Origin of the sequence: Haloferax sp. DFSO52, from assembly GCF_048158745.1 — an archaeon.
GTDB lineage: Archaea > Halobacteriota > Halobacteria > Halobacteriales > Haloferacaceae > Haloferax.
The window spans coordinates 337,716-393,966 of the sequence record NZ_JBLOPB010000002.1; the positions used below are offsets into that span (position 1 = coordinate 337,716).

At 62.2% G+C, this 56,251-nt stretch carries 56 protein-coding genes (2 of these 56 only partly in view); 30 read left to right on the top strand and 26 right to left on the bottom strand.

Going from position 1 to position 56,251, the window contains the following annotated elements:
- From ACK3SC_RS11225 to ACK3SC_RS11235, 3 genes are all read left to right on the top strand, one after another.
- Positions 1-89 carry the end of a metallophosphoesterase family protein gene (locus ACK3SC_RS11225; protein ID WP_416840261.1) on the top strand. The gene continues 406 nt to the left of window position 1, outside the view, so only the last 89 of its 495 coding nucleotides appear in the window; its start codon lies off the left edge, out of view; its stop codon occupies positions 87-89.
- Positions 90-244: 155 nt separating this feature from the next.
- On the top strand, positions 245-1,000 hold the full coding sequence (locus ACK3SC_RS11230) for a coenzyme F420-0:L-glutamate ligase (RefSeq protein WP_416840262.1): 756 nt from the start codon (positions 245-247) through the stop codon (positions 998-1,000).
- Positions 1,001-1,027: 27 nt separating this feature from the next.
- Positions 1,028-2,008 carry a 5,10-methylenetetrahydromethanopterin reductase gene (locus ACK3SC_RS11235; RefSeq protein ID WP_416840263.1) on the top strand — a complete coding sequence of 327 codons (981 nt, stop codon included), beginning with the start codon at positions 1,028-1,030 and terminating at the stop codon, positions 2,006-2,008.
- On the opposite strand, the gene ACK3SC_RS11240 is transcribed toward ACK3SC_RS11235, so the two are convergent.
- Positions 1,968-2,204, bottom strand: a complete 237-nt coding sequence (locus ACK3SC_RS11240; RefSeq protein ID WP_416840264.1) for a hypothetical protein — start codon at positions 2,202-2,204, stop codon at positions 1,968-1,970. The two genes, ACK3SC_RS11235 and ACK3SC_RS11240, sit on opposite strands and share 41 nt — an antisense overlap.
- 93 nt (positions 2,205-2,297) lie before the next feature.
- On the opposite strand from ACK3SC_RS11240, the gene ACK3SC_RS11245 reads away from it, so the two are divergent.
- Positions 2,298-2,522: a hypothetical protein gene (locus ACK3SC_RS11245; RefSeq protein ID WP_416840265.1), complete on the top strand. Its 225-nt coding sequence runs from the start codon at positions 2,298-2,300 to the stop codon at positions 2,520-2,522.
- A 24-nt stretch (positions 2,523-2,546) separates the two neighbouring features.
- Here ACK3SC_RS11245 and mutL read toward each other — a convergent pair whose 3' ends face one another.
- Positions 2,547-4,199, bottom strand: coding sequence for a DNA mismatch repair endonuclease MutL (gene mutL / locus ACK3SC_RS11250; protein WP_416840266.1), 1,653 nt, complete (start codon positions 4,197-4,199; stop codon positions 2,547-2,549).
- Entirely contained in the window at positions 4,196-6,943 is a 2,748-nt protein-coding gene (mutS, locus tag ACK3SC_RS11255) for a DNA mismatch repair protein MutS (RefSeq protein WP_416840267.1), read from the bottom strand. The genes mutL and mutS overlap by 4 nt, the downstream gene beginning before the upstream one ends.
- Before the next feature lie 259 nt (positions 6,944-7,202).
- Here mutS and ACK3SC_RS11260 point away from each other — a divergent pair, with 259 nt between their 5' ends.
- The 6 genes from ACK3SC_RS11260 (at position 7,203) to yciH (ending at position 14,154) form a co-directional block, all read left to right on the top strand.
- Positions 7,203-8,159: an AAA family ATPase gene (locus tag ACK3SC_RS11260; RefSeq protein WP_416840268.1), complete on the top strand. Its 957-nt coding sequence runs from the start codon at positions 7,203-7,205 to the stop codon at positions 8,157-8,159.
- Positions 8,156-9,214, top strand: coding sequence for a DUF58 domain-containing protein (locus ACK3SC_RS11265; protein WP_416840269.1), 1,059 nt, complete (start codon positions 8,156-8,158; stop codon positions 9,212-9,214). Before ACK3SC_RS11260 ends, ACK3SC_RS11265 begins: the two co-directional genes overlap by 4 nt.
- Positions 9,211-11,481 carry a transglutaminase TgpA family protein gene (locus ACK3SC_RS11270; protein ID WP_416840270.1) on the top strand — a complete coding sequence of 757 codons (2,271 nt, stop codon included), beginning with the start codon at positions 9,211-9,213 and terminating at the stop codon, positions 11,479-11,481. The genes ACK3SC_RS11265 and ACK3SC_RS11270 overlap by 4 nt, the downstream gene beginning before the upstream one ends.
- A gap of 40 nt (positions 11,482-11,521) precedes the next feature.
- Complete coding sequence (locus ACK3SC_RS11275; RefSeq protein WP_416840271.1) at positions 11,522-12,718, top strand: helix-turn-helix transcriptional regulator; 1,197 nt, start codon at positions 11,522-11,524, stop codon at positions 12,716-12,718.
- Positions 12,719-12,865: 147 nt separating this feature from the next.
- Positions 12,866-13,720 (top strand): hypothetical protein, encoded by an 855-nt coding sequence (locus ACK3SC_RS11280; protein WP_416840272.1) that lies wholly within the window; start codon positions 12,866-12,868, stop codon positions 13,718-13,720.
- Positions 13,721-13,860: 140 nt separating this feature from the next.
- Entirely contained in the window at positions 13,861-14,154 is a 294-nt protein-coding gene (yciH, locus tag ACK3SC_RS11285) for a stress response translation initiation inhibitor YciH (protein ID WP_416841217.1), read from the top strand.
- 66 nt (positions 14,155-14,220) lie between these two features.
- Here yciH and ACK3SC_RS11290 read toward each other — a convergent pair whose 3' ends face one another.
- From ACK3SC_RS11290 to ACK3SC_RS11325, 8 genes are all read right to left on the bottom strand, one after another.
- A complete protein-coding gene (locus tag ACK3SC_RS11290) occupies positions 14,221-14,547 on the bottom strand; it encodes a rhodanese-like domain-containing protein (protein ID WP_416840274.1) in 327 nt (108 codons plus the stop codon).
- 3 nt (positions 14,548-14,550) lie between these two features.
- Positions 14,551-15,114: an NUDIX hydrolase gene (locus ACK3SC_RS11295; RefSeq protein WP_416840276.1), complete on the bottom strand. Its 564-nt coding sequence runs from the start codon at positions 15,112-15,114 to the stop codon at positions 14,551-14,553.
- The gene (locus tag ACK3SC_RS11300) at positions 15,114-15,635 is read right to left on the bottom strand and encodes a DUF5809 family protein (protein WP_416840277.1); all 522 of its coding nucleotides are present in this window, start codon (positions 15,633-15,635) and stop codon (positions 15,114-15,116) included. Before ACK3SC_RS11300 ends, ACK3SC_RS11295 begins: the two co-directional genes overlap by 1 nt.
- Positions 15,636-15,659: 24 nt before the next feature.
- A complete protein-coding gene (locus tag ACK3SC_RS11305) occupies positions 15,660-16,145 on the bottom strand; it encodes a DUF5810 domain-containing protein (RefSeq protein ID WP_416840278.1) in 486 nt (161 codons plus the stop codon).
- 185 nt (positions 16,146-16,330) lie between these two features.
- Complete coding sequence (locus ACK3SC_RS11310) at positions 16,331-16,681, bottom strand: HalOD1 output domain-containing protein (protein WP_416840279.1); 351 nt, start codon at positions 16,679-16,681, stop codon at positions 16,331-16,333.
- A 175-nt stretch (positions 16,682-16,856) separates the two neighbouring features.
- Positions 16,857-20,072, bottom strand: a complete 3,216-nt coding sequence (locus ACK3SC_RS11315) for a bacterio-opsin activator domain-containing protein (RefSeq protein WP_416840280.1) — start codon at positions 20,070-20,072, stop codon at positions 16,857-16,859.
- Between the two features lie 113 nt (positions 20,073-20,185).
- Positions 20,186-20,674, bottom strand: a complete 489-nt coding sequence (gene rimI, locus ACK3SC_RS11320; RefSeq protein WP_416840281.1) for a ribosomal protein S18-alanine N-acetyltransferase — start codon at positions 20,672-20,674, stop codon at positions 20,186-20,188.
- A gap of 132 nt (positions 20,675-20,806) precedes the next feature.
- Positions 20,807-22,774 (bottom strand): aconitate hydratase, encoded by a 1,968-nt coding sequence (locus ACK3SC_RS11325; RefSeq protein WP_416840282.1) that lies wholly within the window; start codon positions 22,772-22,774, stop codon positions 20,807-20,809.
- Between the two features lie 248 nt (positions 22,775-23,022).
- Here ACK3SC_RS11325 and ACK3SC_RS11330 point away from each other — a divergent pair, with 248 nt between their 5' ends.
- The 4 genes from ACK3SC_RS11330 to ACK3SC_RS11345 all read left to right on the top strand — a co-directional run bounded on the left by ACK3SC_RS11330 (position 23,023) and on the right by ACK3SC_RS11345 (position 26,272).
- A complete protein-coding gene (locus ACK3SC_RS11330; protein ID WP_416840283.1) occupies positions 23,023-23,496 on the top strand; it encodes a deoxyuridine 5'-triphosphate nucleotidohydrolase in 474 nt (157 codons plus the stop codon).
- A gap of 453 nt (positions 23,497-23,949) precedes the next feature.
- Positions 23,950-25,188, top strand: coding sequence for a proteasome-activating nucleotidase Pan2 (pan2, locus tag ACK3SC_RS11335; RefSeq protein ID WP_416840284.1), 1,239 nt, complete (start codon positions 23,950-23,952; stop codon positions 25,186-25,188).
- Positions 25,189-25,297: 109 nt separating this feature from the next.
- Entirely contained in the window at positions 25,298-25,771 is a 474-nt protein-coding gene (locus ACK3SC_RS11340; protein WP_416840285.1) for a pyruvoyl-dependent arginine decarboxylase, read from the top strand.
- A 117-nt stretch (positions 25,772-25,888) separates the two neighbouring features.
- Complete coding sequence (locus ACK3SC_RS11345) at positions 25,889-26,272, top strand: DUF5811 family protein (protein ID WP_416840286.1); 384 nt, start codon at positions 25,889-25,891, stop codon at positions 26,270-26,272.
- 99 nt (positions 26,273-26,371) lie between these two features.
- Here the strand turns inward: ACK3SC_RS11345 and ACK3SC_RS11350 are convergent, their stop codons facing one another.
- Positions 26,372-26,536 carry a hypothetical protein gene (locus ACK3SC_RS11350; protein ID WP_416840287.1) on the bottom strand — a complete coding sequence of 55 codons (165 nt, stop codon included), beginning with the start codon at positions 26,534-26,536 and terminating at the stop codon, positions 26,372-26,374.
- Positions 26,537-26,654: 118 nt separating this feature from the next.
- Between ACK3SC_RS11350 and ACK3SC_RS11355 the strand changes: the two genes are divergently transcribed.
- Positions 26,655-26,816, top strand: a complete 162-nt coding sequence (locus ACK3SC_RS11355) for a hypothetical protein (protein ID WP_416840288.1) — start codon at positions 26,655-26,657, stop codon at positions 26,814-26,816.
- Positions 26,817-26,906: 90 nt separating this feature from the next.
- On the opposite strand, the gene ACK3SC_RS11360 is transcribed toward ACK3SC_RS11355, so the two are convergent.
- The 3 genes from ACK3SC_RS11360 to ACK3SC_RS11370 all read right to left on the bottom strand — a co-directional run bounded on the left by ACK3SC_RS11360 (position 26,907) and on the right by ACK3SC_RS11370 (position 31,255).
- Positions 26,907-27,245: a hypothetical protein gene (locus ACK3SC_RS11360; protein WP_416840289.1), complete on the bottom strand. Its 339-nt coding sequence runs from the start codon at positions 27,243-27,245 to the stop codon at positions 26,907-26,909.
- Positions 27,246-27,350: 105 nt separating this feature from the next.
- A complete protein-coding gene (infB, locus tag ACK3SC_RS11365; RefSeq protein WP_416840290.1) occupies positions 27,351-29,153 on the bottom strand; it encodes a translation initiation factor IF-2 in 1,803 nt (600 codons plus the stop codon).
- A gap of 194 nt (positions 29,154-29,347) precedes the next feature.
- On the bottom strand, positions 29,348-31,255 hold the full coding sequence (locus ACK3SC_RS11370) for a multicopper oxidase family protein (protein ID WP_416840291.1): 1,908 nt from the start codon (positions 31,253-31,255) through the stop codon (positions 29,348-29,350).
- Positions 31,256-31,726: 471 nt separating this feature from the next.
- Here ACK3SC_RS11370 and ACK3SC_RS11375 point away from each other — a divergent pair, with 471 nt between their 5' ends.
- Both ACK3SC_RS11375 and ACK3SC_RS11380 read left to right on the top strand, forming a co-directional pair.
- Positions 31,727-31,972 carry a PRC-barrel domain-containing protein gene (locus ACK3SC_RS11375; protein WP_416840293.1) on the top strand — a complete coding sequence of 82 codons (246 nt, stop codon included), beginning with the start codon at positions 31,727-31,729 and terminating at the stop codon, positions 31,970-31,972.
- Between the two features lie 7 nt (positions 31,973-31,979).
- On the top strand, positions 31,980-32,438 hold the full coding sequence (locus ACK3SC_RS11380; RefSeq protein ID WP_416840295.1) for an NOB1 family endonuclease: 459 nt from the start codon (positions 31,980-31,982) through the stop codon (positions 32,436-32,438).
- 39 nt (positions 32,439-32,477) lie between these two features.
- Here the strand turns inward: ACK3SC_RS11380 and ACK3SC_RS11385 are convergent, their stop codons facing one another.
- The gene (locus tag ACK3SC_RS11385; protein ID WP_416840297.1) at positions 32,478-33,215 is read right to left on the bottom strand and encodes a CPBP family intramembrane glutamic endopeptidase; all 738 of its coding nucleotides are present in this window, start codon (positions 33,213-33,215) and stop codon (positions 32,478-32,480) included.
- Positions 33,216-33,386: 171 nt separating this feature from the next.
- Between ACK3SC_RS11385 and ACK3SC_RS11390 the strand changes: the two genes are divergently transcribed.
- A complete protein-coding gene (locus tag ACK3SC_RS11390; protein ID WP_416840299.1) occupies positions 33,387-34,403 on the top strand; it encodes a DHH family phosphoesterase in 1,017 nt (338 codons plus the stop codon).
- Positions 34,404-34,505: 102 nt separating this feature from the next.
- On the top strand, positions 34,506-35,846 hold the full coding sequence (locus ACK3SC_RS11395; protein ID WP_416840300.1) for a TIGR00341 family protein: 1,341 nt from the start codon (positions 34,506-34,508) through the stop codon (positions 35,844-35,846).
- A gap of 22 nt (positions 35,847-35,868) precedes the next feature.
- Here ACK3SC_RS11395 and ACK3SC_RS11400 read toward each other — a convergent pair whose 3' ends face one another.
- Positions 35,869-37,161 carry a glucose-6-phosphate isomerase gene (locus ACK3SC_RS11400; RefSeq protein ID WP_416840301.1) on the bottom strand — a complete coding sequence of 431 codons (1,293 nt, stop codon included), beginning with the start codon at positions 37,159-37,161 and terminating at the stop codon, positions 35,869-35,871.
- A gap of 73 nt (positions 37,162-37,234) precedes the next feature.
- Here ACK3SC_RS11400 and ACK3SC_RS11405 point away from each other — a divergent pair, with 73 nt between their 5' ends.
- The 3 genes from ACK3SC_RS11405 to ACK3SC_RS11415 all read left to right on the top strand — a co-directional run bounded on the left by ACK3SC_RS11405 (position 37,235) and on the right by ACK3SC_RS11415 (position 39,404).
- Complete coding sequence (locus ACK3SC_RS11405) at positions 37,235-37,768, top strand: hypothetical protein (RefSeq protein WP_416840302.1); 534 nt, start codon at positions 37,235-37,237, stop codon at positions 37,766-37,768.
- A gap of 188 nt (positions 37,769-37,956) precedes the next feature.
- Positions 37,957-38,430 (top strand): DUF5812 family protein, encoded by a 474-nt coding sequence (locus ACK3SC_RS11410; protein WP_416840303.1) that lies wholly within the window; start codon positions 37,957-37,959, stop codon positions 38,428-38,430.
- A 122-nt stretch (positions 38,431-38,552) separates the two neighbouring features.
- Positions 38,553-39,404 (top strand): hypothetical protein, encoded by an 852-nt coding sequence (locus tag ACK3SC_RS11415; RefSeq protein WP_416840304.1) that lies wholly within the window; start codon positions 38,553-38,555, stop codon positions 39,402-39,404.
- A gap of 15 nt (positions 39,405-39,419) precedes the next feature.
- Here ACK3SC_RS11415 and ACK3SC_RS11420 read toward each other — a convergent pair whose 3' ends face one another.
- Positions 39,420-39,776, bottom strand: coding sequence for a hypothetical protein (locus tag ACK3SC_RS11420; RefSeq protein ID WP_416840305.1), 357 nt, complete (start codon positions 39,774-39,776; stop codon positions 39,420-39,422).
- A gap of 131 nt (positions 39,777-39,907) precedes the next feature.
- Between ACK3SC_RS11420 and secF the strand changes: the two genes are divergently transcribed.
- From secF to ACK3SC_RS11435, 3 genes are all read left to right on the top strand, one after another.
- The gene (secF, locus tag ACK3SC_RS11425) at positions 39,908-40,771 is read left to right on the top strand and encodes a protein translocase subunit SecF (RefSeq protein WP_416840307.1); all 864 of its coding nucleotides are present in this window, start codon (positions 39,908-39,910) and stop codon (positions 40,769-40,771) included.
- A complete protein-coding gene (gene secD, locus ACK3SC_RS11430; protein ID WP_416840308.1) occupies positions 40,768-42,339 on the top strand; it encodes a preprotein translocase subunit SecD in 1,572 nt (523 codons plus the stop codon). The genes secF and secD overlap by 4 nt, the downstream gene beginning before the upstream one ends.
- Positions 42,340-42,593: 254 nt before the next feature.
- The gene (locus ACK3SC_RS11435) at positions 42,594-42,830 is read left to right on the top strand and encodes a hypothetical protein (RefSeq protein WP_416840310.1); all 237 of its coding nucleotides are present in this window, start codon (positions 42,594-42,596) and stop codon (positions 42,828-42,830) included.
- A gap of 78 nt (positions 42,831-42,908) precedes the next feature.
- Here ACK3SC_RS11435 and rnhB read toward each other — a convergent pair whose 3' ends face one another.
- The 3 genes from rnhB to ACK3SC_RS11450 all read right to left on the bottom strand — a co-directional run bounded on the left by rnhB (position 42,909) and on the right by ACK3SC_RS11450 (position 46,050).
- Complete coding sequence (gene rnhB / locus ACK3SC_RS11440; protein ID WP_416840311.1) at positions 42,909-43,556, bottom strand: ribonuclease HII; 648 nt, start codon at positions 43,554-43,556, stop codon at positions 42,909-42,911.
- An 80-nt stretch (positions 43,557-43,636) separates the two neighbouring features.
- Positions 43,637-44,656: an alpha/beta fold hydrolase gene (locus ACK3SC_RS11445; protein WP_416840312.1), complete on the bottom strand. Its 1,020-nt coding sequence runs from the start codon at positions 44,654-44,656 to the stop codon at positions 43,637-43,639.
- Between the two features lie 110 nt (positions 44,657-44,766).
- A complete protein-coding gene (locus tag ACK3SC_RS11450) occupies positions 44,767-46,050 on the bottom strand; it encodes a tRNA pseudouridine(54/55) synthase Pus10 (protein WP_416840313.1) in 1,284 nt (427 codons plus the stop codon).
- Positions 46,051-46,231: 181 nt separating this feature from the next.
- Between ACK3SC_RS11450 and ACK3SC_RS11455 the strand changes: the two genes are divergently transcribed.
- Positions 46,232-47,230, top strand: a complete 999-nt coding sequence (locus tag ACK3SC_RS11455; RefSeq protein WP_416840314.1) for a DMT family transporter — start codon at positions 46,232-46,234, stop codon at positions 47,228-47,230.
- Between the two features lie 77 nt (positions 47,231-47,307).
- On the opposite strand, the gene ACK3SC_RS11460 is transcribed toward ACK3SC_RS11455, so the two are convergent.
- The 4 genes from ACK3SC_RS11460 to ACK3SC_RS11475 form a co-directional block, all read right to left on the bottom strand.
- Positions 47,308-47,850, bottom strand: a complete 543-nt coding sequence (locus ACK3SC_RS11460) for a DUF4112 domain-containing protein (RefSeq protein WP_416840316.1) — start codon at positions 47,848-47,850, stop codon at positions 47,308-47,310.
- Positions 47,851-48,056: 206 nt separating this feature from the next.
- Entirely contained in the window at positions 48,057-49,358 is a 1,302-nt protein-coding gene (aceB, locus tag ACK3SC_RS11465) for a malate synthase AceB (RefSeq protein ID WP_416840317.1), read from the bottom strand.
- 62 nt (positions 49,359-49,420) lie between these two features.
- On the bottom strand, positions 49,421-50,452 hold the full coding sequence (aceA, locus tag ACK3SC_RS11470) for an isocitrate lyase (protein WP_416840318.1): 1,032 nt from the start codon (positions 50,450-50,452) through the stop codon (positions 49,421-49,423).
- Positions 50,449-50,724, bottom strand: coding sequence for a hypothetical protein (locus ACK3SC_RS11475; RefSeq protein ID WP_416840319.1), 276 nt, complete (start codon positions 50,722-50,724; stop codon positions 50,449-50,451). The genes aceA and ACK3SC_RS11475 overlap by 4 nt, the downstream gene beginning before the upstream one ends.
- Before the next feature lie 315 nt (positions 50,725-51,039).
- Between ACK3SC_RS11475 and ACK3SC_RS11480 the strand changes: the two genes are divergently transcribed.
- The 4 genes from ACK3SC_RS11480 to ACK3SC_RS11495 all read left to right on the top strand — a co-directional run bounded on the left by ACK3SC_RS11480 (position 51,040) and on the right by ACK3SC_RS11495 (position 56,039).
- Positions 51,040-51,993 (top strand): ATP-binding cassette domain-containing protein, encoded by a 954-nt coding sequence (locus ACK3SC_RS11480; protein ID WP_416840321.1) that lies wholly within the window; start codon positions 51,040-51,042, stop codon positions 51,991-51,993.
- Positions 51,990-52,757: an ABC transporter permease gene (locus ACK3SC_RS11485; protein ID WP_416840322.1), complete on the top strand. Its 768-nt coding sequence runs from the start codon at positions 51,990-51,992 to the stop codon at positions 52,755-52,757. Before ACK3SC_RS11480 ends, ACK3SC_RS11485 begins: the two co-directional genes overlap by 4 nt.
- Positions 52,758-52,888: 131 nt before the next feature.
- Entirely contained in the window at positions 52,889-54,517 is a 1,629-nt protein-coding gene (ggt, locus tag ACK3SC_RS11490) for a gamma-glutamyltransferase (RefSeq protein WP_416840323.1), read from the top strand.
- Between the two features lie 172 nt (positions 54,518-54,689).
- On the top strand, positions 54,690-56,039 hold the full coding sequence (locus tag ACK3SC_RS11495) for a hypothetical protein (RefSeq protein WP_416840324.1): 1,350 nt from the start codon (positions 54,690-54,692) through the stop codon (positions 56,037-56,039).
- A 48-nt stretch (positions 56,040-56,087) separates the two neighbouring features.
- Here ACK3SC_RS11495 and ACK3SC_RS11500 read toward each other — a convergent pair whose 3' ends face one another.
- On the bottom strand, positions 56,088-56,251 hold the 3' end of the coding sequence (locus tag ACK3SC_RS11500) for a right-handed parallel beta-helix repeat-containing protein (protein ID WP_416840326.1). It continues 814 nt past the right edge of the window; 164 of the gene's 978 nt are visible here — the last part of the coding sequence; the start codon falls outside the window, past its right edge; its stop codon occupies positions 56,088-56,090.

A 56,251-nucleotide genomic window follows, 5' to 3' on the forward strand; every position in this document is an offset into this window, starting at 1 on the left:
CGGCCGCCAACGCTGGCGACGAAGCGACGATGATGATCGGAACCGTCGACGACGGTGACCTGACGGTCGAAGTCGTCCACGGAACCTGACGGTCGAAGTCGTCCACTGGACGCCCGACTCGACAGGATTCGTCGCAGACTCGCTCGCCCTCCACCTAACACACGTGTCCGAGACCACGGCTGCGATACCGGCCCGGTTCGCCAACACCCGGTTGTTTTTCACCGCCGTCGTCTTCCCATTCCGTATGGAGTTGTTTCCCGTCCCGGACGTGCCCGAGATACGCGAGGGCGACGACCTCGCAGCACTCGTCTCCGAGCGCGTCGACCTTCGCCCGAACGACGTGGTCTGTGTCGCATCCACCGTCGTCTCGAAGGCAGAAGGGCGGTTCGCAAACCTCGACGACTTCCCGGCCGGGCCGCGCGCCCGCGAAATCGCCGCCCGTCTCTCGGAGTTGACTGGCGACGACAAGGACCCACGGTTCGCACAGGCAGTGCTCGAAGAGAGCGTCGACCTCGTGATGGACGAACCGTTTCTCCTCACGGAGACGCGATTCGGTCACGTCGGCGTCAACGCCGGCATCGACCGGTCGAACGTCCCAGACCACGACTTGCTGTTGCTCCCGAAACGACCCAGTGAGTCGGCCGAACGCATCCGCGAGGGCCTCATCGCAGACCGGGTCGTCGTCACCGACACCTGCGGCCGGCCGTTCAGACACGGACAGCGCGGCGTCGCCATCGGCTGGGCCGGCATGAGCGCGTCCAGAGACTGGCGCGGCGAAGCCGACCGCGACGGGCGGGAACTCGGTGTGACCGTCGAGAACGTCGTCGACGAACTCGCTGCCGCCGCCAACCTCGTCCAGGGTGAAGGCGCAGACGGAACGCCGGTCGTCGTCGTTCGCGATTTCGAGTGGGGTGACCACGCCGAGAGCGACGCCCATTTCCGCGATATCGACAGCGACTTCGTGCGACAGGCACTCCGCGAATGGTCGTACGAACCCTGAGACTTCGAACCAATTTTCACCACACCTATGCTTGGACTCGAACTCACCCCGGAACATCCGGTCGATAGACTCGTCGAACTGGGCACGCAGGCAGAACGCGACGGCTACGAGTCGCTGTTCGTCTCGTGTCACTACAACAACCGCGACCCCTTCGCGGTCCTCGCACGACTCGCCGCCGAGACTGAAGCGATACGCCTCGGTCCCGGCGTCGCCAACCCCTACGAGATGCACCCCGTCACGCTCGCCGGAAAGGTCGCAACCATCGCAGAGGCGTCTGATGGCCGTGGCCTTCTCGGCATCGGCCCCGGCGACCCCTCGACACTCCGCAATCTCGGTCTCGAAGACCAGCGTGGGCTTCGCTCCGTCTTGGAGGCGTTCAAAGTCGCACAGGAGCTCTGGGCCGGCGAGCGCGTCACCCACAACGGAACCTTCGAAGCCACCGATGCCGGCCTCAACTTCGACGTTCCCGGCGAGGTTCCGGTGTACGTCGGCGGCGAAGGCCCGCACATGTGCCGAATGGCGGGTAAGCACGCAGACGGTTTGCTCTTCAACGGGTCACATCCGGACGACCTCGCGTGGGCCCGCGAGCAAGTCGAGATGGGTATCGAGGACCGCCCGGCCGAACGCGGCGACTTCGCGCTCGCTGCGTACGCCAGTGTCTCCATCTCCGAAGACGAAGACGCGGCCCGGAAGGCAGCCCGCCCACCAGTCGCGTTCATCACCGCCGGGGCGGCACCGCCGGTTCTCGACAGACAAGGCATCGACGCCGAGCTCGCAGGGAAAATCGGTGAGAACATCTCGGCCGGGCAGTTCTCCGACGCGTTCGGCCTCGTCACACCCGAGATGATAGACGCATTTTCGATGGCCGGAACACCCGACGACGTGACCGACCAGATGGCCGCAGTGCTCGACTATGCGGATGATATCGTAGTCGGGTCGCCAATCGGCCCCGACCTCGAAGACGCGATTACTCTCGCTGCGAAGGCGTACCGCGAGACCCGGGCGTAACGCCGATTCCGAGTTCTGCAGCGAGTGCGCCGAGGGTGACGTAGGCGAACGCGCCCACCGACACGACGATGAACGCGCTCCCGACGAGCATGAGAAACGGCGACAGTGGGTCACTCAGCGCCACGTCCAGGAAGCTGAAGACCAGTTCGACGACGCTCTGAATGAGCGCGATGACGAAATCCGTGAGTGTAGGCATACGCGAGAGTCAGCAGTCGGGGATATTGATTGTGTGGGTTTCGCACGCTGCGCGGTCGGCACCGATAAGAACCGTCCGCCCAGACGAGGAATCATGCCGAATCGCTCGCTCGACGACTTCGCCGGCGGCGGTGCCGACGAGGAGGCGACGGAAGACGAGACTTCAGACGAGCAAGCTGTGTCTGAAGACTATGTGGACACGCTCGCAACCTACCGCTGGACCCCGACCGGGACGACCTGCCCACAGTGTGGCGAATCCGTCGAAAAGACGTGGCTCGACGGCGACGAGTACGTCTGCGTGGAATGCAAACACTGGTAACCGCCCGATTGAGACCCGTTTTGCTTACCCCTGCCGCCCACTCCGACGACCAAACCCACGGACGAACGTCGATTCGTCGATAGCCAGCACCGTCGGCCGACCGTGCGGGCAGGTGTAGGGCGTCTCGCACGACCCGAGTCGTTCGAGGAGTCGCGTCGCATCCGCATCAGAGAGGTCGTCTCCCGCCTTGATGGACGGGTGGCACGCCAACTCTTTGAGCAACTCGTCTCGCGGGTCGGTCGAGTCGCCGGCGGCAACGTCAGCAACCACGTCGGCCAGCGCGTCGGGTGCGAACGGGCGGCCGAGTGGTGCGGGAACCGCCTCGACGCGATAGGTGTCGCCGCCGAACTCGCTGACGCGGAATCCCAGATTCTCGACGATATCGCGATTCGCCTCCAGCAACGCCGCATCGGTCGCACTGAGTGACACACTCGCCGGCGGGTCGATGCGGACGGAGTCGATGCCGGCCGACTCGATTGCCTCCTTCAGTCGTTCGTAGTTCACACGCTCGTGGGCGGCGTGCTGGTCCACGACGAGCAACTCGTCACCTGCCTCACAGAGCAGGTAGAGGTTCCGAAACCGACCGATGACGCGGATGTCGTCGAAGACCGAACTCGCCTCGACGGGTTCGAGCGACGTGTCGAGGTCCATCGCCAACTCGCCGCTTCGCCGTAGGTCGGCCGTCGAGAGGGCGTCGCGGACGCTCGCTTCGACCGCCGATGCAACCGCATCGAGGTCTCTGAACTCGACCTTCGCTTTCGCCGGGTGGACGTTGTGGTCGACCCACGCTGGCGGAAGCGAGAGGCGAACGACTGCGACGGGCTCACGACTATCCGGAAGGAGCGTGCCGTACCCGTCGGCCACTGCGCGCCTGATTCGGTGGTCTGTGAGGGCCCGACCGTTCACCGAGACGTGGACGTGGTCGCGCCGGGCACGGGTCACGTCGGGATGACAGAGGATGCCGTCGATACCGACGGTGACCGTCTCGCTCGCGGCGGTCACCTGCCGACTCGCGTCGAACGCCGACGCTTGACTGGCTGCCTCGCGTCCGTACACTGCGAGCATCGCGTCGCTGAAGCGGTCCGTGCCGGGTGTCGTGAGGGTCTGGTGGCCGTTGTGTCGAAGCACGAACCGAACGTCGGGTCGGGTGAGCGCGTACCGTGTCACCACTGCCGAGATTCGAGCGAACTCGGTCTTGGGCGACGCGAGCGCCTTCTTTCGAGCGGGTCGGTCTGCGAACAGGTCGGTGACTTCGACCGTCGTTCCCTGTGCTCGACCGGCCGGCGAGACAGTCGGTTCACCGTCGTCGACGACGACACGTGTTCCACGCGGGGTGTCGGTGTTCGTCACCAGTTCGAGTCGCGAGACGGCAGCGATGCTCGGCAGGGCCTCACCCCGAAATCCGAGCGTCTCGACCGTTTCGAGGTCGGCAGCGTCGTGCAGTTTGCTCGTCGTGTGTCGTTTGACGGCGAGCGTCGCGTCCGATTCGGACATCCCGTGACCGTCGTCGACGACGCGAATTCGTTCAGTTCCGTCGCCATCGACATCGATTTCGATGGTTTCAGCGCCGGCGTCCAGAGCGTTTTCGACGAGTTCGACGACGACGCGTGCGGGTCGAGTGACGACCTCTCCGGCGGCGATTTTCGCGCGCGTCTCCCGGTCGAGGTGGTGAATCATTCGAGTCTCCGCTTGAGGTCCGACAGGAGGTTCAACGCCTCCAACGGTGTGGTATCCACGAGGTCGGCTTCACGGAGTTGGTCCGCAACCTCGTGGGCGACCCGGTCTGCGCCCGGGTCGGACGGTTCAGCGCCGTCAGTCGCGTGCTGGCCGTTTTCCAGTCCATCGACGTAGGCCGCGAGCGTCTCGTCCTGTTGGGTTTTGGGTTCGGTGTGGTCTGGACCTTGCCCCGTGTTCGTATATGAAGCTTCGTCCGGTGTGTCGTCTATCGTCGCCACTGTATCCGCGTCTCCGTTGTCGGCCTCAACGAGACGCCGCGCACGTTCGACCACAGTCGATGGAACACCCGCCAGGTGGGCGACTTCGACACCGTAGGACGACGACGACGGACCGTCGGCGACACTGTGCAGGAAGGTCACGTCGCCGTCGGTCTGGGTTGCGGTGAAGTGCAGGTTGAACACGCCCGCACGCTCGTCGGCAGTGTCTGTCAGGTCGTGATAGTGCGTTGCGAAGAGCGTCATCGCGCCGACTTCGTCGTGGACGAACTCGGTCGCGGCACGGGCGATGGCGAGGCCGTCTGCCGTCGAGGTTCCTCTGCCAACTTCGTCCAGAAGGACGAGCGAGTCACTGGTGGCGTTGTGGAGAATTTCGGTCAACTCGCTCATCTCGCGCATGAACGTCGATTGCCCGCCGGCGATGTCGTCGGAGGCACCGACACGAGTGAACACGCGGTCGATAATCGGGAGTCTGGCGGCCTTTGCGGGGACAAAACTCCCCAGCTGTGCGAGGATGCAGACGAGTGCGACCTGCCGCATGTACGTCGATTTCCCCGACATGTTCGGCCCAGTGATGAGTGCGACACCACCCTGTGGAAGGGTGATTGGATTCGGGACGAACTCGTCTTGTGTCTGTTCGACCACCGGGTGTCGGCCAGCGTCGATTTCGACGCCAGCGGGAGACTCCGACTCCACGTCCGACGCGCCGTCGTCGCCGTGGAACGTCGGTCGAACGTAGTCGTTGGCGACGGCGACGTCTGCGAGCGTCCGAAGCACGTCGAGGTCGGCGAGTGCGTCTGCGACCCCCTGGATGCGCTCTGACTCTTCTGCGACGGCGGCGCGGACTTCACAGAAGAGGTCGTATTCGAGGCTGTCTGCTCGGTCGGCGGCGCGGAGAATTTCGTCTTCGCGCTCTTTCAACTCGGGCGTGTAGAAGCGCTCTGAGTTCTTCAGCGTCTGTCGGCGGACGTAGTCGTCGGGCACCCGGTCGAGGTTGGGGTTCGTCACCTCGATGTAGTAGCCGTGGACCTGATTGTAGCCGACTTCGAGCGAGTCGATGCCGGTTCGCTCCTGTTCGTGTGCTTCGAGATTCGCGACCCACTCTCGGCCGTCTGCTGCGGTTCCGCGCAGGTCGTCGAGTTCGGCGTCGTATCCGTCCGCGATGACACCACCTTCGGTAATCTCCTGTGGCGGGTCGGCGACGATTGCGCGGTCGACGTGGTCGCGAACGTCTTCGAGTTCGTCGAGCGAGTCGCGAAGGCCAGAGAGCACCCCCGCGTCCACGTCGGCGAGCGTCTCTCGAATCTCGGGAACCCGGTCGAGCGTAGTCTGCAACGAGCGCAGGTCGCGGGCGCTGGCGCGTTCGCGAGAGATACGAGCGACGAGTCGTTCGAGGTCGTAGACCGACGAGAGCTGGTCGCGGAGGTCCGCCCGCGAGAGCGCGTCGGCTGCGAGGAAGTCGAGTGCATCCAGTCGTGCCTTGATGGCGTCTCGGTCGACGAGCGGTCGTCGAAGCCACGATTCGAGTCGGCGTCGACCAAGTGCACAGGCCGTCTCGTCGAGGACCGAAAAGAGCGTACTCCCAGCGCGAGCGCTGCGTGAGTCGAACAGTTCGAGACTTCGAATCGCCGTCGCGTCGAGTTGGAGAAACTCACGCGGGTCGAACCGCGTGACGCGGGTGACGTACTCCAGTTTCGAGTCGCCCTGTGCGTACTCGGCGTACGCGAGGAGCGCGCCGACTGCTCGCAACTCGGCGGTCGATTCGACCACTGCTTCGGGGCGGGGCGCGTACGCCGACAGGGTCTCGCGGGCCGTCTCCGTGCCGAAGGCGTCGGGGTCGAACGGCGTCTCCATCGGGTTGAACGAGAGTGTCGGCAGGTCGCAGTCGGGGCCGACGACGAGTTCTGCCGGTGCCAGCCGCTCCAGTTCTTCGAGTGCGAGTGCGCGGTCTGCGCCCGTGACGAGACACTCGCCAGTCGACACGTCGACCATCGAGATGCCGTAAGTGTCGCCGTCGCGAGCGACGGCACCGAGGTAGGTCGCTCGTCCCGCTTCGAGAAGCTCTTCGTCGACGACGGTTCCGGGCGTGATGAGTTGCGTGACGGCTCTGTCGACCAGTCCCGAGGCTTCGGAGGCGTCTTCGACCTGGTCTGCGAGTGCGACTCGATAGCCGGCGTCGAGTAATCGTTCGAGGTAGCCGGCCGCATTGTCGATGGGAATCCCCGCCATCGGCCACGTTCCGGTCGAGTCTTCGCGTTTCGTGAGCGTCACCTCGCAGGTTCGTGCGACTGCCTCCGCAGCACCGCAGAACGCCTCGTAGAAATCACCGACCTGGAACAACACGAGTGCGTCGTCGTGCGCCTCACAGAGGTCGGCGTACTGCGAGAGCATCGGCGTCAAGTCGTCTCGGTCAGCCAGCATCTCGGGCGGTGCGCCGTAGACCGCCTCACGCTGGGCGTCCGCGTTCATACCCAGTACGGGGGTGTCGAACGACAAAAACGCCCGGGAACGCGCGCTCCGATATCGGTCTGGTCCACCCAGTCTACGGTTGGCGTCCACCCGGTCTCTTCTCCCCGGCCTGCAACAGGCGTCTATCACAGTTCGAGACTGTCACGGACGCGAATGTGATATGCACACATCCACCAACGTTAGGTAGACTGAGACTATATTACCGACAGAGACCCGTCCGCTCGACGCAGTTCGGTGGGCGGGGTATTCCGGAATATCAATGACTGATGCACATGCAGACACCGACATCGACCACGCGCAGTCGGTCGATGCGGTATCGGACCTCGCTACGCGAATCTCAGACAACGTCGAGGAGGTCATCGTCGGCCACCACGACGCGATAGAGGACATCATCGTGACGCTGTTCGCCCGTGGCCACCTCCTGTTAGAGGACGTTCCGGGTGTCGGAAAGACGATGCTCGCCCGGGCAATCGCCACCTCTATCGAGGGGTCGTTCGAACGAATCCAGTTCACCCCCGACCTCCTCCCGTCGGACGTAACCGGCGTCAACGTGTTCAACCAACAGACCTCGGAGTTCGAATTCCGCAAGGGCCCCGTGTTCGGAAACGTCGTACTCGGTGACGAAATCAACCGTGCGCCGCCGAAGACACAGGCCGCACTCCTCGAAGTGATGGAAGAACTTCAGGTGACGACCGATGGCGTGACGCGGCGCGTTCCAGACCCCTTTACGGTCATCGCGACGCAGAACGACGTCGAACCCGACCGGACCTACGACCTGCCGTTGGCCGAACTCGACCGGTTCATGAAGAAGATCCATCTGGGCTATCCGAGTGAATCAGAGGAGACGGAACTCCTCGGCAGCGTCGCGGGCCACCACCCGATAGAGTCACTCCAACCAGTCGCCACCGCCGCCGACGTTCGCGACGCACGCGAGGTCATCCTCACGGTATCTGTGAACGAATCGGTTCGGCGATACATCTCCCGACTCGCAGCAGACACTCGCCAGCGGGCGCATCTCGGCGTGAGCCCACGTGGGTCGATCGCGCTCGTCCGCGCCGCACAGGCCCGTGCTGCGCTCGACGCCCGTGACTACGTCATCCCTGACGACGTGCAACGAGAGATTCGAAGCGTCTGGGCACATCGCATCCGCACGACCACGGGTGATACAGGACTAGATATCGTCGAACGCGCGCTGGACTACGTCCCAGTCGAATGAGACTCACGCGTCGCGGATGGGTTGCTGTGGCCGTCGTCTTCGTCGGCGTCGCCAACGCCGTGGCGTTCGGTCCACGCGCACTCAACGCGGTGGTCGTCCCCGTGGCCGTCGCGCTGGCCGTGGGCGCGCTCCAGGTCTGGCGTCTCTCACCGCCGCGAGCAGTTCGAAACCCCCCAGACGACGGCTTTCCGGGCGAGACACACACCGTCTCGGTCGATATCGACGCACCGCGCGCGTTCCAAGCGACTGTGTCGGACGCGCTCACGGGGGGCCTAGACGGCGATTCGACGGTCGACGCAGTCGTCGGTGACGGGTCGATATCGTACGACGTGACGTATCGCGCTCGCGGTCCGGCGACCATCGGTCCCGTCACGGTCGTCGCACACGACCTGCTCGGCCTCTTCTCGCAGACGTTCACCGTCGGCGACAGGATGGAGGTACTCGTCTTTCCACAGGTTGGGTCGCTCACCACCACGGCGAACCGTACCCTCTCGGCCCTCTCGGACCAGCGGACGACGTCGCACCGTGGAGAGTTCGACCGATTGCGCGAGTACACGACCGGCGACCCACTCCGCGACATCCACTGGAAGTCGAGCGCGAAGTCGGGTGAGCTGGTCGTAAAAACCTACACGAACCATGCCAACGCCGACGCAGTCGCCGTCTCGGTCGGCTGCGTCGACGGACAAGAAGACGACGTTGCGGAGGCCGCAGCGACGCTCTCGTGGTCGCTGCTCGACACAGGGATTCCAGTGCGACTCAGCTCACCGGTTGGCGTCACCGACGCGACACCCGACGAACGACGGCGCATCCTCGCCCATCTCTCGCGACTCGAATCGGGCGCAGTTCCAGACGTTGATTCCGACGTGGTCGTCCGAGGCGACGCTGGACAGACGTACGTCACGTTCGCAGGACAAGAGACGACGTTCGACCTGCTTCGCGCTGCCTCGAATGCCGACGCCGAGCAGATGACCGAACCAGACCGTGCCACCGAAGCGGCCGCCGATGAGAACGTTCTCGGACAGCCTTCGGGACGAAACCGAGGGGTCACACGGTGAGTACTGACTCTGTGCGACGGTGGTCGAACGCTACGAACGCAGAGACGACTCGCCACACTGTCGCTGGTATCCCGGCCAATCTACTGGCTATCGCGGCGACGCTCGTCCTCATCGGGGCGTTCCTCTCTGTCCTCTACAACGTGACCGATATCGTCGGTCGGCGTGACCAGTTTATTCTCATCGCAGTCGGTTCGCTCGCGCTCGCGACGCTCGTCGGAGTCACACTCCGTCCACGTGTCGCCCTCGTGCTCGCCGTGGGGCTCGTCGCGGGCGGGTTCGCGATGTACTTCCTCTCGCTTCCGGAGAGTCAACTCGCGTTACTCTCGCCCCGGCGGCTCGTTGCCGATTCACTGGGTCTTCTCAGTGGGCTCTCGGCGCTTCGACTGCTCTCTGCCGACGTGTGGGCACTCGCGGTGACGCCTGCACCGACGTTTCTCGCGTGGTATCTCGCCATCAGGGGACGCATCGCGCCTGCCGTCACCGTCGCCGGTGCCGGACTCGGATTGTTCGTCCTCACCGGTGACGCGGGCGGGCCGCTCACGCTCGTCGGCGTCGGCGCGGGAATGGCAGCAATCGGCTTCGATAGCATCGACCGATTCGGTCGCGACGGCGGGCAACTGGACGTTCTCACTGTCGTCCTCGCGGCGATGATCGTGCTCTCTGCGACGGTCACGGTGCTCCCCGGAGCGGGCGGGTCGCCCATCCTCCCGTCTACGGGTGTCGCCGACCAACCGACTGTCGAGGCCAGTCTCGTAAGTGCCAGCGACCGCATCTCCATCGTCGGCAGTATCAGTCTCTCCCCCGAGGTACGGTTCGAAATCGAGAGCACGTCGCCGTCGTACTGGCAGACCGCCTCGTTCGACCGCTATACCGGATCTGGGTGGGTTCGAACTGGTGACGCAGAACCGTACACAGGCGGCCGATTGGCCGGCCCAGACGGACCGTCGCGGCTCGTCCGCCAGACGGTCACACCAGCGACGCCGCTCGACGCGATGCCCTCGGCGTGGCGACCAGTCGCTGTCGATGGCAGTATCGAATCCGAGACGTTGGTCACACAGCAGGGAAACATCAGGCCGTCGCGGACGATCGGCACGGGTGAAAACTTCACCGTGACGAGCGCCGTCCCGCAGTACACGTCGGCGTCGCTCCGACGGACGGGGACCGACTATCCCGACACCATCCGCGAGCGATATCTCGCACTTCCCGACAGCACCTCTGACCGCGTCCGCGACAAGGCAGCAGAGATAACCGAAGGCGCGGAGACGCCGTACGACAAGGCAGTCGCCATCGAAACGTGGTTGGAAGCGAACAAAGCGTACTCACTCCAGGTGTCGCGACCGACTGACGACATCGCCGAATCGTTCCTCTTCGAGATGGACGCGGGATACTGTACCTACTACGCCTCGACGATGGTCGTCCTCCTGCGCGCCGAGGGTGTCCCTGCCCGGTTCGTCACCGGGTACACGACAGGCGAACCCGTCGGTGACGACCGGTACGTCGTCCGCGGCCTCGACTCCCACGCGTGGGTCGAGGTGTACTTCGAAGACACTGGCTGGGTCCGCTTCGACCCGACGCCCGCAGCCCCCCGGCAGGAAGCCGAGTCGGCCAACCTCGAAGCGGCCCGCGACGACGGACAGGATGGTGTCGACACCAACGAGACCGCAGAGGCGGCGGCCGCGAACGAAGCAAACGAAACCGCCGACAACGAGTCGGCGACGCCGACAGCCCCCGAGTTCGGAAACGAGACGCAATCTGGAGCGAACGCGACGGAAGGCTCCGACCTCCCATCGGGCCTCGCGCAACGACTCGGTGACACGACGGCCACGTCGAACGAATCCGACGACAGCGGCGGACTCGTGCCGCAGTTACCCTCACGAGAGACGTTCTTCGTCGGCGTCGTCGCCATCGTCGGCGTCGTCGCAGGGGTCCGTCGGACCAAACTCCCGGCCCAAATTCGCTGGGTAACGACCGCGCTCTATCAACGTCGGACCGACTCCCCCAGAACCGACGTCTTCCGTGCGTACGACCGGCTCGAACTCGTCCTCGCAAAGGAGTACCGACCACGACGCACTGGTGAGACGGTCCGCTCCTATCTCGATGCACTCTCTCGCGTCGGACTCGACGAACGAACTCGCCACGTCGCCACGATTTACGAGCGTGCACAGTACGGCCACGGCGTCACGCGGGAAGATGCCGACGAAGTGGTTGCCGTGGCCAACAGGGCTGTCAGGTCACGTCTGCCGGTCGTCAGACGGTGGTCGGACTGAACCGCGTTACTTTTTCAGTGTGGGCTCACACAGGAGAGCAATGGCGACGAGAGACGCCGTCCCCGCACTACTGTGCATCCTGCTGTGTGTGCTCGCCGTGGTTACTCCAGCCGCAGCCGCACAAGATGGGTCTGCCACCGGTCCTGGTGTCGACCCGCTCGTTCAACAGGGTGTCACACCGGATAGCACGCGCATCGTCGTCGACGTCGAAGCCGATGGGTCTGCCCACTGGGAGATTCAGTACTGGACTCGACTCGACGACCAGAACACTACGGAAGCGTTCCAATCGCTTCGTGACGACATCGAGGCCAACCCCGACGACTACACGTCAGCGTTCGAGAACAGAATCACCGATACCGTCTCGTCGGCGGAGAACTCGACCGGTCGAGAGATGACGGCTTCGAACGTCTCTGTCTCCGCAGAGACCCGGTCGCTGCCGGATAGCTTCGGCGTCGTCACCTACTCGTTCGAGTGGTCGAACTTCGCGGCGGTCGATGGCGACAGACTCGTCGTTGGCGACGCCATCGAGGGCTTCTTCCTCGATTCGAGTTCGCGACTCATCCTTTCGTGGCCCGACGAGTATGGGGCAGTAACCGTCGAACCCGAGGCCGACGAGATGCGCGAGAACACTGCCATCTGGCGCGGTTCCGAAACCGAATTCGTCTCGGGCGAACCTCGTCTCGTCCTCGAAGCGGGCGCTGGCGGCGCTGGAACAGAGACCAACACCCAGACTGACGAAGAGCCAGGCCCTGCAGTCGACGACCCGTTCCCAACCACGACTGCGCTCGGTGTACTCGCCGTGGTGGCAGTCGTCCTCGTCGGGGGTGTCTTCTACCTCCGCTCGCGCGGTATCATCGGTGGAGACGACGAGTACGAACTCGTCTCCGAATCGACGACTCCCGACACGGCGGGAGAAGAAGACGCTGAAGCGGACAGTGTCGTGGCCGAACCGCCGAGAGACGAGACGGCGGCGTCTGCCGACACTGCCGACGACGAGGCGGCCGAAGACGTGCCACCCGAACTCCTCAGCAACGAAGAGCGCGTGCTTCGTCTCATCGAGTCTCGTGGTGGCCGAATCAAACAGCAAGAAGTCGCCGGCGCACTCGACTGGACCGACGCAAAGACGAGCAAAGTGGTCCGTGCCATGCGCGACGACGGTACCATCGAAGGCTTCCGACTCGGTCGTGAGAACGTCCTCCGTCTCCCCGAGAACGACGACGAGACTGAAGACGTATAAATATCTTACGACCGTTTCCGTCGTTCAATGGGTCGTAATCGATAGACTGCGTCGGATTTCTTCGGCGCATCGAAATCCCGTTGAATCGAGTTGATTCGCGGGGACGACCGCCCGATTATATTGGGGTTACGGCTCTACAGAGAAGTGATGAACCGACGAATTGCTGTGCTCGCCGTCGCCGCGACTGTCCTCCTGGCGACGCTCGGGGCACCGCTTGCGCTCGCCTCTCCAACGACCCCGGTCGTATCGGCCCTCGCAGACGACGGTCGGGTTCCCGCAGCAGATAACGGTACTGCTGCGAACTCGACTGCGAACGAGACACCGCCGGGCCAGAAGCTCTCCGGTGTCATCGGCGTTCAGGGCTCCGAGACTGACGGTGAACTCGAACGCCGGACGTTCGAGACCCGATTCGAAAAGGCGAACTCGAACGCCTCGAAGGCGGCAGTCATCGCCGGACAGGTCGAAACTGTCCGTGACCGACTCGCCGACCTCGAACAGCGGAAAACAGAACTCGAAGCAGCACGCGAAAACGGCTCGCTCTCGGAGGGTACGTATCGGGTGAAGATGACGCGCGTCGTCGCTGACATCGAACGCACGAAGTCGATGCTGAACCGGACTGCAGACGCCGCGACGACTGTCCCTGCAGCGGACCTCGAAGCCAAGGGCGTCGACACGGAAGAACTCGACACGCTCCGTTCCTCTGCAAACGAACTCACCGGCCCTGAAGTGTCTGCAATCGCGAGAGACCTCGCCGGTGAGAACCCCGGAAAAGGACTCGAGAAGGCCACGAACCGCGGAAAAGATAACGAGACGACCGAATCGGAACGCACCGAGAGCGGCTCGAACTCGACGCCGGACAACCCATCTGAGAATGGGAGTGAGAACAAGCCCGAGTCGAGTGGTGACGGCGGCAACGGAACCGCTCAAACCGGCGACAACAACGCGAGCGAGAATCGAGCGAACGAACTCGTGCGGTTCGTCTTCTCGCTCGTCAACTGGTGAACTGAGCGTTTCCCACTCTTTTTCGGGTCGACACCGCCTCCAGAGCGGTGCGTATGACTGCTGGCCGCCATTACGGTGTGTCACTCACACCCGAGTTCCCGATACTGTTTAATATCCCCATCCTGTACGTCCACACTGTAATGTCGGAAGTCTGCTCGACGTGCGGGCTGCCTCAAGAGCTTTGCGTCTGCGAGGACGTTGCGAAAGAGTCTCAGGAGATAGTCATCCGCATCGACGAGCGCCGCTACGGAAAAGAGGTTACAGTTATCGAGGGATTCGACCCGAAGGATGTCGACATGAGTAGTCTGTCGTCAGACCTGAAGTCGAAATTCGCCTGTGGTGGAACCGTGGAAGACGATTCCATCGAACTCCAGGGCAACCACCGCGGCCGCGTGGAGGACTTCCTCCGCGATAAGGGGTTCAACGTCGCGTGACCGCCCTCTGACTTAGCCCGCCTCGAGTACTTTTTCGGAAGATCAGCGTCTCGCGAGCGACGCGTCTCACTCGTCGAGGTCGGTTTCGACCGGTCCGTCCCACGCGTTCATCCCGCCAGCCATACTCTCGAGTCGGGCGTCTTTCGTGCCTTCGTACGCCGAGAGAAGTCGCACTGCCTGGATACTCGCCTCGCCTCGCGGGCAGACGGTGACGATGTGGTCTGCACCGGTGATGCGGCCGAGATGTGAGACGAGGTCGTTCAGTGGCACGTGTATACTACCCGGGATGTGCCCGATGGCGAACTCGGCGGCCGTACTCACGTCGACGATGGTCGGCGGGTCGTCGTCTTCGAGGAGCGCTTCGACGTCCGACGGCTGAATCTCACGGACCATCGATTACAGCACCCCTTCGTTGCGTGCGAGCAACACTCCTTCGACAGTCGCGTCGTTCGTCGGGGGCTCGAGTGCACGGTCGATTGCCTCCTCGATGGGGAACGCACGAACCGAGAGGAACTCGTTAGTGTCGAGCGCTCGTTCGACCGGCGTGAGTCCCTCCGCGAAGACGAAGCCTCGTCTGTGGCGGAGCAGTCCCGTCGTACACCACACGTCTCCGAGCAGTGAGACCGAACTCGCCTCGAAGCCGGTCTCCTCGCGGAGTTCGCGCATCGCCGCGTCGGTGAAGGACTCACCGCGTTCGACGATGCCAGCAGGAAGTTCGAGTTGCGTCTGTCGGATGTTCGGCCGGTACTGCTCGACGAAGACGACGTGGTCGTCGGTGACCGCGACGACGACGACTGCCGACGCGAGTTCTGCCCAGTAGTATCGTTTGGTGGTCCCGTCGGGTTGTTCGACGAGGTCGTAGCCACCGGTGAACCATCCCGTCTCGTACTCGGTTTTCGTTTCGAGAACCGGCCAGTCGGGGTCCGGGAGGCGTTCGTGTCGTCGCCCGTCGTCGGCCATCAGTCGACGCCCCCTGCGTCTGAGTCGGTCGGTTCGACGCCCCCTGCATCAGTTCCGGTTGTCTCTTCGCCTCCCGCATCTGTGTCGGTCGGTTCGTCGTCGCCGAGCAGTGCGTCACGATAGACGCGGCCGAACGCGTTGCGTCGGAGGGTGCTGAGTGCGGCATCGCGTTCGTTCTGGAACGTCGTCGCGACGACCGTCTCGGCGAACGGAATCGGATGCCACGCGACGTGGTCTACGGCCGGGTTCCCCAGTTCGACGACCTCGAACGACGAGTGGTCACGACACCAGTCGTCGAACTCGGTTCGTGAGCCGACGAACACGGTCAGCGACTCGGCAAACAGCGCGTTTCGGACGGTTTCGACGACATCGCCAGTCACGCGTTCGCGATACTCCTCGCGGTCGAACTCCATGGCTTTGGCCGTCTCTCTGACGACCACCTGTGCCGTCGGTCCGACGCGGTCGAAGGCGTCTTCTGCCGCAGCGAGTGTGTCAGGAGAAATCGTCCCGTGGGCTTCCATCGCCCACAGGTTTGTGGCCGGGGTTTACGACTCTTTCTCGTCAGCGTCGGATTCGGTGTCGGCGTCGGCGGCGTCGTCATCGGTGGTGGACGACTCGTTCTCACTGTCCGTCTCTGCGTCCGACCCCGTTGCTTCCGCGTCGGCATCCTCGTGGTCGTACATCTCGCGAGTGAGCGATTTCGCCTCGTCGAGGATGCGTGCAGTGTCACCCGAAAGCGGCTGCGCTCCGCCCTGTCCACCGAACTGGCTCGTTTCGTGACCGTGGTCGTGGTCGTGCCCGTGGCTCCGGTCGACCGTATCTTCGAACACCTCGTCGAACTCCCGTTCTTCGGCGAGGTCAGCGACGACGGGTCCGAGTCCCGTGGCGTTCATCGAGCTCCAGTCGGGGGCGTGTTCGTCGAGCCACGTCTCGTGGTCGTCGCTGTGGACGAGTGCTTGCAGCGCCATGTGGTTCGCGAGATGTGTCTCGTCGCGTTGTGGCGCGTCACAGACCGGACAGGCGTATCCCATACGCTCCGGTAGCGCGTGAGTGTACCAAAATGCGTCGCAGTCGAGTCGAGCCGAGTTGTGGCGAAGGGAATGATGTGGCCGGTGTTCGCACGTGGTGGTGGTGGTGGGGGGAGGCGAACTGCCGACGGACGGCCACTATTCACTTCGTGTGGTGGTGATGGTGGTGAGATTGATTCTCATTGTCGTCACGCAGACTTCACGATGACCGTACCGTCGGCCCATACGGTCACATCGCAGGCAGCGTACCGGAATCGGACTGTCGCGCGTGCGGGTTGTGTCGTCCCAGCGTCGGTAGGTTCGCCCACGACCGGTGCCCGTACCGGGTGAGCGAATACTCTATCGAGCGCCTCTGGGTTGATAACATCAGACAGTGGTGAGAGGTCGATTGCATCGACATTTTTCAACTGGGCTACCGCGGTGACGATCGTCACTGCGAGTGTGTCCCGTCCATCCCAGTCATGTCGTGCTACGACTTCGGTAGTCGTGCCAGTGTTCCATCCAACAGTGTTGCCCTGTGACACGCGAGTTTCGTCCATGATTCGGTTCGCGTCGGCGTCTTGCCGACAGTGAGACCAACAACGGTGGTAGATATATGGCTCGTTGCTATCCACCTAGTAGTGCTAATTGTAATACCTCTAGTCACCTAGAGTACCCACTGAGACTCAGTTGGTATTAGAACCCAAGAATGGTATGCAATTGGTACATTCACCGTCAGTCGAAGACTTTCTCGACGAGTTTCCGTTCTGCCGCCCGGAGATGGTACTGATACGTCGGCGCACTGATGCCAAACGTCTCTGCGAGAGATTCTGCAGTCGCGCGCCGGGGCCACTCGTAGAATCCGGCGAGGAAGGCCGCCCGTATCGACTCGTGCTGGCGGTCTGTCCACGCCTCTCGGACCATCCATCGGAACGTCTTCGGAGAGTCGTCTCCCTCTGTGAGGACCCGACGTGACAACAGGCTCGTTCCGGGGTAGTCAGTACTGAGTGCATCGACGAACGACCGCACCCGAACCTTCTCTGGCACGTCGACGGTGAGCGTGGTTTGCTGTCCCGTCGAGTGGAGTTCGCGGAGCATCGCCTCAGATGCGTACAGTGTCTCGAACAACGACTCGCGCGGAAGCCGAAGTTCGAAGAGGTTCCCCGAGTCGTCTTCCGAGAGGAGTCGTGCGCCAGTCGCGACGTCGGAGCCTGCTTTGAGCACCGCGTCCGGGTCGGCTTTGGTGACGATAAAGGCGATGACAGACCCGTCAGATTTCGGGAGGACGCCCGTGAGTTCGACGCTGTGGTCGACGTGGCGTGCGAGTCTGGTCAGTGAGAGTCGGTCGTCACCGAGTTGTACCTGCACGCGCGTTCGACGCTCTGTCAACATCGCGCCTGCACGCTTCGTCGTCGCCAGTGCGTAGCCGACTGTCTCACCTAACTCGGAGATGAGTCCGCCCTCGTCCATCAGTACGGCCTCGTTGGCGGCGTGGACGACGAACAGGGCTTCTACCTGGTTGTCTGCCACCGCAGGGATGACCGCTATCGACCGGAAGTCGTAGGTGAGGGCGTCCCCGCGGTGGTCTGCCCACGCTGGGTCGTTGAGAACGTCTTCGACAACCTGCATCGACTGTGTCTTGATGGCCGTCTCGAGGAGTGACGACATTGGTTCGGACCCTGCGACTTCGCCGAGTCTGTCGGTGTATGCCGTGTCGGCACCGTGGACCTCACTCGGTGTCGGGTGGAACCCGTCGTCGAACTCGTCTGGGTCGAGATGCCAGACGACCGAGTACGGTTCGGCGTCGACGAGGAGTTCGCCGACCGCAGCGAGTGCGTCGCTGTGTGTCGGCGCGCGGATGAGCGACTGGTTGATGCTTCGGATGGTCTTGTTCACCTGGTCGAGTCTCGTCAGAACCTCGTTTTGCTCCGCGAGGCGACGGTCACGCTCGCGTAACTCGGACTCGGCGTCGATTCGTTCGAGCAACTCTTCGACGGTCGCGACGAGCAAGTTCACGAGTTCGACGTCGACGTCGCTGGGAGCGGTGGTTCCCGGATGCCCGGTGACGAGAACGCCGTACCGGCCGATTGGGGCCGCGATGACTCGGTCGACACCCGCGACGACACCGCCGTCCGGGGCGAGTTCGACGACGGACACCTCACCGCTGACGAACGCGTCCCAGACGCCGCCTTCGGTCAGTCCGTTTCCGAGTGGTTTGTCTCCGAGGCCCGTCCCCGCGTCACCGACGCGAGTGAGTGCCGTCCGGGATTCGTCGAAGACGAACAGTTCCGTTCGCGCGTCGCCGAGTACCTCGTCGCAGGCAGCGACAGCGTCCGAAAAGACCGTCTCACGGTCTGTCGCACTCATCATTTCACGCGTCCGCTTGTGGAGTGTCGCGAGCAATCGCTCGTATCGGTGTCGTTGGGTGACGTCGCGAAGGACACCGACTGACCCGACTTCCACGTCGTCGATGACGAGCGGGGTTCGGTGGTTTTCGACCCTGACAGTGTTGTTTCCGGCGACGGTGAGTTCGAACTCGACGGTTTGGCTCGTCGTCGCGGCGAACGCGTCACCGATCTCTGTCGCCCCCAGACTGTCGACCAGGAGACTCGCTGAGGACCCGAGCACTTCGTCTCGGTTCAGGCCGGTGAGTTCTTCGAACGCTGGATTGACCGCCGTGAATCGTCCGTCCGTGTCGAGCGCGTACACTGCGTCGGCCACCGACTCGAGCATGAGGCCGTACTGTTTGATCTCAGCCTCGCGTTCTCGGCGTTCGGAGATGTCGGTGAAGTAGACCGACAGCCCGGTTTCTGACGGATACGCTTTGATATTGTACCACGTCTCGCTGTTCTCGGAGAACGCTTCGAACTCTCTGGTCTCCTGGGCCTCCATCGCCTCGGTGAACTCCTGTCGGAAGCCCCCCGTATCGGGGGTGAGGTCTATCATCTTGCGACCGAACAGGTCTTCAGCGGGTTCTTGAAAGAGGCGTTCTGCCTCTGCGTTGACGTAGGTGAGACTCCAGTCAGCATCGAAGGCGACCACCGCTTCGTCGATTCGGCCCAGTACCTCCGAGAGGGCGTTTTTGAGCTGGTCGCGTTCGGCAGCAGCACCGATGACGGCCGCGACGTTTTCGAGAAAGAGCACGTCTTCGGCGACGAATTTCCCGTGTTCGAGCGATTGCGCACCGATGATGCCCCAGCGGCTTGCATCGCCGCCGACAGAGGCGCTGATACCGCTTCGGAATCCCGCGGATGCGAACTCTTCTGAGTGGTCGAACCGGTCGTCGTCTTCGAAATCGTCGACGACGACAGAGTTGCCGCGCTGATACGTCTGCATCACCTGCGTCTTTTCACCGGCAACGATGTGTCGGTTGACGTGATTCGATGCCCATCCGGTTCCCGCAGCGACGCGGAACGTCTCCGGTTCGTCGGTTCGTTCGAGAATCGAGACGGAGTCCGCACCGAGGGCGTCGCTGACGCGCTCGACGGCGAGTTGGAGAACGTCGTCGAGGTTTGCCGTGGTTAGCGCACGCGTCCCCAGTTCGGAGACGACCTGTTGCTGGTCGAGTCTGGCGCGGTTCGACCGTTCGACGTAACTGTCTTCGATGGCCTTCTGGACCCGAAACGCGAGCCACGACTGCGTCTCGTGGTCGGAACTCCGGATACAGTAGTCGGTTGCACCGGCGTTGATGGCGTCTCGAACTAACTCCTGTTTGCCCGCCGCGACGACGATCGGCAGCATCGGGTTGGTTTCGCGAATCGTCCGAACGAGCGAGAGACCATCGCCGTTCGCGAGTGGTGCTGTGAGGACGACGCACCGAATCTCGTCGCCTGAGGCGAGCAACTCCGCACGGGCAGACCGCCCGTCACGGACGTGCCGGACCACAAGGCCCGACGAGATGGTCCCAAGTGACTGTTGAAGGTCGTCTGCAAACCCTCCGTCGTCACTCACGCACAGCACCGTAGTGGATGGTGACACAAGCGACATACGGCCGTCAGTGTGATAAGTTCTCCCACGATTCTCCCTCGCGTTCCTGTCACGCGGTTCCGACGTGTTGTGGGTGCCTATCTGGCCTGCCAGTTGTGGAGGTCGAGCACCATGATGAATGCGTCTTCGCCGTCACCGTAGTATCGGGGAATGCGACGAGCAGGTTCGAATCCGACGCTCTCGTAGAGCTGTCGGGCAGGTTCGTTCGAGACTCGAACTTCGAGTTTGACGACGGCGGCACCGGCGATTGCCATGGCCGTCAGTGCCCGGAGGAGAAGTCGCTTGCCGAGGCCCAGTCCACGGGCCTCTGGCCGGACTGCGAGGTCTTTGACGTGGCCGATGTCGTTGCCGTGGTTCGGCATCACGTCGGCGACGACGTAGCCGAAGATGGTGGTGTCGAGCGCGGCAACGAGGAACGCTGGCTCGTCGACGAAGAGTTCGAACGCGGCGTAGGGCCACGGCTCTGTGAAACACGTTCGCTCGATTCTGAGTACGTCGAGCAGGTCGGCACGGGTGGCCCGTCGGACGACCACATCCTCCGCACGAGCATCGTCGAACTCCGTCACGCTCGGCGGTAGGCGATGGGGATGGAAAAACGCGACGGGCGAAGCCGTCTCGGTGTCTCGCCCTCGTGTCGTGGTGACACGCACGGCGCAGTCGCTCACCGGTCGAAAAACGAGAAATTTGCGGAGTGTCGCTTAGTCGTCTGCGGGCGCTGCGCCGCCTTCGGCCTGCTGCTTCGTGAGGGGCAGCTTGCCACCGGCGGTGAGAATACGGCGTTCACGCTCGGAGGCGTGGAGGTTCGCCGTCGCTTCCCACTCGTCGTTCACGCGGATAGTGAACTCTTCTTGACCGGATTCGACTGCCGCAGCAACGTCGTCAACGATTTCGATGTCGTCGCCCTGTTCGAGCTTCTCGTACGTCTCCTCGTCGATGGCGAGGGGGACGATACCGAAGTTGAACAGGTTCGCCTTGTGGATGCGAGCGAACGACTGAGCGAACACAGCCTCGATTCCGAGGTACATCGGGCACATCGCGGCGTGTTCGCGGGAGGAGCCCTGTCCGTAGTTCTCGCCAGCGACGAGGACGCCGTTACCGGCTTCCTTGGCGCGCTGGGCGAACGTCTCGTCGACACGCGAGAGCGTGAAGTCCGAGAGGCGCTCGATGTTCGAGCGGAACTTGAGGATGTCGGACGTCGCCGGGATGATGTGGTCCGTCGTGATGTTGTCCTCCATCTTCAGGAGTGCTTCGCCGCCGACTTCGGCGCCGAGGGGGTCCTGCAGGGGAACTTCGCCGATGTTCGGGCCCTTGATGAGTTCGTCGTCGATGGCTTCGTCCGCGTAGATGAGGTCCGTCTTCGACCCGTCGTACTTCTCGGGGAGTTCGACGCCGGGGGAATCGAGGTCACCGAGTTCGTCAGCGAGGTCACGCGGGTCGATGATTTCGCCCTTGAGCGCTGCGGCGGCAGCGACCTGCGGCGAACAGAGGTAGACGTTGTCGTCCTCGATACCGGAGCGACCCTCGAAGTTGCGGTTGAAGGTACGCACCGAGATGGAGTCGGAGGCGGGCACGTGGCCGATACCGATACACGGTCCACACGTCGCCTCGGAGACGTTGACACCGGCGGCCATCATCTCGGCGGTCCAGCCCTGCCGGGCGAGGATCTCGCCGGCCTGCTTCGAACCGGGTGCGACGATCATCTCGAGGTGCTTCGCGACTTCGCGGCCCTTGAACATCTTCGCGGCCGGGAGGATGTCCTCGTAGCCACCGTTCGTACAGGAACCGACGAGGACCTGTTCGACCTTGTTGCCGGCGACTTCGCGGACGGGAACGACCTTGTCCGGCATCGACGGGCAGGCGATGAGCGGTTCGAGGTCACCGAGGTCGATGACGATTTCGTCGGCGTATTCGGCGTCGTCGTCGGCCGTCAGTTCGACGTACTCGTCGCCGCGGCCCTGGCGTTCGAGGTAGTCTTTCGTCTTCTCGTCCGTCTCGAAGATGGACGACGTCGCGCCGAGTTCCGTACCCATGTTGGTGATGGTCGTGCGCTCGGGGACGCTGAGCGACTCTGCACCGGGGCCGGTGTATTCGAACACCTTGCCGACGCCACCCTTGACAGTCTCGCGGCGGAGCATCTCGAGGATGACGTCCTTCGCGGAGACCCACTCGGGGAGTTCGCCTTCGAGGCGGACGTTGACGACTTCAGGCATCTCGACGAAGTACGCGCCACCGCCCATGGCGACGGCGATGTCGAGGCCACCGGCACCGATGGCGAGTTGTCCGAGGCCACCGGGGGTCGGCGTGTGCGAGTCAGACCCGAGGAGCGTCTTGCCGGGTGCGGCGAAGTTCTCCTTGTGGACGTTGTGGCAGATACCGTTGCCCGGGCGAGAGAAGTGAGCACCATATGTCCCGGCCGCAGAGCGGAGGAAGCGGTGGTCGTCCGTGTTCTTGAAGTCGAACTGGTAGGTCTGGTGGTCGCAGTACTGGGCGGCGAGTTCGGTCTGGGCCTCGTCGAGGTCGAGCGCCTCGAACTGAAGCCACACCATCGTGCCCGTGGTGTCCTGCATCAGAACCTGGTCGATTTCGATACCAATCTCCTCTCCGGGGGTGAGGTCACCCTCGACGAGGTGGTCCGAGAGAATCTTTTCCGTGAGCGTCTGTCCCATAACATCCGAATGTGAAGGGTCCTCGGATATAAATCCCGCGTACTTCCCTATCTTCGAACGTGAAGAATTACGCCGTCTCCGGGTTTCTATCGACTAAGGGCCATTAAACTCCTTGTTGATTCTTCTATGTGACACCCCACCAAACGACGGATTCACGAATTCGTGTTCGGTCCCGCAGCGACCAGTTGGTCACACCCACTGCGCCCACTATTCGGCACCGTTTTGGACCCACTCGACTCTGTGCAGATATGTACCGTTCCGGTTCCTTCGTCGCACAGCACATCTCACCAGTCACCGACGAACAGGTCCAACCAAACGGCGTCGACCTGACGCTCGAAGCGATTCTCGAACAGGCCGAACCGGGTCGCCTCGGGCGTGATGGGAAGTCCATCGGTGAACGCCGCGAACTCGAATTCGACGACCAGGAGACCGAGACGTACCGCCTCGAACCCGGTGGGTACGTCCTCCAGTACGCCGAGACGGTCGGCATCCCCGAAGACCACGTGGGCTTCATCTACCCTCGGTCGTCGTTGATGCGGAACTCCTGTATGCTCAATACGGCCGTCTGGGACGCCGGTTACGAAGGCAAAGGCGAGGGGCTTCTGCAAGTGCACCACCCAATCGAACTCGAACGCGGCGCTCGCGTCGCGCAGATTGTCCTCAGCGAGGCCGCCCACGAAGAGACGTACGACGGCAGTTATCAGGGCGAACGAACTGAGTAGCCCGCTTCGCTCTCACAGAGCGCCCGTTCCGTTCTCACAGACTCATACCGGATTATTACCGACGTGTCCGAAATGAGGATGTTCTCGCCGAAGGCGAATTTGTTTCAAGTCGCTGGCTAACCTACTATACCCCTGCGGAGGCGGAACATACGGGACGAACGAGGGGCGACCCCGTGCTACAGACCTCCGCAACTTCCTTCCGAACCAATTTTTGGCGGAGAGCGAAGGCGTCAGTTCCACGACTTCGAAGGTTCCACCGGTTTGTCGTTGCTCGGAGCGCAGGTTCTGAACACCGGCGCTTCGGGTGATGAGGAACCGAATTCCTGGTGATGAACGAAATTCAGGTGACGAAGAACCAATATCGGCGGCGAAGAACGGCACGTCGGGTGCCCGATTCACGTTCCCTGACCCAAAGGCACATTTACGCGCGTACCTAAATGCGTCTAATAACTGATGTCACGGAGTCCATCTCTCCCAGAACGTCCTCATCTCGATCTGGACGCCGACATGTCGGATGCAGAGCGTCTCTCCGCACTCCGCCAACACGTCGAGCGGATGATCGAGGTGAATCGTGAACTCGGTGAACGCCTCGAGTCTGCGGACGACCGACACGCAGAACTGGTCGACGAAGTCGAACAGATGAAAGCCCGTAACGAGGCGCTGAAGACCGCATCGTACTACATCGCGACAGTCGAAGAACTGACCGACGACGGCGTCATCATCAAACAACACGGCAACAATCAGGAGGTGCTGACCGACTTCGCCCCGGGTCTGGATTACGAAGCCATCGAACCGGGTGACCGAGTCGCTATCAACGATTCCTTCGCCGTCCAGACGTTGCTCGACGACGAGACGGACGCGCGTGCGCAGGCGATGGAAGTCGTCGAGTCACCGACCGTCACCTACGACGACATCGGCGGTATCGACGAACAGGTTCGTGAAGTGCGCGAAGCGGTCGAACAACCGCTCGAAAACCCCGAGATGTTCGAACGCGTCGGTATCGACCCACCGTCTGGCGTCCTCCTCTACGGGCCGCCGGGCACCGGGAAGACGATGCTCGCGAAAGCCGTCGCCAACGAGACGAACGCCTCGTTCATCAAGATGGCCGGGTCCGAACTCGTCCAGAAGTTCATCGGCGAAGGTGCGCGTCTCGTCCGCGACCTGTTCAAACTCGCCGCCGAACGCGAACCGGTCGTCATCTTCATCGACGAAATCGACGCCGTCGCATCCAAGCGTACGGACTCGAAGACCTCTGGCGACGCCGAAGTCCAGCGAACGATGATGCAACTGCTCTCAGAAATGGACGGCTTCGACGACCGGGGTGAGATTCGTATCATCGCGGCGACCAACCGCTTCGACATGCTCGACGAGGCCATCCTCCGACCCGGCCGGTTCGACCGCCTCATCGAGGTGCCAAAGCCCGCCGTCGAGGGCCGCCGCCGTATCCTCGACATCCACACGCGCGAGATGAACCTCGCCGCCGACGTGGACCTCGATAGCCTCGCCGAGAAACTCGACGACTACTCCGGTGCCGACGTCGCCTCGCTCACGACGGAAGCAGGGATGTTCGCCATCCGCGACGAACGCACCGAAGTCACGCACGACGACTTCGAATCGGCGTACGAGAAACTCGAAAACGTCGACGAGTCGGGGACTGGCCCCATCGCCGGATTCACCGACTACCAGTACTGACCCGGACGTTTTCGACGGGTCAGACTCGCCACCCGAGGCTGTCTGTGGCCTGTCGTATTCGGCCGGTCACATTCGTAACCCCCTTTGTAGCCGACGCTCTCGTTCAGCCATGAGCACGATTCGCGTCGTCCGTGGGGTCGGCACGGCCCCCACCGAGATGGCGTCGTACGACGCCGCGCTCGCAGACGCCAATATCCACAACTACAATCTCGTCGCTGTCTCGTCTGTCGTCCCCGCGGACGCGACAGTCGAAACAGTCGACGTCGCCCCCGAGTTAGGCCCCGCCGGCAACCGACTGACCGTCGTGGAGGCGAGAGAGACCACGTCGACGCCGAGTGAACGCGTCGTCGCTGGACTCGGATGGGCGACCGGCCCCGGTCCGGGCCTGTTCTACGAAGCGTCCGGAAACAACGAGGCGAGCGTTCGCGAGGCGATTCGTTCCGGACTCGACGCTGGCCGAAGCCTTCGCGACTGGGAGTTCGACGACGAACAGGTCGCACTCACGTCCGCAGAGCACCATGGCGACGGCTACACGACTGTCGTCACCGTGGCGGCCTACGGCCAGAGCGAATCGATCTTTTAACTCTCTTGTCCCAAAATCGCGGCGTGTGGTGACACGCGACACCCTCGCGCTCTGCGGGTTTTCGGGCTGTGACTGACGACGCCTTTTTACACACCCTCCACGTATCAAACACGACTAATGAACGGGAACAACCCATATGCGGGCGCTCCCGGCGTAACTGGTGCCGGTCAACCATCGCAGGGCCACGAGCTAACGACCGAACAGATGGACTCGCTCCGGCGAGTCGTCGCCGGCATCGTTTCTCAAACAGAATCGTACCTCCCCGAAGGCTTCGCCGTCGGGTCTGAACTCTCGACCGGGCCGAACGGCCCCCTGGCGACAGTCGCCGTTCACCCGCCTGTCGGCCACCCCGTCAGCGCGGGGTTCACCCCGGACGCCGACGAACTCGACGCTGGACTCACCGACGAGGACCGCGACGAAGTCGCTCGCGGGCTCGCCGCCAGCGCGGTGTTTCAGGTGATGAACGCCGTCGGCGACGACATCACACCCGCCGCTCGGTAACGGTCGCCTCACGTTCTCTCGATCGACATCCCTGGTCCTCTTCGACTGGGTCGACCGATAAAAATTCGCAGACGGCGAGTCGGAACGCGCGGGGCGAACTCAGTTCCGCCTTCTGAGTTTGTCTATCTGCGCTTCGAGGTCGTCGATGGCGTCTTCGACTTCTCGTTTCGCTTTCTCGCTCATCTCCTCTGCTTCGTCAGTCGCGTCCGCAAACTTCTCTCGGAGACGCTGGAGTGCGTCGTCGGTCTGATTGGAGCGACTCATGCCTGGACAGACTCATTGTGTCTCGTTTCTGCTAAACCTTGTGGCCATCCAGTCGGAGGAACTCGCAGACCGCTGGAATCGCAACAACGCACTTGTATCTTCACAGAGTATTCCCTGTATGGTCTCTCTTTCCAGTTATGCTGACGAGGTTGGCCCAACGACAATCATCATCGTCGGATTCCTGCTGTTCGTCTTCCCCGAACCGGCGACGTCGGCACTCGGTGCCGGATTGATGCTGTTCGGTGTGGCGTACTGGTTCTGGGAATGGAACCGAGCGTAAGCGGCGAGTGAAACTGACCGTAATCGGCGTGTAAAACCGACCCTCATTCGGAGTCAACCCGACTGTATCGCGCACACCGACGAGTCGGCGTTAGACGCCACGACGACGGTGCAATCCGCCGGTATCGTCACGAGGAGCGTCGTCTACAGCGTCGAGCGACGCGTCCACTGTCTCGAGTGATGCGTCGAGCGCACCGAGCGCAGTGCCGAGGTTCGACTCGGCGGGTGGTCTCGGACCCGCGACGAAGAGGCCGTACCCGAGGACCGTCACCGAGACGAGGCCACACAGTCCCACGACGGGTGAAATCGGAAGGTCAGTGAACGTTCCGACGACGAGACCGAGGAACAACGGGAGCGGGAGCGTGGCCAAGATGAGGTCGTACCGAGACGCTTCCGAGACGATGCTGTCGCTGAATGTTCGTGTGCGCATTATACCACCTATTCGTGAATAACTCGCTCATAATATTAATTCGTTACGCCGCTGTCGGGCGGTTTGACAGGTTTCGTCCGGTGGCGACCGCTGCTCCTGCGACGCTTACTTGCCCCAGAACGGGTCGCGCCGGCGGTGTTTGTCCAAGTAGCCTGAGAGCGCTTCGAGTTCGTCGACGGGGATGTCGTCGCGGAGTTCCTGTTCGAGAATCTTCGCGTGCTTCTCGGGGAGTTCGATCCAGAGTTCGTCGCCTTCGTCGATCTGGCGGCCGACGGTGGGGCCGTCGAGGGCGATACTGACGCGCGACCCGGCACGGGCACTCGAGACGTCTTCACCGTTCTCCTGAATTCCGGAGAGTTGGCCGACGCGCTTTGGCTCGTTTCCTTCCCACTTCACGACGTTCATGTTGTTCTTGATGGTCCCGGACATGATTTCGACGCCGACGACAGCAGGGTTGGACTGCCGGAACGTGTGGTCCTGAAGGATTTGGAAGCGACACGGGCGAACGATTTTGTCGAGAATCGTCTCCTGCTGGGCGCGCTTCATCTCGTCGACGAACTCCTCGTACTCGTCGATGAGTTGGTAGATAACGTCGTCTTCGAACAGTTTGACGTCGCTCTTGTCGAGTTCGTCTTCGGCGTTCGAGAGCACGTCCACGTTGAAGCCGAGGATGACCTTGTGTTCGGGTTCGCGGGCCGTCGATGCGATGGCGACGTCGCGCGGGGCGATATCGCCGACTTCGGCGCGGAGGATTGGGACGTCGGCCTCCTGTAGTGCGTTCGCCATGGCTTCGAGACTGCCGAGCGTGTCGGCTTTGACGACGACGCCCTCCTCTTCGGTGGTGACTTCGATATCGGCGAGTTCGGCTTCGACTTCGCGGATAACGTCGTCGACGTTGCGGTCACCGACGACGCGTACGGGTGCGCCGGCCATCGCGCCTTCGAGGTCGGGAGCGGCGATTTTCACACCGGCCGCAGCGCGGACTTCGTCGACTTTGTTGAATCGCTTCTCGGTGCGAATCTCGGCGTTCGGCCGGGGTTGAAGCAGTGCGCGGACTTCGGTCACGATGGGCTCGTTCGCGCCGCCGACGACGATGGTGTCGCCCGCGTGAATCGTCCCGTCGTAGAGGACCACGTCGAGGGTGGCACCGAAGCCTCGCTCTTCTTTGACTTCGAGGACCGTCCCGTATCCCGGTCCGGCCACGTCGATGGCCATCTCGTCTTTCATGTAGCGCTGGGAGAGGCCCATGAGGACGCCCAGCAAGTCCGGGATACCCTCGCCGGTCAGCGCGGAGACGGGGACGACACCGATGTTCTTCTGGAAGTTCTGGACGCGCCAGTAGAAATCAGAGGAAAAGCCCTTGTCGGAGAGTTCACCGATGAGTTCGTAGAGGCTCTCGTCGAGTTTCGCCTTGGCGCGCTTGGACTGCGCTTGCAGCGATTTCTGGATTGGTTCACCGTGCTGTGGGTTCCATCCCGGTGTCGTGTCTACCTTGTTGGCAGCGACGATGAACGGCGTTCCCGTTCGTTTGAGGATGTCGATGGCCTCCTCGGTCTGGGGTTGGAAGCCGTCGTTCACGTCGACCACGAGGATGGCGATGTCGGCCAGTGCCCCACCGCGAGAGCGGAGCGTGCTGAACGAGTGGTGCCCGGGCGTGTCGATGAAGAGCAGGCCCGGCAGGTCGAAGTCCTCTGGCTTGACGAGACTTCCGGCCATCTGCGAGACGGTCTCTAAGGGGACCGCGGTCGCGCCGATGTGTTGGGTGATGGCACCGGCCTCACCATCGCTGACGGCGGACCCGCGAACCTTGTCGAGAAGACTCGTCTTCCCGTGGTCGACGTGGCCGAGAACGGCCACGATAGGTGTGCGAAGCGTATCGGATTGTGACGTCGAATCAGTGTCGGACATGGAGAATCGCCCCGGAGAAAGTTCCTTACGGCTTTCGAGTCGGTGACTCAAGTTAAGTCCATCGTCACGTCCTTGTCCACGGGTCGCTGAACGTCTCCGAACTCCTCGCAGCGCGGTGCGACTGAAAAATATAAGCTAGCAAGTGCGCGGCCTGCATCGCCTCCGTCCGAATCGGAAGGATTCCCACGTGATCGTTACTCGACTACCTCGTAGGGGAGCATCATCTCCTGGTCTTCGTGTTCAAGGATGTGGCAGTGCCAGGCGAACCTGCCCGCGAATCCGGTGAAGTCCACCTTGACGCGCAACATCTCGTTCGGGTTGACGAGGACGGTGTCTTTCTTGACGGCGTTGTTCGGCGTGGGCAGGGTTGTGTCACCCATCGTGATGTACGTCTTCACGTCGGGCTTCTCGGGCTTGATGCCACCATTTTCGAGGTACTCGGCGTACTCGTCGATGTAGACCTGTGCGACACCCGCATATTCATCTCCAGTGCCGTCATCCCACGTGAAGGCCTGTCGTTCCAGCACCTCCATATCGACGAGGTGGAGGTGAATCGGGTGGGAGTCACCGGTCGTGTTGACGAACTCCCACGTCTCGGACGTGTTGAGTTTTGGGTCGACGACGGCGTCTTCGTCACTCCACAGCGACAGGTCGAGGAAATGTGAGTCGTATTCGATGTCCTCTTCGACCTCTAATACCGCGCTATCGAGCGTGAACGTCCGGGTCACGCCGGAGTCGGTCACCGGCGGTTCGAAGTCGTACCGGTCGATGGTTCGTCCGATGAGTTTCAAGAACCGGTCGGACGGGATGCTGTCGTCGGGGGCCGAGAGGGGCTTCGTGACTTTGATTTTCAGCATCTCGCGCATGTCGACGTCGATGCCAGTGTTGTCGGGGTCGCCGCGCGGGACGAACTCCTCGCCGGCGTACGGGATGCCAGTCCCGTTGTCGACGAAGAACTCTTCGCCTTCGAAGTCGCTGAAGTCGACGACGACGTCGGCCCGTTCCGCCCCCGAGAGGAGCAGTGATGGGACCATCCCACCGGGGCCGACGGTGACCACGTCGTCGAGGAAGCCGAGGTCCACGCCGATTTGTTCCATCACTGGGACGTCGTCGTAGGACGCTTCGCCCACGTTGTAGAATTTCAGGTTGAACGTCCGACCGTTCGACCCATTGAGGAACCGGAAGCGGTACTTACGGGGTTCGACTTCGAGGTACGGGTAGGCTTTCCCGTTGACGACGGGCACGTCGCCCCAGAACTCTGCTTCGAACTCATCGCCGGTCCCATCTGGATACAACAACGACCCGTCTGCCTCGAACGAGCGGTCCTGCAGGAGGATTGGAATCTCGTACTCACCGGTCGGCAGACTATTCTCCACGCGTTCACGCAGGAGGTAGAACCCGGCAAGCCCGGCGTAGACGTTCAAGCGGGTGATGCCGAGAGCGTGGTCGTGGTACCAGAGCGTCCCCGGTTCCTGCCGGTTCGGGTACTCTTTGATTTGTTTGTACGGGACGGGGCTGTCAGGGTAGGTCGTTCCATCGGGCGAAACCCACGCCTCAGAGTAACCGTCGTCCTCTTCGGCCGCGACGCCGCCGTGCAGGTGGACGACGGTCCGAATCTCTGGGACGCCGTGGTCGGCCCCGTGAACTCGCTTGTCGACGCTCAACAGGTGCGTGTTGCGGGGGATGTCGTTCCAGTCGGTCCCGAGTTCGTTCATCCACTTGACCTTGACAGGCCGGTCGGGTCGCGCTTCGATAGTTGCAGCAGGGTAGGTCCCGCCGTAGCCCCAGAGCGTCGTCGGCTTGTTCCCCATCGTGCTGGGGAGCACCTGCTGCTGGAACTCAGTCATCGATATCTCGTAGTAGTCGACGCCGCCTTTCTTACTCACGGGGTCCATGACGCCGGGGCGTGGGAGCGGGTCGACCCACTTGTCGTCTTCAGTGAAGTTCAGGTCTGAGTCCGTCGCCTGGGCGCGAACGCGTCCGACACTCCACGGGACTGTACTGAACAGGCCCACGGCGACCGCACCCTTCAGTACGGTCCGCCGCAGGATGCCGGACCCCTCGGCCCTGACTGTTTCTCGGTTTGTTGGTTTCTCGTCCATGATTTTTCTGCGTAGTAACTTTGTCCAGGTCTCGTCTCGTCCCGACGCGCTCTGCTCGATACTACGTTCAATTGATAAGACATCGTGTAGTCGTTTCAGTATGTGTTGTATATTCGTCAGGTAATGGGCACATACCCGGTATGTCCAGCGATACGAGAACCCGTGGATTTTGCTGGTCACGAACTGGTCGTTATTTTCAGACTGAAACAAATTGAACGCGCGACTGTCTGCCGTACTAACCGAACGGTAGGCCCCCGTTTATCATCCTGCGTCATTCGCTACGGAGGGCGTTTCACCGTTCACAGCGCTCGGGAACGCCGTCGTATTACTTTCTGCCTAGTGTGTTTCTAGTGGGAGTCGAATGGTTTTGTCTCGATGTTCCTCGTTCGTACTGGTGTCGAGCGGTGATTCGTCGGCCGCCCGTCAGACGGCCCCGTGGCGTTTATGTGACCCCACGAGGAAGGATTGCCTATGGCCGACATACTCGCCGAGAACCTCTCCGGAAAGGCCGTCATGGGTTCGGACGGGACGGAACTCGGAATGCTGTACAACATCACGATGGACCTCAAGTCGGGGGCACTCCACGACTTGCTCGTCCAACCCAACGAAGAAATCGCACCGGGTCGCATCTCGTTCGACCGAGACGAAAACGGCCGATTCCGCATCCCCGTGAACCGCGTGCAAGCAGTCAAAGATTACATCGTCGTCCAACGCTAACTTCCTCATGCGGATTCTCGACTCTTCTGCGTTCATCCACGAGTACCACACTGACGACGAGACGGCGTCGATTCCGCTCGTCAAAGAAGAACTCACCGGCGAACACGCCTTCCGATTCGACGCCCACGAGGGCGCTGGCATGTACGTCCACATCCCCGGGCAGGGCACCGTCGACAAAGTGCTTCGCGCCGCCGGCGAGACGGGCGATAGAGAGACGCTCTCTGAGACTGACGCACGCCTCATCGCCGCCGCGTTCGAACTCGACGCCATCCTCGTCACCGACGACTACGCGATGCAGAACGTCGCAGAGCGACTCAACGTCGAGGTCGAAGTCATCGCCCAAGATGGCATCGCCGAACAGCGCAACTGGAAGTTCCAGTGTCAGGGCTGTGGCCGCGAGTTCGACGAGAACAAAGACCGCTGTCCTATCTGTGGGATGGGGCTGTCGCGGAAGAACCCAGCGTAATTCGAGACGCGAGGCGTTCAAGCGATTCGATTCGTTATTTTAGAGCAGTCCGGTCACCTGCGCGTAACTGGCGAGGAACTGAACCGCGTTGAACAGGCCGTGAGCAAGTGCGGCGACAGCGAGGTTGCCGCTCTTCTCGTAGATGACTGCGAGGACGCTCCCGAGGACGAACACCATGGCCAGCGAGACGAACATCCCCTCACCCGAAAACGACCAGAGGTGAATCGAGGCGAACACCGCACTCGACAGGACGACCGCCGGGGCGGGGCCCCAGAGTCGGCGGAGTTCGCCGTAGACGATTCCGCGGAAGATGAGCTCTTCAGTCGGGCCGACGAGGAAGATGGTGACGATGGTGAGATAGAGGAAGTAGACCGGATTTTCCTGTCCCTGTTGGGCCAAGACGCTCTCTCCACTCTGGATACCGAGGACGTTCATCAACGCCGTCGCAACGAGATACACCGCGAGCAGAGCGACGAGCCCACCGCCAACCCACAGGATATCTCGCTTCGTCGGCAGTTCGAGACGGATGAGGTCCCACTCGTCGCGAACGCTGAGGTAGCCGATGCCGACGACGCCGAACCCGACGAACGACCCTGCGCTCGTGAACGCATCGACGAGCGGGTCCGACGCCGAGACGAATCCGCGAGCGATGCTCCCTGCGAGCGCCCCGAACACGGAACCGACGATGAGTGCGAGGGCGACGACGATGATGATGCCGCCGTACGCCTGGAGGTGGTCGCCGGGACTCGCCGCCGTGCGGGCGGTGTCGTGTGCCATTGGCTGCAGTTTCGGAAGCAGGCCGGATAACCGATTCGGGTCGGTGTCACTCTCACGCCCGTCGCGACAGGCGGTGGGTCCGGTCTGCTCGTCACCGAATTTTCTTTCGAAGCAGACAGTCACGCGCAGACAGTGTTGATAGCTAACACGTGCCGGCACCTATGAGTAGTGATGGGGCCAGCTCACCAACTCTACGAGCTCCTCACTGAGGGAGAGGAACTCAACATCGTCTGTCACAACAATCCCGACCCTGATTGCCTCGCCAGCGCGCTCGCACTGGGCCGAATCGCGATGGCTGCTGGAATCGAGGAGCCACACATCCTCTACAACGGCGATATCTCTCACCAACAGAACCGAGCCTTCGTCAATCTCCTCGATATCGACCTCAAACAGTTCGACCCCAAGATGATTCGGGACCGGCCTTCGAGTTCGTTGCTCGCGTTCGTCGACCACTCGGTCCCCGGTGCGAACAACCGGGTTCCGAAAGAGACGCACCTGGACATCGTCATCGACCACCACCCATCGAATACCATCGAGGCGCGATTCGTGGACCACCGCGACCACCTCGGCGCTGCCGCGACGATTCTCACCGAGTATCTCCGTGAACTCGACATCGAACTGGACGAAGCACTCGCCACTGCACTTCTGTTCGCAATCCGGCGAGAGACACTCAACTTCCTCCGTGGTGCGACCCGCGGAGAGTACGAAGCGGCAGCCTATCTCAACGAGTTCGTCGATTCCGACCTCCTCCGTCGACTGTCGTCACCACCGGTCACCGGTGAGACACTCGACGCGATCGCGACGGCTATCGACAATCGAATCGTCAAGCGGTCGGTACTCATCTCGAACGTCGGTCGGACGGTCGAGCGAGATGCACTTCCGCAAGCCGCTGACTATCTCGCGACGCTGGAGGGTGTCGAAACGGCCATCGTCTTTGGCATCATCGGCGACGCGATTCAGCTCAGTGCCCGGTCACCTGACCTTCGGATACACGCTGGGAACGTCCTCAGAGAGACGTTCGAAGACGTCGGGAGTTGCGGCGGTCACCACGACGTCGCAGGTGGGGAGATTCCGCTCGGTATCTTTGCAGACTACACGAGTGACGACGAAACGCTCCTCGCCATCGTCGAAGAAGTCGTCACCGGCCGCCTCTTCGCAAAACTCAATCTCGAGACCGACTCGAAGTAGTGACTATTCTCGCTTTGACACAGTCACAGCTTCGAGATTGTTAGATTTTACCGAATGACTGAGTTACTAATTTATCACTCCAAATGTCGTATATATGTCCAGATGCGCCTCGTTCACGTCCTCATCCCGAATGGAAGTCTGGAAGCGGTCCTCGACGAGTTAGACGACGAAGGGATAGATTACGCTGTCAGTGAAGAGGTGGGGCGTGGCGAGTACGAGGCGCAAGTTTCGTTTCCGCTTCCCACCAGTGCAGTCGAACCGGTGTTGACTCGACTTCGGAGCGTCGGACTCGAAGAAGACGGCTACACCATCGTCGTCACCGCCGAGACTGTCGTCTCGAAGCGGTTCGACGAGACGCTCTCGAAGTACACTGATTTGACGCTCTCGCGTGCGGAACTCGTCTCGCGGGCCGAAGATATGGCACCCCCACTCTCGACGTTCGTCATTATGACGATAGTCAGTGCCGTCGTCGCGACGACGGGTCTCCTGTCGAACTCGGCCGCAGTCATCATCGGAGCGATGATTATCGCACCAGTGATGGGGCCGGCCATCTCCGCGTCCGTCGGGAGCGTCCTCTACGAACCCAAACTGTTCCGACGGGGCGTCGGGCTACAGGTGTTCGGCGTCTTGCTCGCCATCGCGAGTGGCCTCGTCTTCTCACTCCTTGTCAAAGAGACGCTGTTGGTGCCGCCGGGGTTCAACCCGATAGAAGTGCCACAGGTCCAAGAGCGACTCACGCCGAACGTTCTCTCGCTGGTTCTCGCAGTCGGTGCTGGCGTTGCCGCCGTGTTCAGCCTCACGCGCGGCGTCTCGTCGGTGCTCGTGGGGGCGATGATTGCTGTCGCGCTGGTTCCGCCGGCAGCAACCGTCGGCATCGGTATCGCGTGGAACGCGCCGCTCGCAGTCGTGGAAGCAGGCACGCTCCTGCTCGTGAACATCCTCGCGGTGAACCTCGTCGCGCTCAGTCTCCTGTGGTTGAGTGGCTACCGCCCAGTCGCTGAAGACCAGACGGGCTATGCTCGAAAGCGGACGCTGCAACTCCTCGGCATCATCACGTTTGCGCTGCTCGTGTTGGGCATCGTCCTCGTCGTCGTTAGCCTTCTTTCGATTGCAGACGCGCAGTTCAAAGATGACCTGAACGACGAGATTGCCGCCGTGCTCACCCAAAACGAGTACCGAAATGTGAGACTCGTCGAAGTTCACATCGACGTCTCACCAGTTCAGGGACTCCTGTTCAGTGAAGACCCCGAAGTGACGGTTCTCGTCGATTCGCCCGGAGGCATCCCACCGGCTGGCCTCGCCGAAGAGATTCGCACCGGAATCAAAGAAAAACAGGGCTTCGATGTCATCGTCATCGTCGAAGCAGTCGATGCCTCGCTTCCATCCGACGACGAGGCGACGATAACAGAACAGGTTGCCGCGCCGAGACTGCTGGCGGTCTAACTACTGCTCCCAGTCTACCTACCTACTCGACGACGAGGCGTTCTTTGTCTGCGACTGCATCTGCTTCTTCGAAGTCGCCGCCACCGAGGAGGCCGCGAGCGGCGCGCTTGCCCCACTCGACCGCCGGTTGGACGAACGTCTCGACGTTCGCGAGTTCGCCGTAGAGGACACAGGCCGCCTCCATCGCGTAGAGGAGTTCACCGAGGCCGTACTCGTCCACGCGCTCGATTTCGATGCGGACGTTCGGTCTGTCGGCAGCGACGAGACTCGCTTCGGTCGCCTCGAACTCTGCGTCGAGGAGTTCGCCCAGCGACGACCCGCCAAGATACGCGAGTCCGTCGAGGTCGGTTTGGGGGATGTCGACGTCGTCGCGGTCGGTCGCGCGGACGAGCGTCACGAGTTTGTCGCGCGGGCCGGCGCGGTACAGTTGGAGTTGGGAGTGTTGGTCCGTCGCACCGAGAGCGCGAAGCGGTGTCTGTCCGAGACCGTCTTTGCCGAGTGACTCCGCCCACAACTGCGCGAACCACTCGGAGAACGTCTCCAGTGATTCGGCGTACGGCATCATCGCGTTCTGGAGCATCCCGCGCTCTGCGAGGGCGTAGGAGACGGCACCGTAGGCGTACGCGGGCGAGTCGAACAGTGAGTCAGAGAGGCGCGCTTCCTGTGCCGCCGCGCCGTCGAGAACCGCGTCGATGTCGTGACCACAGAGGGCCGCAGCGGCGAGGCCGACGGTCGAGAGGACCGAGAACCGACCCGGGACGCCATCGGGAACCGGAAGGAGCGGAAGGTCGTGTTTGTCGGCGAGGTCACGGAGGTTCCCCTCTTCACCGGTCGTGACGAACGTCTGGTCTGCCCAGTCGACGCCGGCGTCGGCCATCGCCTCGCGAACGACGAGGAAGTTTGCGAGTGTCTCCGCAGTCGTCCCCGACCGGGAGACGACGTTGACGACGGTTCGTGAGAGGTCGAGTGAGTCGAGGAGGCGTTCGACCGCCTCCGGGTCGACGTTGTCGAGGTAGTAGGCGTCGACGTCGCTTTCGAGGGCGTCGGTGAGTGTCGCCGCGCCGAGGGCACTTCCGCCGATGCCGACGGTGACGACTGCGTCGGGGTCGTCGAATCGGCTCACAGCCTCGCGAATCGTGTCGGGGTCGGTCCGACTCGGGAGGTTCAGTGCTTCGTAGCCGTGTTCGTGCGCGTCTCGACCCTGTTGGATTCGGTCGTGGGCGGCGGCGACGCGCTCGTCGAGTCGTTCGAGCGTCTCGCGCGAGACACCGTGTGCCGATGCCGTATCGAGGACGTTCCCGAGGTCAACCTGCATGGTGAGACGCGCGTCCGCCGGCCTGAAAACGACATCGGTCGGTTTAATCGCAGTCGCTCCTAACGGCCGGCCAATGACAGACGAGTACCGCGGTGTCTTCGGGGCGTTCCCCTACGCCTTCCGGCACAGCGAGTCGTTGCTCTTCAAACTCTACGTCCTCGTCGGTGCGCTGGCGTCCGGCGTCGTCTCGCTGTTCGTCATCTTCGGACTCGTCGTCCTCATCGGCGCGACTGCTGCCGTCCCCGGTGGGTCGCTCACGCTCTCGCGGTCGTTCTACATCCTCGTCGGTCTCTTCGTCGTCGCGCCACTCGTCGCGCCGATTCTGTTCGTCGCACGGCGACATCGCAAGACCGGGTCGGACCGGCGGTACGACCTGAGTCTCGCGCTGACGGGCTTTCTGTTCATGCTCTCGGTGTACGTTGGCCTCGTCATCTCGGTTCCGGCGGACCTGCAGACGCCGCCGCAACCGTTCACCCTCGGCCCGATTACGGTTTCGGCGCTCGTCCCCGTCGTGCAACTCCTCTACGACCTGCCGCCGCTGTACGGCATCGTCCCGCCGGTGGTGTGCGCGCTGGTGATTTACGGCGTCCACAGACTGTTGCGGTGATTTACGGCGTCCACAGACTGTTGCGGTGAGATTCCTCGACTGGTTCGAGGCGTCACGAGACGGTCTGGCGTCGGTATCCTACTTGAACCCTCGCCCGCCACCTCGTCCCCGTCGTCTGTGTGAATCATGGCCACACACCATCGAACGCGCCCGAAACGCGGAAAAGGCGTGACGGCATACACCGGGTGATGACCGAGTCCGAACGAACGGGGATATTCCTCGTGACGGCGGCCGACGAGCAGTCGGCAGTGTTGAAAGACGTTCACTCCGGGCAGGTACACACGCTCTCTTCGAACCCCGGCGTATCCGAGAACGAGGTAGTCCGTGGCACCGTCGCGCCCGACCCACCGATGAACGTCTCGTGGCAACTCGTCGATGTCGAGACGCGTTGGACCGTCTCAGTCGAGCGGTCGTCGGAGTCGCCGACGACGACCTCTCGAACGGTTGCCGACGAGAACCCGACGGGCGAACTCGTCAAACGAGAGCGCGCAGGAATCGGTGAGATTCACATCCTGTCTGTGCCCGAGGAGTTGACCGAGCAAGCCGTCGACGACATCCTCGACGACCGAGAAGGACTGCTGGCGCGGGCCGCCCGCCTCGAAGTGAACCGCGTCGAGATTCGGGCCAGTTCGGGCGTCGTTTCGGTGCGGTATATGCCCTGAGAGTCGAGACACGACGCAGGGACTTCGGGTGTCGACCCCGGACCGACCGACGAATGATGTCGAATTTTCTGATATAGCGGATAGGTTATATAATCGGGCTCTGTATCTCGTTCGAGACGTAGATGACGCCACGCCCACCGCACCTCTCACGGCGGATTCTCACCGGTATCGGACTCACAGTTCTCGTCTCGGTCGTTGGGCTGGCGTTGGTCGCGCCGATGGTACTTCCGACCGCGTCTGCTACGACACTGTACGACGAGTCGTGGTATTCGACGGGGGACCATCCGCAAGACTTCACCTCGACCGAGAACATCACCCTCGTCGGGTACCAGGACGAACCAGTCGTGTTTACACACACTGCCGCATACGATGCGGGGAACGCCACGGTAGAGGCCCACGGTCCTGCACCTGGTACCCATCCCGACCCGGATCAGCGGTACTCGTATGTGGTGAAATACCAAAACCTGACTCCCGACCCACCTGTCGAGTACACACGGACTGAATACATCAACCCCGCCCACGAAATCTCTGCGCCCGACGCCTGCATCAGACGAGACACCGTCACGTTCGAGCGAGAACAGTCGCGTGACGTCACCCGGTACGAAGACGGGATGCACGACCTCGAGAACGCTCTCGTCGGGCAACTCCTTCGGTTCGAGGCTACCGAAACACCTCGCGGAACTGTCCTCACTCCGAAGAACGGGCTCTATCGAGCGATGGCGGGGACTGGCGCGTACACCAGAGTCTTGTACGTCTCCCAGACGGATGGTCAGATAGTGACGCGAGACGGCCGTGTCGTGGACGCAGAGATGACCGCGCACATCACGATGGTCGACACGATAAACGGACGCATCCTCAACCCGCTGGGCGAGTACCGGTCGTTCGACCTCGTGTACAGCGTGCAGTATTCTGCTGCCCCCGTGACCGTCACCGTCCCCGAGTGGGTCAGCACCGTCGAGACCACGTGCGAGTGAGGCCGAGAGACCCGACTACGACTGTTTTCCCGTCGTCGACACGGGCCCGTCGGCGCTCTGGACACACCATCCGCCGTGGACGCTCCCCTCGCGTTCGACGAACTCGATGTCCGTCTCGGCCGAGAGATTCGTCGCCCCCGCTGGTTCGACTGTCTCGACACGAAGGGTGAGTGTGAGCGAGTCGCCGCAACATCCCACGTCGAGGAACTCGTCCCACTCGACTCCGGGGGCCGCCTCGTCGTAGACGCGCTTGAGATAGTTCACGAATCGGTCGGCAGTCAACTGGTCGCGCCCCCACGCGCTCAGTTCGTCTGGAAACGAGACGACGACGCTCGTGGCAGTCGATTCCGCAGTCGTCGATTCGGCGGTCATACGTCACGATTGTTGTTCGAGACGTATGGCGTTATCGCGGATTCGCCACGACGCCGTCAGACCGTGTGATTCGCCACCGTATCCTACCACACATAAGAAGCCTTATTCCGAATCGCTCAGGAGCGCAACACATGGTTGAGTTCACGGTACCGGAGGTAGACTACACCCGGTACACCAATCGCCAACTCGCGGCGGTCCCCCTCGTGGTCCTGGCGGTGGCCTTGCTGGTCATCGCAGGGTGGTACGTCGCGACTGGTGCGCCGGTAGACCCGGGCGTCGATTTCACCGGTGGCACCGAACTCCGTATCGCAACGGATGCACCACAGGATGAAGTTCTCGCCGCCTTCGATGCGAACCCCGAGTCAGTTCGCTCTGTCGCTGCGGACGGAACCTACGTACTCACGTTCCAGTCCGGAACCACGTCACCCGGTGAACTGCAGGCACAGGCCGAAGCAGCAGGCTACGAAATCCGCTCGATCGACAACGTGTCTGCAAACTTCGGTGCTGACACGCAACTGCTCGCACTCGGCGGTGTCATCGTCGCGTTCGCAGGGATGAGCATCCTCGTGTTCGCGATGTTCCGGACGTTCGTTCCGTCGATTGCAGTCGTCATCTCGGCGTTCTCCGACATCGTCATCCCGGTGGCACTGATGAACCTCCTCGGCATCCAGCTGTCGCTCGGAACCGTCGCAGCACTCTTGATGCTCATCGGGTACTCGGTCGACTCGGACATCCTCCTGAACAACCACGTCCTTCGGCGGTCTGGTGACTTCTACGAGTCGACCTACCGCGCCATGCAGACCGGTGTGACGATGACGCTCACCTCCATCGCGGCCATGATCGTCATGACCATCACGGCGACGCTGTTCGGAATCCAACTGCTCGCCGCTATCGGGACCGTCCTCGTCTTCGGTCTCACCGCCGACCTGATGAACACCTACATGCTCAACGTCACACTCCTTCGCTGGTACAAGTTCGAGGGGGTCGCCCGATGAGTTCCATCCGCGACAACTGGCGAGTCGTCCTCCTCGTCATCGCCATCCTCATCTCGACGTTCGCACTGTTCTCGCCGACAGTCGGGTCGCAACCGGCCATCGGTGAGGAAAACAGCCTCACCAACCTCAAATACGGCCTGCAACTCGACGGCGGGACGCGAATTCGCGCACCGCTCGTGGGCGTCACGGCCGAAGACGTTGAGTTCAACGGTGACACCGAGCGCGTCGTCGAACAGCAGGTCGCCGCACAGATACCTGACGCCGACGCTGCAGACATCATCGCCCGGCAGGGTGCAGAGTCCAACACGGTCGAAGCGACTATCGAGAACGTCTCGACCGACGAGTTAGGGCAGGCACTCGACGCGGCGGGATACACTCACGGCGAGGTCCGAGACGGCGTCACCGAGACGACGCGGGAGGAGACGGTTCGCGTCCTCGAATCCAAGATTAACGAAGCAGGGCTCTCCGGCGGGACGGTCCAGCAGGTGACGACCGCGACGGGTGAACACTTCATCCTCGTCGAGGTTCCGAACCGTGACCGACAGGACGTTGTCGACCTCGTCGGCGAACGCGGGACGGTCCAGATCGACATCTACTACCCGACGACGGAGAACGGCTCTCGAGTCTACGAGACTCGCGAGGCAGTGCTGACGCAGGCGGACTTCACGTCTATCGGGACCGCACAGGAACCACAGACGGGTGGCGGCGCGTTCGTCCCCGTCTCGGTCCGTGACGAACCTGCGGAAGACTTCCAGCAAGACGTCGTCGAGACTGGCCTCGCCCAACAGGGCGGGACCCGATGTACCTACATGGACGAAGACGGCAGAGACACGACCGACGCCTGTCTCCTCCTCGTCGTCAACGGCGAAGTCGTCAACGCCTTCGGGATGAGTCCCGGTCTCGCCGACGGCATGCGCTCCGGTGAGTGGGCCGACGCGCCGAGTTTCCAACTGCAGACGCGCAACACCACCGAAGCACAGGAGATTGCAATCAACCTCCGTGCCGGTGCGCTGCCGGCGAAACTCGACCTCTCGGGAGAAGATGGCGGCACGTCGTCGTACATCTCGCCGAGTCAGGGTGAGAACTTCAAGTTCGACTCGCTCATCACCGGCATCATCGCCGTCCTCGCCGTCGCTGGCGTGGTCTTCCTCCGCTACGGGAAACCAGAAGTCGCACTCCCGATGATCGTCACCGGTCTCTCCGAGGTGTACGTCCTCCTCGGATTCGCCGCGCTCATCGGCTATCCGCTCGACCTCTCGGTCATCGCCGGGTTCATCGCCGTCATCGGGACCGGTGTGGACGACCTGATCATCATCGCCGACGAGGTGATGGGCGAAGGGTCGGTGTCGTCGCGCAAGGTCTTCCAGTCGCGGTTCCGCCGCGCCTTCTGGGTCATCGGTGCCGCCGCCGCGACGACCATCATCGCGATGAGTCCACTGGCCATCCTCTCGCTGGGTGACCTGCAGGGCTTCGCTATCTTCACCATCCTCGGTGTCATCATCGGCGTCCTCGTCACCCGCCCGGCCTACGGTGACATCCTCCGCATCCTGCTGACCGACGACCGCTGACGCCTCCGCAACGCACACGCAACCTCGTTTTTCTCCTGTCCTGTCGTCCGCCGAACCGCCCGACAGTGTGCCACATCACGGTCTGCTCCGCGACCGAACCAGTCGACTCCGGTGAGTCCCACCGAACGATGACTGTCGTTCTCTCAACATCATAGAAATTTCAACAGAATATTATACGTCCTCGCCGAACTATTGGGTGAAGCGTTTTCTGAGAAACCGCCACTCCGTCGGTAATCACGGTGTACATACCAACTATGGAAGAGACTCCACTTCGACACGACGACACGGACGCGATGACGACGACGACGAGGGAGCAGGGGTCGAACGTCTCCCCTGCCGATGACGTGGAGTACGTGGCAATCGTCGCCCCGTACGACGACGCACCGGACGAGTGTACCATCTTCCCCACCGGCCTCTCCGAAGCGGAACTGCTGACGACGTGGATTTCCGCCGAAGAAGGCTCGTACGTCTCGCTCGACGAGATGGTGTAAGTTCGGCCCGCCGGCTCCCGCTCGAATCGCCCTCCAACTGCTCGATTTTACTAGTAAAAGTCGCCGAGCGACGCCTGTTTAAAAATCGCCGAGCGACGCCTGTTCGTGTGCCGCCAGCACGTCGGCACACGTCGCCCACGACTTCCGTGCACAGTCCGGCAGAATCCCGTGTTCACGGACGAACTCCCGCAAGAAGTCACGGGTCGTCTGGTCGCTCGGATAGCCACTGCCGACGTCGCCGTACTCCACAGCAATCTCCTCGACTCGTCGGTCACGCTCGACTTTCGCGACGATGCTCGCCGCCCCGACGATGGCGTGTTCGTCGTCGGCGCGGTGCTGGGCGTGAACGTCGACTGAGATTCCTGCTTCGGCCACCCCGTCGCGGACGCGACGCCCGAATCGAGATTCGCTCACGTCACCCGCGTCGCAGACGAGTTCGTCGCCGTCGGCGGCGATTTCGGCAGCCGCGTCGACCTGTGCACGGACGGTGAGTAGATTCATGTCCGTCTCCGGGTCGTCGATGGTCTCCGGTTCGATGAACGCGACACCCACCGAGATGTCGTCGCGCTCGCGGAGTGTCGCCGCGAGTTCCTCTCGGCGACCGGGTGAGAGCCGCTTCGAGTCGGCGATTCCGTCTGGAAGCGTCTCTGGGTCTGCCCGGACTGCTGCGGCGACCATCGGCCCAAGCACGGGTCCCTTTCCGGCCTCGTCGACGCCGATTCGCATACGTGGTCGGGTCTTGGGGTGGGGGATTCAAGATTGCGGTCTCCGACGACGCTTCGCCCCCCACGAGACGCGGCCGCCCGCTACAGTGCCGTCGGTTCGCTGGACGCCGTCACCGACTCGGTGAAGGTCCGAATCGCTTCACGGGCCCGGTCCACGTCTGGGCTCGCCCCGATAGAGTGGTCTGCTTCGAGACGGACGAATTCAGCGTCGGGTATTGCCTCGACTACGGACTCGGCATGGTGGATAGGCACTGCCCCATCGAACTTTCCGTGGATGACGAGGGTTGGACACTCGATAGATTCGTACGAGACGTTCGGGAGTTCACGGAACCACCGCTCGTCGTTGAGCGTCCCGTCGATGCGTGCACTCGCCGGGAGAACGGTCGGAACCAGGTCGAGTGACCGTTGCCGAAGCTGTGGGTCAGCCTTGATAGATTCGACGTACGCGGCGAACGCCTCACCTTCGAGTGTCGAGAGCTCACTGTGTAGCATCGGGATGAGCGTGTCGGGGGCAAAGCGCCGGAGTGCTACGGCGATGCCGGACTGCACGTCGAGCACTGGTGTCGAGGTGAGGAGGGGGTCGACGATTGGGTTGCCGATGTCGAACATACGTTCGTCGATTTCGGTGGTGATAGCCGAGAGGAGTACGAGTCCAGAAACTCGGTCAGGATAGTCGGCCGCAATCTGGAGGGCGATTGGACCGCCGCCCGAGAGGCCGACGACGACTGCACGCTCGATCTCGAGTTCGTCGAGGAGTGCCACGAGTGTGGCTGCCTGGTCGTCAAGCGGCCCGTTGTCGCCCAGAGGCGTCCGCAGATATCCCGGTCGTGACGGGGCGATGAGTTCGACGTCGTCACCGAACAGCGAACCACCGGCCATCAACCCCTGGTCGTACCCACCCGGGTCGCCGTGGAGGAATAAAACCGGATAGCCAGAGCCCCGTCGTGCGACTTCGACGACGCCCCGGTCCGTCGTGACGAGTTCACTGCCGGCCGCGAGGTCAGCGAGTCGTTCCTGCTTCCAGCGCCAGTATGTGATACCCACCGCACCGAGGAGGAGGCCAACACCACTGGCGGCCGCTCGTGTCCAATTTCGGTTCATAGCACCGTGGAGATACGTTGCAGTGTGACCTAATCCTACTTCTCAGAAGCCAGATAGTGTGCGAAACCGACTCGAAAAACTCGGACCGTTCCCGTGGACGCCGCGTCTGCTCAGTCTTTGAAGAAGTCGTCGTCCTCGAAGGATTCGTCTTCGCCTTCGACAGCAATCACGTCGAGCGCGGTGACGACCGCGCCCGTGTCGAGGATGCCAGCGAGACTCGGGTTCGTCCGGCCTTCGTCGCCGGAGACGAGTTCTTTGATGTAGAGGCCACCCTCGCCGTGGATTTCGACGGTTCCGTGGCGGGCGTCTTCGAGTTCGCCGGTGGCGTCGTAGACCTGTCGCGTCCGCGTGATGCTCGCCCGGCGGTGGTCGACGCGGTGGGGCGTGTACTGCTTGATGGTCGCGCCGGTGAGTTCGTCCAGTGCGGCCTGCAGGTCTTCGTCGGTCACGTCGTCGTCGAATTCGACGGCGGCGCGGTACTGCTTGCTCGCGTCGAGTTTCTTCACGCGTTCGACCATGTCGTAGGTGGCGAGACGGAGTCCCTCGACTTCGATTGCGCCGTCGGCCATGGCGTTCACGTCGCCTTCGAGTTGTTCGACGTCGATGTTGCGGCGACGTGGTTCCATGATTTCGACGACGAAGGGCCGGCCCGTTCCGAGCATCAGGGCGTCCACGTCTTCACGTCCAGCGCCGTGGAACTTGGCTTCGACGCCGTCCATCACGTCCATCACGATGGGTGCGACGAACCCTTCGACGCTCTCTTCGTAGAGATAGCCAGACCCACCGCAGTAGTCACACAGTTCTTTGCCTTTGTAGCCCGAGCCGTCGCACTCGCGGCAGGGCCACTCTGTCTGTGGAATGTCGCGTTCGAGTTTACGGTAGCGGCCGTAGACGAACGCCGAGTTGAGTTGCGCTTCGATAGTGTCCGCCTCGATGTCGAGGAGGAACTGCACGTCGGGGCGGGTGAAGTCCACCTCGGTGCCGGTGAGACGGCCGATGCGTTTGCCGACTTCGCGATTGAACTCGGATTTGAACAGTTCGCCGGCGTCGTCTGGGAGGCCAGCACCCTCACGAAGGAGAATCTCGTTCTCTTCGACGAGTGGGGGTGCACGCGTGCCCACCTGATACGTCTCGACTTCCACGTCGTCGATGGCCGCCGCACAGCGTTCGGCCCACTCGTCGAAGCGTGCACACTCGCCTTCACAGACCCAGCACGCTTCGGTTTCGACTGCATCGTACGGTTCGTCGTCGTCGAGGGCGGCGGCGATTCGCAGCGACTGCCCTCGTTCGGCGTTCGTCAACCCGAAACTTCGGTCGGCGAACGCCCGGCCGAGACAGGCGTCACAGACCGGCCCGCTCGCAGCGAGTTCGCGGGCGTCGTCGAGGATACTCATACTCGGATTCTCTCGGGGCGGGCGTAACTACCTTACTTTGTTCGGACGCCAGTTTTTGACCCGTCTAAAATCCGAGACGTATGTCAACACGCGTCAGGTGTGGTGGTACCGTGACTCCGAGAAAATTGATGTACTGGGGCGTGGTAGCCGATTCATCATCTGGACCGAAGGTCGAACTATCGTGTCTATCGGAACGCAAACACATCGAAATCTCGCACTGTTCGTCACGCTCGCCGTTCTCTGGGGGACGTCGTTCATCGCTATCGAAGTCGGATTGGAGGTTCTCCCACCGGCGCTCTTTGCTGCACTCCGGTACGACGTTGCCGGGGCGGTGCTGTTCGTCTATGGCCTGCTTGCCGCCGAAGATTGGCGGCCACGTGGTCGTGACGAGTGGGTCGTCGTCGGCGTCGGCGCTGCACTCCTCATCGGCGCGCACTTCGCACTCCTGTTCTCCGGTCAGCGCTACGTCACGAGCGGTGTCGCGGCAATCGTTCTCAGTCTCTCTCCGATTCTCACACCGCTTTTCGCGTGGTCGATGCTCCCCGAAGAACGACTCGACGCCGGTGGCTTCCTCGGTGTGGGCTTCGGACTCGTCGGCACCGTCGTCATCGCACTCTCGTCGGGGTCTGTCGGTGGACAACTCCTTGGCGTCGTCTTGCTCTTCCTCGCCGCAATCAGCTGGGCGTTCGGGACCGTCCTCGTCAAGCGCCTGCCCGGCAACCCTCCGGTCGTGGCGATGCAGTCGTGGATGATGCTCCTCGGTGCGGGACTCCTGCACGTCGTGAGCCCCGTTCTGGGCGAGCCGGGACTCGCCACAGTCGAGTGGTCACCGCTCGTCGTGGGAGCGTTGCTCTTTCTGGCGGTCCTGTGCAGCGCCGCCGGGTTCATCATCTACTTCGTTCTCTTAGAGCGCATCGGTGCCATCGAGATCAACCTCGTGAGTTACGCCGTCCCTATCGTCGCCGCGCTCAGCGGGTGGGCGTTCCTCGGTGAGGAGATTGGCATTTCGACGGTGGCCGGGTTCGCGTTCATCCTCACTGGATTCGCGCTGATGAAGCGTCGGGCGCTCGTCCCGTTCGTGTACGGGTTCTGTGTCCGAACTGGCGTCGTCGCGCTTCGCTTGGTTGGCGACTACGAACCGGTCTCTGCTGACCCGGACAGCGTGCCCGCAGACGACTGACTTTTCGGCTGTTCTCTCCCATCGACTGCGACGAACTGCTCCCGTCTTCGGATAAAAAGGTTCGCTGGCTGTGTCGCCTAGAACAGCCCAAACTGCCCGAGTACCCACAACGCGACGAGCGCGATGCCGACACCGAGTGCAACCAGGAGAACCGTGATGATGGCGACGGCAACGAGGAGGATTCGTCTGTCTGCTTCGACTCGCTCTCCAGACAGGTCGTCGAAGCGTTCTTCGAGCAGTCGAACGTTTCGGGCGTTCGCCTTCCACGCGACGTCGAACACGTCGCCAACGAACGGCAACGAGCCGAAGACTGTATCCAGAAGCACGTTCCCGAACATTCGAGCGAGCGTCGCACGAGGCACACCCATCATCGCCGCCTCGACGAGGATGTACGCCGACATCGCCGACGCTGCCGTGTCTCCGATTCCGGGGATGAGACCGAGTATCGGGTCCAGGCCGATGCGGTAGTTCGTCCCCGGGATTTCGATCGCGTTGTCGAGGTAGTGACTCACAGTCCGGAGTCTAGCCAGTGTCTCTTCGGGCGTCGCGTCGTCGAAATCGACGATTGCGTCGGGTTCGAGCAGGCGTTCTCCGCCGCGTTGGAGCGTCGAGTCGTCCACGATGGACGTATCGCGTTGCGCAGTCTTGAGCGTGGCGTCGACGTGGGCAGAACAGTCGTCAGGACAGAACAGTCGTCAAAAATGAGTAGCACGTCGCCCCCACGGTACCGGGCGACGTGCTGGGGTAGAGTTACAACCAGCGTTGTACCGCCGTCGGGTCGGAAGCGAGGGCGACGGTCCCCTCGAATGGGTCGGTATCGCCGTCTTCAGAGACCAACCTCGATCGCGCGCTCGACGACGTTCGCGCCGTAGCGTTCGTTCAACTCGTCGTGTTGGTCCGGGCGGTTCTCGTAGACGTCCTGGAACAGGCTGATAGGCGTCATCGCGGCCTGATAGGTCGCTTCGTCCCACATCCGGTCTTTGGCTATCGAGAGTTCGGTCCCGCCGATGCGGAGCGTCGCTGCTTGCTCCATGGCGATGGCACCTCTCCCGGCCTCCTTTGCGGCCTCGAACTCTTCCATGGAGTCGACGATATCGTCCATACTCGGAACGTACGAGGTCAGGTCGTGGAGTTCCTCGCGGAGTTCGTCCTCGTCGAGGAGTCGCGTGTCGCCGCCGACGCGGAGTTCGTACCCGTCGTCGGTCTGCGTGAGCGACAGTCGGTCGCCGTCGTACAGTTCGACGCCGTCCACTGATTCGAGTTCGACCTGCTCGCCGTCCACGTCAAGCAGCCAACTCCCGGTCTTCGGCGGGAGCGGCGACGTGTTCGCTTCGACGACCTGTCCGGGCGTCAACGACCAGATGCCGAGCATCCCTTTGGCCTGATTCTCCGTCATCCGCTCGTGGTAGCCTTCGACGTTGCGGATGTCGTCGTACGGGCCATCGACTGCGATACACCCGGCGGCGCTCGCACCCCGTGAGGTGTTGTGTCGAAGTTCCGGCCACGACGGCAGTTCGCCCGTCGGTGTGAACGCTCGCATGTCCTTCGTGTAGTCGACTTCACCATCGACGAGGAGGAACAGTCGTTCGAGGTTGTTGGTTGGCTTGCCCATCTCCTCGCGGAGTTTCCCCATCGCGAGTTCGGCCTGTCCGCTCTCGATGATGACGGACATGGCGAGACTGCCCTCTTCGAGTCCGTACTCGGTTTCGACGATGGTGAAGAACTCGTCGGCCTTCTTCCAGTCGTCGATGTCGCCGACTTCGGGGATGACGAACCCGTCGATGTGTTCGATTGCCCCGCGTTCTGGGTCGGCAATCTGCAGCATGTGCTGGAATCCCTGATACCGTGTCGCGGGACTGTCGCGGTGCCAGACCATCCGGGGATGGATTTCACCGGGGAAGTCGGCACCTGCTTCGGCGACGACTTCGATGATGTTTTCGGCACCTTCGTCGCGCATCGAGGGTGCTGTCGCGTCTTCGTTGTCTGGAACCCACACGTCCGGGGCCTGCATGCCGCGGAGCTGGGAGGCGCGTCGAAGCATCTTCGCGGAGTCTGCTTCACCTTCGACGGCTGTCGGCGAGGTGAAGAAGGTCCGAACGAATGCTCTGTCGTGTCTTCTCTCTGTCATTGTTGTCTCTCCAAATTATGGTGTGTTAATGAGTGGCACAAGTAAAAATCTGTGTGGTGCCCCTAGTCGTCCGACGTGATGGGGTCTGCTTGCTCTTCGCTGAAGCCTTCTGACTCCTCGATCCGACGCCGTGCTTCGGGGTCGAACGTCGTCTCGATATCCTGATACCGCGAGACGAACGAGAGTTCGTGGTGGCTCTCGGTCGGGTGACCGAGATAGCGCTGTTCGAGGTCGAACTGTCCCTCTTCGTCTTCTTCAGCGAGTTTCTTGAAGTCCTCGTAGACGGCGTGCGCGCCGGAGTGGAGGCCGAACAGCGTGATGAAGATGTACTTGTAGCCGAGGTCACCCAGTTCCTGGAACGTGAGCGGGTCGTCTTCGTTCGACCACGCGAACGACGACGAGTAGTTGAACGCGAGTTTCAGGTCGGGATGCGTCTCGTGAATCGTCTCGGCGTACTCGACTGCGTCTTCCCGACTCGGGTTGGGCATCTCTGGCCAGACGAGGTCGACGCCTGCGTCGGCGTAGATGCGCCCGCGTTCGAGGTGTTCGTCCCAGTCACCGTTCGACGAGCCGTAGGCGTCGGTCCGAGCGATGATGATGGTGTCGTCGCTCTGTTTGGCATCGACCGCCGCTTCGAAGCGAGCGCGGGCCTTCTCGCGGGAGACGATTTGCTTGCCGGCGATGTGGCCACAGCGCTTCGGCGTCGTCTGGTCCTCGATGTGAATCGCAGCGACGCCGGCTTTCTCGTACTCGCGGACGGCGCGGCGGACGTTGTGAGTTCCGCCATAGCCAGTGTCGCAGTCGGCGATGATTGGGAGGTTCGTCGCCTCGACCATTCGCTTGGCGTTTTCGACCATCTCCGTCATCGTGACCATCTCGAGGTCGGGGAAGCCGAACTGGCCGAGGACCGTCGAATAGCCGGACATGTAGGCGGCGTCGTGGCCGGTCATCTCGGCGAGGCGGGCGTCCAGTGCGTGGTACATCCCGGGGGCGAACACGAAGTCCTGAGTGTTCAGCATCTCCCGGAGTTCGCGGGCTTTCGGATTGTCGATATCGCGGGTAAAGACGTCGCTGTCGAGTTCGGTTGGATTCATTGGGTTTCGGTGGGCTGCATCGTCTGTTCGATGCGGTTCAGCTGGGTACGAAGCGCGGCGAGTTCTCGCCGGATAGTCGTCATCTCGTCTCCCTCACCGGGTTGCTGGATGAAGGGAACGAGCGGCGCGTCCATGTTCTCGATGTTGGTGGGGTAGCGTCGCGATGGCCGGGGAGGGCGAGTAGTCGTCGACCGTGTGATAGCCGTCGAAGCTGTGTTGGTCGTCGAACGAGTCGTCGTGTCGGTACGGGTCGAGTCGGATCGGTTTGTCATTGGTTACGTCGGTGGTGTGGGTGGTCGATAGCGGTCGAAGCGGTTGTGGGTCGAGTTGTGGTGTGCTTTCGCGGATACTGCGGATACTACCATTGTGCGTTACCTCACTCGGTCCGACTCGAAGGCGATATTAAAAGTTAATCATTTATAATGATAATATTCGTTAATGACTTATTTTGGTACAGTCGGATATTAGGGCCTAATTTGTCATGCCAGAACATACCATGGGGTTCTACTGCGACTGTGTCATTTATTCACAGTGCATTCCGCGTACAGTACGCTTAATCGCGTCCACCTCTGACGACGCACCAACGAATGTCATCTGCGATAGAGATACGAAATCTGACGAAGTCCTACGGTGAGGTGAGGGCGCTCGATGGCATCGACCTCGACGTGCCCGAAGGGTCGTTCTTCGGCCTGTTGGGTCCCAACGGTGCCGGGAAGACGACGTTCATCAACATCCTCGTCGGCCTCGTCCGCAAATCCGGCGGGACGGCGAACGTCTTCGGCTACGACGTCGAAGACGACTACCGCGAGGCACGCGACCTGATCGGGTTGGCCCCGCAGGAGTTCAACGTCGACAAATTCTTCCCTATCATCGAGATTTTGCAGACGAAAGCCGGCTATCACGGGGTCCCACGGGACGAAGCGCGAGAACGGGCCGAAGAGGTGCTCAAGCGCGTCGGCATCTACGACAAGCGCGACACGCGCTTCGATTGGCTCTCCGGCGGGATGAAACGCCGATTCATGCTCGCACGGGCGCTCATCACCAACCCGGACTTGCTCATCCTCGACGAACCGACCGCCGGTGTCGACGTGCAACTCCGTCACGAACTGTGGGAGACCATCATCGACCTCAACGACAAGGGGACGACGATTCTCCTCACCACCCACTACATCGAGGAAGCAGAGCGCCTCTGTGACGAAGTGGCGATTCTCGACGCCGGTCGCATCATCGAAGTCGCGAGTCCCGAGGAACTGATGGACCGCGGCACCGACGACATCGTCGTCCAACTGCGTGACGCGCCGACCGCTATCCCCGACTTCGCAGCGGACGACGACCGAGTCGAATCCGTGGAACTCGACGGCACTCGTCTCGTCGTCACCGCCCAACAGGGTGGCCTCGTCGCCCCCGACGTGGTACAGTTGCTCGACGAGGCGGGACACGAAATCGTCGACCTCGAAATCTCGCGCACGTCGCTCGAAGAGGTGTTCGTCGAGATGACCAGACAGGGCGAAGGTCGTGCGACGATGGAGGTCGACCAGTGAACTACAATCTGACGGGATTTTACGCCCTGCTGCGGCGTGAAATCCTCCGGTTCGTCCGTCGCCCCCGGAACACGTTCGCGCCGCCGTTCATCACGAACGTGCTGTACTTCTCGGTGTTCGGCGTCATCCTCGGCGAGCGCATCGACCAGATTGCGGGCGTCCCCTACATCCTCTTTATCCTCCCCGGACTCATCGTCCTCGGCGCAGTCTCGAACGCCTTCGAGAACGCGTCGTTCTCGATTTTCCACGGCCGCTGGAACCGCTACATCGAAGAGGCGCTCACGTCGCCGCTGTCGTACTCGTCGATGGTCGGTGCGTACATCTTCGCCAGCGCGACGCGTGGCCTCGTCGTCGGTGTCCTCATCGCCCTCATCGGGTTGTTCTTCACTGCCGTCGGCGTCGCCAGACCGTTCTATCTCGTCGCGTTCATGCTCGTCATCACGCTCCTGTTCGCCGCCATCGGCGTTGTCGGCGGCCTCTGGGCGGAAGACTGGGACGACCTGACGATGATGAACCAGTTCATCCTCCGGCCGCTCGTCTTCTTCGGCGGCGTCTTCTACTCCCTCAACGAGATTCCGGAACTGTTCCGACAGGCGTCGCTCCTCAACCCGATGATTTACATGGTCAACGGCGTCAGATACGGGTTCCTCGGCGTCACCGAAGTCGACCCGAACCTCTCGCTCGGTATCCTCTCGGCGCTCACGCTCGTCATCGTCGCCATCGACGTTGTGCTCTTCCAGCGTGGCTACGGCTTGACCGACTGACTGACTCGCCGACTGCGAACGCCGTCTTCGCAGCATTCGTCTCTCGTGTTGTTTCTGTTCGTCCCGCTGTCGTCGACACCCGCGTCTCCGCGAAGCGAAAGTCTATGCGGTGTGTTTCCGAATCTCGTTCCATGCCCGACTCTACCCCTGACCTCGACCGGTTTACCTCCCGGCGTTCGACTGTCTACGCACCGAACGGCGTCGTCGCGACGAGCCAACCGCTGGCCGCACAGGCGGGCGTGGAGATTCTCTCACGCGGTGGCAACGCCTTCGATGCCGCTGTCGCTGCCGCGGCGGCCCTGAACGTCGTCGAACCCACGTCGACGGGTCTCGGCGGCGACGTCTTCGCCTGTTACCGGACTGCCGACGGCGAGGTTGGTGCGATGCGAAGTTGTGGCGGCGCGCCCGCGGCGGCGACGCGCGAAAACGTCCGTCAGGCAATCGCTGACGCGGACAATGTCCCGCGCTCTGAAGCGACGATGCCGGAGCGAGGTGCCCACACCGTCACGGTCCCCGGGACGGCCCGTGGGTGGGAAGCGACCATCGACCGCTTCGGCAAGAAATCGCTGGCCGACGTGCTCCAACCGGCGATTCACTACGCAACGGCAGGCTATCCCGTGACGGAGGTCGTTTCGGCGCAGTGGCAACACGGCGAAGACGTGTTCGTATCCGACCACGCCCGCGACGCGTACCTGTTCGACGGTGCTGCACCGACGGTCGGACAGACTGTCACACTCCCGAAGCTGGGTCGAACCCTCGAACGAGTCGCCGAAGACGGTGCAGACGTCATCTACGAAGGCGACGTCGCGGCGGCTATCGCCGGCGAAGTGCAGTCGAACGGCGGTTTTCTGACGACTGACGACCTGGCGTCCTTCGAACCCGAGTTCGTGGACCCAGTCTCGACACAGTATGGAGGAGTCGAGGTGTACGAACTCCCGCCGAACAATCAGGGACTCATCGCGCTCGAAGCCCTCAACGTCGCGGACGAACTCGATGCTGGGTCACACCCGTCTGGGTCGGCCGAATCGGTCCACCGATTCGCAGAGGCGATGAAAGTCGCATTCCACGATGGGCATCGATACATCACCGACCCCGAATACGAGGATATCCCTCCGCTCGCCTCACGTGAGTGGGCGGCGAAACGGGCCGAAGAACTCGGTGACGAGGCGAATCACGACGTGACGTTCGGCGTTCCAGACGCCCACGCAGAAGACGCCGACACCGTCCTCTGCTGTGTCGCCGACGCCGCCGGCAACGTCGTCTCGTTCATCAACTCGCGGTTCGCCGGATTCGGCTCCGGATTGGTCGCGGGCGACACCGGCATCGCACTACAGAATCGTGGTGCGTCGTTCTCGCTCGAAGCCGACCACCCGAACCGATTGGAACCCGGAAAGCGCCCGTTCCACACGCTCATCCCGGGCCTCCTCGAATTTGGTAAAAACGACTGGGCGGCCTTCGGTGTGATGGGTGGGTACATGCAACCGCAAGGGCACGTCCAGGTTGTCTCGAACATCGTCGACTACGGCCTGCCTGTACAGGCCGCGCTCGACGCCCCCCGGTGGCGATACCGCGAAGACGGAACGCTGGCAGTCGAGGACCGACTCGCAGGCAGTATCGGCGCGAAACTCGCCCGAAAGGGACACGACGTTCGAGTCCTCCCAGCATCGATGTTCGGCGGCGCACAGGTTGCCCGGTGGGACGACGGCACACTTTCGGGGGCCACCGAACCGCGAAAAGACGGACAGGTCGCAGGCTACTGACCTGACCTGACCTGACCTGACCTGACCTGACCTGACCTGACCTGACCTGACCTGACCTGACCTGACCTGACCTGACCTGACCTGACCTGACGAGCCACTGGCTAACAGTGGTATGTATGTCGTATGCTATCGTGTGGGTAACGCTAAAGAGGTACCACCCGACAGATGGTGCATGGTTCGGCTCGGGCGACGGCAATTTCTTGCACGTGCTGGCACTGCCGTGAGCTTCGCTGGCGGCCTCGCAGAAGTCGCCGGAGCGTCGCAGTCTGCGACTCGTTTCGACCCATCGAGAGACGGATTCGGATTTCCGAACTGGGCGTCGACGGACACGTGGTATCCAGAACACGAACACGTCCAGATCGACCCGGAATCGGTCGAAGAGCGAATTCGGCGTGAGTGGAAAGGCACCTTCACCGACGTATTCGGACTCGCACTCTCGAATACGCCGGGGTCGCTGCTGAACCTCGTCTCTCAGCAACTCTCGGTCTCGGTCAACCAACTCGCTGCATCGAACGGTCACTGCTACGGCATGACCTATGCAGCACAACGATACTTCGAACAACCTGACGACCTCCCCAGCGAAGTCGACGTCGCTGCCGAGGTGTCCGACCCGGAGATCCCACTCGGGTCCGACGAAGGGCCGATTGGCGACCTCATCGACCACTACCAGTCGCGGCAACTGCTCGATATCCACGCGTGGCTTGGCCGCCGCCGGATGTTTCGCCCGAAACGCATCGATTTCGAAGCCGAACTCGCCGCGTTGGCCGCGGTCATAGACGAGTTCGGGACGGCCGGCGTCACACTCGTCAACACGGTGTCGGGGTCGTCTCATCAGGTTCTCGTCTACGACTACACGGACACTCCCGATGGAGCACGACTCGCACTCTACGACCCGAACTTCCCAGCGAAGCAGTATCAACAGACCACACGGACGTTCACAATCGACGTGAGCAAGACGCTCCCCGTCTCAGGATACTCTGAGTACGACGCCTTCGTGTTCAATCGCTGGGACCGGGCGATTCGGTCGAGCGCGGACATAACGTCGCCAGTGGAGAGTAACACTCGTGACGACTTTGGCCACCTCCTGTCGCGAGTCGTGCGCGTCGCAGTCGATACGGCCGCCGTCTCACTCGCCGTCGTCGACCCAGAGGGGAACCCGGTCAGGAGAAATAACGCGGCATACATGGACCGCCGCCGGACCGACGTGTGGGCGACGCGGTATCGATACGACGCCCCACCGGGGAGATACCGACTCGCAGTGGTCGCGACCAACAAGACGACGTACGACATGCAGGTACAGGTTGCTGGTCTCGGAATCGACCCACTGGATAGGGAACTCAAGAAGTCGATGTCGTCTGGCGAGGTTCACGAATACGTCATCGACGTTCCCGAGGAGGGGACACCGACGGTCTCACGAGTCCACGAGAGCCCAACGAGTGTGCTCCCGAAACTGGACCCCGCCAGCGTTGCTGTCGGTGCTGCGAGCGGGGCAGCACTGGCGTATCTAATTCAGTCGCGGTAAGGCGGCAGGGTCGTTCGCTCGAAAAACAGAACCGTTGGCGCGGTCGGACTACGCCGCAGTCTCGTTTTGTACGCCCGCGTCTGCCGGTGGTTCTTCGAGGTAGGGGTAGTAGTGAACGTTCGTGTGAGCGAAGTAGTTGGGGTCTTCGTTGACTGCACTCCCACTACCGTTCGCGATATCGCTGGAACTCGCGCCCTCGAACGGTGCATCGG

Coding starts and splice junctions, on each gene's coding strand:
- ACK3SC_RS11230 (WP_416840262.1), top strand. CDS start 245: ATGGAGTTGTTTCCCGTCCCGGACGTGCCCGAGATACGCGAGGGCGAC.
- ACK3SC_RS11235 (WP_416840263.1), top strand. CDS start 1,028: ATGCTTGGACTCGAACTCACCCCGGAACATCCGGTCGATAGACTCGTC.
- ACK3SC_RS11240 (WP_416840264.1), bottom strand. CDS start 2,204: ATGCCTACACTCACGGATTTCGTCATCGCGCTCATTCAGAGCGTCGTC.
- ACK3SC_RS11245 (WP_416840265.1), top strand. CDS start 2,298: ATGCCGAATCGCTCGCTCGACGACTTCGCCGGCGGCGGTGCCGACGAG.
- mutL (WP_416840266.1), bottom strand. CDS start 4,199: ATGATTCACCACCTCGACCGGGAGACGCGCGCGAAAATCGCCGCCGGA.
- mutS (WP_416840267.1), bottom strand. CDS start 6,943: ATGAACGCGGACGCCCAGCGTGAGGCGGTCTACGGCGCACCGCCCGAG.
- ACK3SC_RS11260 (WP_416840268.1), top strand. CDS start 7,203: ATGACTGATGCACATGCAGACACCGACATCGACCACGCGCAGTCGGTC.
- ACK3SC_RS11265 (WP_416840269.1), top strand. CDS start 8,156: ATGAGACTCACGCGTCGCGGATGGGTTGCTGTGGCCGTCGTCTTCGTC.
- ACK3SC_RS11275 (WP_416840271.1), top strand. CDS start 11,522: ATGGCGACGAGAGACGCCGTCCCCGCACTACTGTGCATCCTGCTGTGT.
- ACK3SC_RS11280 (WP_416840272.1), top strand. CDS start 12,866: ATGAACCGACGAATTGCTGTGCTCGCCGTCGCCGCGACTGTCCTCCTG.
- yciH (WP_416841217.1), top strand. CDS start 13,861: ATGTCGGAAGTCTGCTCGACGTGCGGGCTGCCTCAAGAGCTTTGCGTC.
- ACK3SC_RS11290 (WP_416840274.1), bottom strand. CDS start 14,547: ATGGTCCGTGAGATTCAGCCGTCGGACGTCGAAGCGCTCCTCGAAGAC.
- ACK3SC_RS11295 (WP_416840276.1), bottom strand. CDS start 15,114: ATGGCCGACGACGGGCGACGACACGAACGCCTCCCGGACCCCGACTGG.
- ACK3SC_RS11300 (WP_416840277.1), bottom strand. CDS start 15,635: ATGGAAGCCCACGGGACGATTTCTCCTGACACACTCGCTGCGGCAGAA.
- ACK3SC_RS11305 (WP_416840278.1), bottom strand. CDS start 16,145: ATGGGATACGCCTGTCCGGTCTGTGACGCGCCACAACGCGACGAGACA.
- ACK3SC_RS11310 (WP_416840279.1), bottom strand. CDS start 16,681: ATGGACGAAACTCGCGTGTCACAGGGCAACACTGTTGGATGGAACACT.
- ACK3SC_RS11325 (WP_416840282.1), bottom strand. CDS start 22,774: ATGGGACAGACGCTCACGGAAAAGATTCTCTCGGACCACCTCGTCGAG.
- ACK3SC_RS11330 (WP_416840283.1), top strand. CDS start 23,023: ATGTACCGTTCCGGTTCCTTCGTCGCACAGCACATCTCACCAGTCACC.
- pan2 (WP_416840284.1), top strand. CDS start 23,950: ATGTCACGGAGTCCATCTCTCCCAGAACGTCCTCATCTCGATCTGGAC.
- ACK3SC_RS11340 (WP_416840285.1), top strand. CDS start 25,298: ATGAGCACGATTCGCGTCGTCCGTGGGGTCGGCACGGCCCCCACCGAG.
- ACK3SC_RS11345 (WP_416840286.1), top strand. CDS start 25,889: ATGAACGGGAACAACCCATATGCGGGCGCTCCCGGCGTAACTGGTGCC.
- ACK3SC_RS11350 (WP_416840287.1), bottom strand. CDS start 26,536: ATGAGTCGCTCCAATCAGACCGACGACGCACTCCAGCGTCTCCGAGAG.
- ACK3SC_RS11355 (WP_416840288.1), top strand. CDS start 26,655: ATGGTCTCTCTTTCCAGTTATGCTGACGAGGTTGGCCCAACGACAATC.
- ACK3SC_RS11360 (WP_416840289.1), bottom strand. CDS start 27,245: ATGCGCACACGAACATTCAGCGACAGCATCGTCTCGGAAGCGTCTCGG.
- infB (WP_416840290.1), bottom strand. CDS start 29,153: ATGTCCGACACTGATTCGACGTCACAATCCGATACGCTTCGCACACCT.
- ACK3SC_RS11370 (WP_416840291.1), bottom strand. CDS start 31,255: ATGGACGAGAAACCAACAAACCGAGAAACAGTCAGGGCCGAGGGGTCC.
- ACK3SC_RS11375 (WP_416840293.1), top strand. CDS start 31,727: ATGGCCGACATACTCGCCGAGAACCTCTCCGGAAAGGCCGTCATGGGT.
- ACK3SC_RS11380 (WP_416840295.1), top strand. CDS start 31,980: ATGCGGATTCTCGACTCTTCTGCGTTCATCCACGAGTACCACACTGAC.
- ACK3SC_RS11385 (WP_416840297.1), bottom strand. CDS start 33,215: ATGGCACACGACACCGCCCGCACGGCGGCGAGTCCCGGCGACCACCTC.
- ACK3SC_RS11390 (WP_416840299.1), top strand. CDS start 33,387: ATGGGGCCAGCTCACCAACTCTACGAGCTCCTCACTGAGGGAGAGGAA.
- ACK3SC_RS11395 (WP_416840300.1), top strand. CDS start 34,506: ATGCGCCTCGTTCACGTCCTCATCCCGAATGGAAGTCTGGAAGCGGTC.
- ACK3SC_RS11400 (WP_416840301.1), bottom strand. CDS start 37,161: ATGCAGGTTGACCTCGGGAACGTCCTCGATACGGCATCGGCACACGGT.
- ACK3SC_RS11405 (WP_416840302.1), top strand. CDS start 37,235: ATGACAGACGAGTACCGCGGTGTCTTCGGGGCGTTCCCCTACGCCTTC.
- ACK3SC_RS11410 (WP_416840303.1), top strand. CDS start 37,957: ATGACCGAGTCCGAACGAACGGGGATATTCCTCGTGACGGCGGCCGAC.
- ACK3SC_RS11415 (WP_416840304.1), top strand. CDS start 38,553: ATGACGCCACGCCCACCGCACCTCTCACGGCGGATTCTCACCGGTATC.
- ACK3SC_RS11420 (WP_416840305.1), bottom strand. CDS start 39,776: ATGACCGCCGAATCGACGACTGCGGAATCGACTGCCACGAGCGTCGTC.
- secF (WP_416840307.1), top strand. CDS start 39,908: ATGGTTGAGTTCACGGTACCGGAGGTAGACTACACCCGGTACACCAAT.
- secD (WP_416840308.1), top strand. CDS start 40,768: ATGAGTTCCATCCGCGACAACTGGCGAGTCGTCCTCCTCGTCATCGCC.
- ACK3SC_RS11435 (WP_416840310.1), top strand. CDS start 42,594: ATGGAAGAGACTCCACTTCGACACGACGACACGGACGCGATGACGACG.
- rnhB (WP_416840311.1), bottom strand. CDS start 43,556: ATGCGAATCGGCGTCGACGAGGCCGGAAAGGGACCCGTGCTTGGGCCG.
- ACK3SC_RS11445 (WP_416840312.1), bottom strand. CDS start 44,656: ATGAACCGAAATTGGACACGAGCGGCCGCCAGTGGTGTTGGCCTCCTC.
- ACK3SC_RS11450 (WP_416840313.1), bottom strand. CDS start 46,050: ATGAGTATCCTCGACGACGCCCGCGAACTCGCTGCGAGCGGGCCGGTC.
- aceB (WP_416840317.1), bottom strand. CDS start 49,358: ATGACAGAGAGAAGACACGACAGAGCATTCGTTCGGACCTTCTTCACC.
- aceA (WP_416840318.1), bottom strand. CDS start 50,452: ATGAATCCAACCGAACTCGACAGCGACGTCTTTACCCGCGATATCGAC.
- ACK3SC_RS11475 (WP_416840319.1), bottom strand. CDS start 50,724: ATGACAAACCGATCCGACTCGACCCGTACCGACACGACGACTCGTTCG.
- ACK3SC_RS11480 (WP_416840321.1), top strand. CDS start 51,040: ATGTCATCTGCGATAGAGATACGAAATCTGACGAAGTCCTACGGTGAG.
- ggt (WP_416840323.1), top strand. CDS start 52,889: ATGCCCGACTCTACCCCTGACCTCGACCGGTTTACCTCCCGGCGTTCG.
- ACK3SC_RS11495 (WP_416840324.1), top strand. CDS start 54,690: ATGGTTCGGCTCGGGCGACGGCAATTTCTTGCACGTGCTGGCACTGCC.